58 protein-coding genes and 1 pseudogene (2 of these 59 running past the window's edge) are annotated in these 55,689 nt (G+C 72.1%); 41 read left to right on the top strand and 18 right to left on the bottom strand.

Annotated elements, in window-relative coordinates:
• Positions 1-751, bottom strand: the 5' portion of a protein-coding gene (locus ABZU69_RS19035) for an ArsR family transcriptional regulator (RefSeq protein ID WP_354965634.1). The gene continues 272 nt to the left of window position 1, outside the view; the window shows 751 of its 1,023 coding nt (coding positions 1-751); the start codon lies at positions 749-751; its stop codon lies off the left edge, out of view.
• A 314-nt stretch (positions 752-1,065) separates the two neighbouring features.
• On the opposite strand from ABZU69_RS19035, the gene ileS reads away from it, so the two are divergent.
• Positions 1,066-4,212, top strand: coding sequence for an isoleucine--tRNA ligase (ileS, locus tag ABZU69_RS19030; RefSeq protein ID WP_354965633.1), 3,147 nt, complete (start codon positions 1,066-1,068; stop codon positions 4,210-4,212).
• Between the two features lie 163 nt (positions 4,213-4,375).
• Positions 4,376-5,065: a lysophospholipid acyltransferase family protein gene (locus tag ABZU69_RS19025; protein ID WP_354965632.1), complete on the top strand. Its 690-nt coding sequence runs from the start codon at positions 4,376-4,378 to the stop codon at positions 5,063-5,065.
• 6 nt (positions 5,066-5,071) lie between these two features.
• On the opposite strand, the gene ABZU69_RS19020 is transcribed toward ABZU69_RS19025, so the two are convergent.
• A complete protein-coding gene (locus ABZU69_RS19020) occupies positions 5,072-6,454 on the bottom strand; it encodes a hypothetical protein (RefSeq protein ID WP_354965631.1) in 1,383 nt (460 codons plus the stop codon).
• A gap of 164 nt (positions 6,455-6,618) precedes the next feature.
• Here ABZU69_RS19020 and ABZU69_RS19015 point away from each other — a divergent pair, with 164 nt between their 5' ends.
• From ABZU69_RS19015 to ABZU69_RS18980, 8 genes are all read left to right on the top strand, one after another.
• A complete protein-coding gene (locus ABZU69_RS19015; protein ID WP_354965630.1) occupies positions 6,619-8,595 on the top strand; it encodes a TIGR03960 family B12-binding radical SAM protein in 1,977 nt (658 codons plus the stop codon).
• A gap of 95 nt (positions 8,596-8,690) precedes the next feature.
• On the top strand, positions 8,691-9,410 hold the full coding sequence (locus ABZU69_RS19010) for a TIGR03936 family radical SAM-associated protein (RefSeq protein ID WP_354965662.1): 720 nt from the start codon (positions 8,691-8,693) through the stop codon (positions 9,408-9,410).
• Between the two features lie 131 nt (positions 9,411-9,541).
• Entirely contained in the window at positions 9,542-12,592 is a 3,051-nt protein-coding gene (locus ABZU69_RS19005) for an Rne/Rng family ribonuclease (RefSeq protein WP_354965629.1), read from the top strand.
• A gap of 129 nt (positions 12,593-12,721) precedes the next feature.
• Positions 12,722-13,231 (top strand): hypothetical protein, encoded by a 510-nt coding sequence (locus tag ABZU69_RS19000; protein WP_354965628.1) that lies wholly within the window; start codon positions 12,722-12,724, stop codon positions 13,229-13,231.
• Positions 13,232-13,397: 166 nt separating this feature from the next.
• A complete protein-coding gene (rplU, locus tag ABZU69_RS18995; protein WP_074313742.1) occupies positions 13,398-13,712 on the top strand; it encodes a 50S ribosomal protein L21 in 315 nt (104 codons plus the stop codon).
• 11 nt (positions 13,713-13,723) lie between these two features.
• Positions 13,724-13,978 carry a 50S ribosomal protein L27 gene (gene rpmA / locus ABZU69_RS18990; protein ID WP_074313740.1) on the top strand — a complete coding sequence of 85 codons (255 nt, stop codon included), beginning with the start codon at positions 13,724-13,726 and terminating at the stop codon, positions 13,976-13,978.
• 93 nt (positions 13,979-14,071) lie between these two features.
• Positions 14,072-15,544: a GTPase ObgE gene (gene obgE / locus ABZU69_RS18985; protein ID WP_354965627.1), complete on the top strand. Its 1,473-nt coding sequence runs from the start codon at positions 14,072-14,074 to the stop codon at positions 15,542-15,544.
• Positions 15,545-15,614: 70 nt separating this feature from the next.
• Positions 15,615-16,064 (top strand): GNAT family N-acetyltransferase, encoded by a 450-nt coding sequence (locus ABZU69_RS18980; protein WP_354965626.1) that lies wholly within the window; start codon positions 15,615-15,617, stop codon positions 16,062-16,064.
• Between the two features lie 25 nt (positions 16,065-16,089).
• Here ABZU69_RS18980 and ABZU69_RS18975 read toward each other — a convergent pair whose 3' ends face one another.
• The gene (locus ABZU69_RS18975) at positions 16,090-16,749 is read right to left on the bottom strand and encodes a DUF6766 family protein (RefSeq protein ID WP_354965625.1); all 660 of its coding nucleotides are present in this window, start codon (positions 16,747-16,749) and stop codon (positions 16,090-16,092) included.
• 72 nt (positions 16,750-16,821) lie between these two features.
• A complete protein-coding gene (locus ABZU69_RS18970) occupies positions 16,822-17,313 on the bottom strand; it encodes a DUF4383 domain-containing protein (RefSeq protein WP_354965624.1) in 492 nt (163 codons plus the stop codon).
• A gap of 230 nt (positions 17,314-17,543) precedes the next feature.
• On the opposite strand from ABZU69_RS18970, the gene ABZU69_RS18965 reads away from it, so the two are divergent.
• Genes ABZU69_RS18965 through ABZU69_RS18955 form a run of 3 tightly spaced genes read left to right on the top strand, consistent with a single transcriptional unit; the run spans position 17,544 to position 19,508 of the window.
• The gene (locus ABZU69_RS18965; protein WP_354965623.1) at positions 17,544-18,362 is read left to right on the top strand and encodes a hypothetical protein; all 819 of its coding nucleotides are present in this window, start codon (positions 17,544-17,546) and stop codon (positions 18,360-18,362) included.
• A 31-nt stretch (positions 18,363-18,393) separates the two neighbouring features.
• Complete coding sequence (locus ABZU69_RS18960; protein WP_354965622.1) at positions 18,394-18,861, top strand: phage holin family protein; 468 nt, start codon at positions 18,394-18,396, stop codon at positions 18,859-18,861.
• Positions 18,858-19,508 carry a DUF3618 domain-containing protein gene (locus ABZU69_RS18955; protein ID WP_354965621.1) on the top strand — a complete coding sequence of 217 codons (651 nt, stop codon included), beginning with the start codon at positions 18,858-18,860 and terminating at the stop codon, positions 19,506-19,508. Before ABZU69_RS18960 ends, ABZU69_RS18955 begins: the two co-directional genes overlap by 4 nt.
• 61 nt (positions 19,509-19,569) lie before the next feature.
• Here ABZU69_RS18955 and ABZU69_RS18950 read toward each other — a convergent pair whose 3' ends face one another.
• Together ABZU69_RS18950 and ABZU69_RS18945 are read right to left on the bottom strand one after the other, a co-directional pair.
• Positions 19,570-20,571, bottom strand: a complete 1,002-nt coding sequence (locus ABZU69_RS18950; RefSeq protein ID WP_354965620.1) for a glycosyltransferase family 2 protein — start codon at positions 20,569-20,571, stop codon at positions 19,570-19,572.
• A gap of 25 nt (positions 20,572-20,596) precedes the next feature.
• Positions 20,597-21,844, bottom strand: a complete 1,248-nt coding sequence (locus tag ABZU69_RS18945; RefSeq protein WP_354965619.1) for a cytochrome P450 — start codon at positions 21,842-21,844, stop codon at positions 20,597-20,599.
• A 261-nt stretch (positions 21,845-22,105) separates the two neighbouring features.
• On the opposite strand from ABZU69_RS18945, the gene ABZU69_RS18940 reads away from it, so the two are divergent.
• A complete protein-coding gene (locus tag ABZU69_RS18940; RefSeq protein WP_354965618.1) occupies positions 22,106-22,513 on the top strand; it encodes a hypothetical protein in 408 nt (135 codons plus the stop codon).
• 88 nt (positions 22,514-22,601) lie between these two features.
• On the opposite strand, the gene ABZU69_RS18935 is transcribed toward ABZU69_RS18940, so the two are convergent.
• A complete protein-coding gene (locus tag ABZU69_RS18935) occupies positions 22,602-22,820 on the bottom strand; it encodes a DUF397 domain-containing protein (RefSeq protein ID WP_354965617.1) in 219 nt (72 codons plus the stop codon).
• 69 nt (positions 22,821-22,889) lie between these two features.
• Between ABZU69_RS18935 and pepN the strand changes: the two genes are divergently transcribed.
• Positions 22,890-25,406, top strand: a complete 2,517-nt coding sequence (pepN, locus tag ABZU69_RS18930; protein WP_354965616.1) for an aminopeptidase N — start codon at positions 22,890-22,892, stop codon at positions 25,404-25,406.
• Positions 25,407-25,450: 44 nt separating this feature from the next.
• Here pepN and ABZU69_RS18925 read toward each other — a convergent pair whose 3' ends face one another.
• Both ABZU69_RS18925 and ABZU69_RS18920 read right to left on the bottom strand, forming a co-directional pair.
• Entirely contained in the window at positions 25,451-26,674 is a 1,224-nt protein-coding gene (locus ABZU69_RS18925; protein WP_354965615.1) for an FAD-dependent monooxygenase, read from the bottom strand.
• A gap of 160 nt (positions 26,675-26,834) precedes the next feature.
• Positions 26,835-27,497: a PadR family transcriptional regulator gene (locus tag ABZU69_RS18920; protein ID WP_354965614.1), complete on the bottom strand. Its 663-nt coding sequence runs from the start codon at positions 27,495-27,497 to the stop codon at positions 26,835-26,837.
• Between the two features lie 175 nt (positions 27,498-27,672).
• On the opposite strand from ABZU69_RS18920, the gene nadD reads away from it, so the two are divergent.
• The 6 genes from nadD (at position 27,673) to ABZU69_RS18890 (ending at position 31,734) form a co-directional block, all read left to right on the top strand.
• Positions 27,673-28,269: a nicotinate-nucleotide adenylyltransferase gene (gene nadD / locus ABZU69_RS18915; RefSeq protein WP_354965613.1), complete on the top strand. Its 597-nt coding sequence runs from the start codon at positions 27,673-27,675 to the stop codon at positions 28,267-28,269.
• Between the two features lie 110 nt (positions 28,270-28,379).
• Positions 28,380-28,787, top strand: coding sequence for a ribosome silencing factor (gene rsfS, locus ABZU69_RS18910; RefSeq protein ID WP_354965612.1), 408 nt, complete (start codon positions 28,380-28,382; stop codon positions 28,785-28,787).
• Positions 28,784-29,413 carry a histidine phosphatase family protein gene (locus ABZU69_RS18905; RefSeq protein WP_354965611.1) on the top strand — a complete coding sequence of 210 codons (630 nt, stop codon included), beginning with the start codon at positions 28,784-28,786 and terminating at the stop codon, positions 29,411-29,413. The genes rsfS and ABZU69_RS18905 overlap by 4 nt, the downstream gene beginning before the upstream one ends.
• A gap of 83 nt (positions 29,414-29,496) precedes the next feature.
• Positions 29,497-30,351 carry a DegV family protein gene (locus tag ABZU69_RS18900; protein WP_354965610.1) on the top strand — a complete coding sequence of 285 codons (855 nt, stop codon included), beginning with the start codon at positions 29,497-29,499 and terminating at the stop codon, positions 30,349-30,351.
• A gap of 5 nt (positions 30,352-30,356) precedes the next feature.
• Positions 30,357-31,130, top strand: a complete 774-nt coding sequence (locus ABZU69_RS18895; protein ID WP_354965609.1) for an SDR family oxidoreductase — start codon at positions 30,357-30,359, stop codon at positions 31,128-31,130.
• 220 nt (positions 31,131-31,350) lie between these two features.
• Positions 31,351-31,734 (top strand): hypothetical protein, encoded by a 384-nt coding sequence (locus ABZU69_RS18890; protein WP_354965608.1) that lies wholly within the window; start codon positions 31,351-31,353, stop codon positions 31,732-31,734.
• A gap of 107 nt (positions 31,735-31,841) precedes the next feature.
• Here ABZU69_RS18890 and ABZU69_RS18885 read toward each other — a convergent pair whose 3' ends face one another.
• On the bottom strand, positions 31,842-32,048 hold the full coding sequence (locus ABZU69_RS18885; protein ID WP_354965607.1) for a flavin reductase: 207 nt from the start codon (positions 32,046-32,048) through the stop codon (positions 31,842-31,844).
• 249 nt (positions 32,049-32,297) lie between these two features.
• On the opposite strand from ABZU69_RS18885, the gene ABZU69_RS18880 reads away from it, so the two are divergent.
• From ABZU69_RS18880 to ABZU69_RS18865, 4 genes are all read left to right on the top strand, one after another.
• Positions 32,298-32,606: a DUF2637 domain-containing protein gene (locus ABZU69_RS18880; RefSeq protein WP_244298611.1), complete on the top strand. Its 309-nt coding sequence runs from the start codon at positions 32,298-32,300 to the stop codon at positions 32,604-32,606.
• Between the two features lie 53 nt (positions 32,607-32,659).
• Positions 32,660-33,049, top strand: coding sequence for a hypothetical protein (locus tag ABZU69_RS18875; protein ID WP_354965606.1), 390 nt, complete (start codon positions 32,660-32,662; stop codon positions 33,047-33,049).
• A gap of 446 nt (positions 33,050-33,495) precedes the next feature.
• Positions 33,496-33,990, top strand: coding sequence for a replication-relaxation family protein (locus ABZU69_RS18870; protein ID WP_354965605.1), 495 nt, complete (start codon positions 33,496-33,498; stop codon positions 33,988-33,990).
• On the top strand, positions 33,987-34,691 hold the full coding sequence (locus ABZU69_RS18865; protein WP_354965604.1) for a replication-relaxation family protein: 705 nt from the start codon (positions 33,987-33,989) through the stop codon (positions 34,689-34,691). The genes ABZU69_RS18870 and ABZU69_RS18865 overlap by 4 nt, the downstream gene beginning before the upstream one ends.
• 49 nt (positions 34,692-34,740) lie before the next feature.
• Here the strand turns inward: ABZU69_RS18865 and ABZU69_RS18860 are convergent, their stop codons facing one another.
• On the bottom strand, positions 34,741-34,959 hold the full coding sequence (locus ABZU69_RS18860) for a DNA-binding protein (RefSeq protein ID WP_354965603.1): 219 nt from the start codon (positions 34,957-34,959) through the stop codon (positions 34,741-34,743).
• A 197-nt stretch (positions 34,960-35,156) separates the two neighbouring features.
• Between ABZU69_RS18860 and ABZU69_RS18855 the strand changes: the two genes are divergently transcribed.
• Positions 35,157-35,345 (top strand): hypothetical protein, encoded by a 189-nt coding sequence (locus ABZU69_RS18855; RefSeq protein WP_354965602.1) that lies wholly within the window; start codon positions 35,157-35,159, stop codon positions 35,343-35,345.
• A gap of 76 nt (positions 35,346-35,421) precedes the next feature.
• On the opposite strand, the gene ABZU69_RS18850 is transcribed toward ABZU69_RS18855, so the two are convergent.
• Positions 35,422-35,772 (bottom strand): hypothetical protein, encoded by a 351-nt coding sequence (locus ABZU69_RS18850; RefSeq protein WP_354965601.1) that lies wholly within the window; start codon positions 35,770-35,772, stop codon positions 35,422-35,424.
• 211 nt (positions 35,773-35,983) lie between these two features.
• On the opposite strand from ABZU69_RS18850, the pseudogene ABZU69_RS18845 reads away from it, so the two are divergent.
• The 3 genes and pseudogenes from ABZU69_RS18845 to ABZU69_RS18835 form a co-directional block, all read left to right on the top strand.
• Positions 35,984-36,220 (top strand): annotated as a pseudogene (locus tag ABZU69_RS18845) (hypothetical protein); the annotation flags it as partial.
• A 181-nt stretch (positions 36,221-36,401) separates the two neighbouring features.
• Positions 36,402-37,394, top strand: coding sequence for a DNA polymerase III subunit delta (gene holA / locus ABZU69_RS18840; protein WP_354965661.1), 993 nt, complete (start codon positions 36,402-36,404; stop codon positions 37,392-37,394).
• The gene (locus tag ABZU69_RS18835) at positions 37,391-37,813 is read left to right on the top strand and encodes a hypothetical protein (RefSeq protein WP_354965600.1); all 423 of its coding nucleotides are present in this window, start codon (positions 37,391-37,393) and stop codon (positions 37,811-37,813) included. The genes holA and ABZU69_RS18835 overlap by 4 nt, the downstream gene beginning before the upstream one ends.
• A gap of 94 nt (positions 37,814-37,907) precedes the next feature.
• On the opposite strand, the gene rpsT is transcribed toward ABZU69_RS18835, so the two are convergent.
• Together rpsT and ABZU69_RS18825 are read right to left on the bottom strand one after the other, a co-directional pair.
• A complete protein-coding gene (gene rpsT, locus ABZU69_RS18830; RefSeq protein ID WP_210912321.1) occupies positions 37,908-38,174 on the bottom strand; it encodes a 30S ribosomal protein S20 in 267 nt (88 codons plus the stop codon).
• Positions 38,175-38,359: 185 nt separating this feature from the next.
• The gene (locus ABZU69_RS18825) at positions 38,360-39,346 is read right to left on the bottom strand and encodes a phosphotransferase (RefSeq protein WP_354965599.1); all 987 of its coding nucleotides are present in this window, start codon (positions 39,344-39,346) and stop codon (positions 38,360-38,362) included.
• Between the two features lie 61 nt (positions 39,347-39,407).
• Here ABZU69_RS18825 and ABZU69_RS18820 point away from each other — a divergent pair, with 61 nt between their 5' ends.
• The 8 genes from ABZU69_RS18820 (at position 39,408) to ABZU69_RS18785 (ending at position 47,472) form a co-directional block, all read left to right on the top strand.
• Positions 39,408-39,944 (top strand): DUF4240 domain-containing protein, encoded by a 537-nt coding sequence (locus tag ABZU69_RS18820; protein ID WP_354965598.1) that lies wholly within the window; start codon positions 39,408-39,410, stop codon positions 39,942-39,944.
• 125 nt (positions 39,945-40,069) lie between these two features.
• Positions 40,070-41,947 (top strand): translation elongation factor 4, encoded by a 1,878-nt coding sequence (lepA, locus tag ABZU69_RS18815; RefSeq protein ID WP_354965597.1) that lies wholly within the window; start codon positions 40,070-40,072, stop codon positions 41,945-41,947.
• 390 nt (positions 41,948-42,337) lie between these two features.
• Positions 42,338-42,622: a GlsB/YeaQ/YmgE family stress response membrane protein gene (locus ABZU69_RS18810; RefSeq protein WP_074313648.1), complete on the top strand. Its 285-nt coding sequence runs from the start codon at positions 42,338-42,340 to the stop codon at positions 42,620-42,622.
• A 522-nt stretch (positions 42,623-43,144) separates the two neighbouring features.
• A complete protein-coding gene (locus ABZU69_RS18805) occupies positions 43,145-43,429 on the top strand; it encodes a GlsB/YeaQ/YmgE family stress response membrane protein (protein WP_354965596.1) in 285 nt (94 codons plus the stop codon).
• A 233-nt stretch (positions 43,430-43,662) separates the two neighbouring features.
• Entirely contained in the window at positions 43,663-44,952 is a 1,290-nt protein-coding gene (locus ABZU69_RS18800) for a sugar ABC transporter substrate-binding protein (RefSeq protein WP_354965595.1), read from the top strand.
• Complete coding sequence (locus ABZU69_RS18795) at positions 44,949-45,935, top strand: sugar ABC transporter permease (protein ID WP_354965594.1); 987 nt, start codon at positions 44,949-44,951, stop codon at positions 45,933-45,935. Before ABZU69_RS18800 ends, ABZU69_RS18795 begins: the two co-directional genes overlap by 4 nt.
• Positions 45,932-46,762, top strand: a complete 831-nt coding sequence (locus ABZU69_RS18790) for a carbohydrate ABC transporter permease (RefSeq protein WP_354965593.1) — start codon at positions 45,932-45,934, stop codon at positions 46,760-46,762. Before ABZU69_RS18795 ends, ABZU69_RS18790 begins: the two co-directional genes overlap by 4 nt.
• 68 nt (positions 46,763-46,830) lie before the next feature.
• Positions 46,831-47,472 carry an MOSC domain-containing protein gene (locus ABZU69_RS18785; protein WP_354965592.1) on the top strand — a complete coding sequence of 214 codons (642 nt, stop codon included), beginning with the start codon at positions 46,831-46,833 and terminating at the stop codon, positions 47,470-47,472.
• 68 nt (positions 47,473-47,540) lie between these two features.
• On the opposite strand, the gene ABZU69_RS18780 is transcribed toward ABZU69_RS18785, so the two are convergent.
• A complete protein-coding gene (locus ABZU69_RS18780; protein ID WP_354965591.1) occupies positions 47,541-48,443 on the bottom strand; it encodes a phytanoyl-CoA dioxygenase family protein in 903 nt (300 codons plus the stop codon).
• A 222-nt stretch (positions 48,444-48,665) separates the two neighbouring features.
• Positions 48,666-49,526, bottom strand: coding sequence for a hypothetical protein (locus ABZU69_RS18775; protein WP_354965590.1), 861 nt, complete (start codon positions 49,524-49,526; stop codon positions 48,666-48,668).
• Between the two features lie 304 nt (positions 49,527-49,830).
• Here ABZU69_RS18775 and ABZU69_RS18770 point away from each other — a divergent pair, with 304 nt between their 5' ends.
• Positions 49,831-50,595 carry an SDR family NAD(P)-dependent oxidoreductase gene (locus tag ABZU69_RS18770; protein WP_354965589.1) on the top strand — a complete coding sequence of 255 codons (765 nt, stop codon included), beginning with the start codon at positions 49,831-49,833 and terminating at the stop codon, positions 50,593-50,595.
• Positions 50,596-50,658: 63 nt separating this feature from the next.
• On the opposite strand, the gene ABZU69_RS18765 is transcribed toward ABZU69_RS18770, so the two are convergent.
• Positions 50,659-51,447 (bottom strand): enoyl-CoA hydratase-related protein, encoded by a 789-nt coding sequence (locus tag ABZU69_RS18765; protein WP_354965588.1) that lies wholly within the window; start codon positions 51,445-51,447, stop codon positions 50,659-50,661.
• 19 nt (positions 51,448-51,466) lie between these two features.
• Between ABZU69_RS18765 and hemW the strand changes: the two genes are divergently transcribed.
• A complete protein-coding gene (gene hemW / locus ABZU69_RS18760) occupies positions 51,467-52,690 on the top strand; it encodes a radical SAM family heme chaperone HemW (protein ID WP_354965660.1) in 1,224 nt (407 codons plus the stop codon).
• Between the two features lie 102 nt (positions 52,691-52,792).
• On the opposite strand, the gene ABZU69_RS18755 is transcribed toward hemW, so the two are convergent.
• On the bottom strand, positions 52,793-53,413 hold the full coding sequence (locus ABZU69_RS18755) for a DUF4870 domain-containing protein (protein ID WP_354965587.1): 621 nt from the start codon (positions 53,411-53,413) through the stop codon (positions 52,793-52,795).
• 198 nt (positions 53,414-53,611) lie between these two features.
• On the opposite strand from ABZU69_RS18755, the gene hrcA reads away from it, so the two are divergent.
• Entirely contained in the window at positions 53,612-54,634 is a 1,023-nt protein-coding gene (gene hrcA / locus ABZU69_RS18750; protein ID WP_074313627.1) for a heat-inducible transcriptional repressor HrcA, read from the top strand.
• A 73-nt stretch (positions 54,635-54,707) separates the two neighbouring features.
• A protein-coding gene (gene dnaJ, locus ABZU69_RS18745; RefSeq protein WP_172899204.1) for a molecular chaperone DnaJ crosses the window boundary here: on the top strand, positions 54,708-55,689 show its 5' portion. Its footprint extends 164 nt past the window's final position; the window shows 982 of its 1,146 coding nt (coding positions 1-982); it begins with the start codon at positions 54,708-54,710; the stop codon falls past the right edge of the window.

Below are 55,689 nucleotides of genomic sequence, written 5' to 3'. Positions count from 1 at the left end.
CGGGCCTGTCGGTGGCCGGCCGGTCGGCCAGCAGCACCGAACCCCGGGCCTGGTACGAGACCGCGAGGATCTCGGAGTGATCGGTGGAGCAGGTGAGCGCTCCTCGGGAGAAGATCAACGGGATCAGCAGCAGCCGCTGGTCGACCGCGGTGAACTGGCCCTCGGACGACTTGACCAGGGTCAGCACCGGCCGTTCCCAGCGCACCCGCTCGTGCAGGTCGGCCAGCAGCGCGTCCGGGCCGTGCGCGGCGAGCGCCCGCGCCCGGTGCAGCACCTCCTCGTCCAGCGCCGCCCGCATCGCCGGCCACCAGGGCGCGATCGCCGCGTCCCAGTACGCCTGCAGGCCGTCGGCGAGCCGGTCCAGGGCCGCCTGCCGGTCGGTGACGAACGGGCGCAACCAACCCGGCAGGTCATCGGGACGGTGGTAGCGGGGGATCTGCTCGGCGATCACCGAGGCCGGCGTGGCCCGGAGCGCGGCCAGCTCCTCGGCGAGGGTCGGGCTCGCGGTGGGCGGTACCGGGCCGAGGAAGTCCGGGTACCACGGGCCGGTGACCGAGTAGAGCTTCAGCGGGGCCGCGTCGGGCAGCTCGGCGAGCGCCCGGCGGGCGTGCCGGGCCCAGCCCGTGTAGGGCCAGGGCACCTCGTCCGGGTACCGGTCGAGCAGGTAGAGGCTGCACTTGGCCTCCCAGAGCGGGCTGGTCGCGATCCGGGTGCGGGTCAACGTCGGCTCGTCCAGCTCGATCCGGATCACCCGGCCAGCCTAGGGGGCGCCCGGCGGGCGGGATTACTCGGCGGCGGGCCGGTGGGTGGGTCGAGTATCGTTGAGCACCGTAAGGCGATGACCCGGCCATCACCGGTGAGCCTCCGGAAGAACAGCCGGGCAACCGGCCCAGTAGAACCGGACGGGTCCGGCCCGTCACAGCCGGCCAATGAGCGGGCGGTCGATCCTGACCGCCAAGCGGGGTGGTACCGCGGGCCACCCGGGGAGCGTCGATTGAGGCGTACCCCGGAAGGTTCGTCCTCGCAGACCCACCGATGAGTGAGCTGCGAGGAGAGCGACCCCCGATGGTCTATCCGTTGCACGACCCGACCGCCGCCGGTGTCCCGGCGAGCCCGGACCTGCCCGCGGTCGAGCGCCGGGTGCTGGAGCACTGGACGGCCGACAAGACCTTCGAGGCGTCGGTGGAGGCCCGCCCGGCCGGCGACGACGGCAAGAACGAGTACGTCTTCTACGACGGCCCGCCGTTCGCCAACGGCCTGCCGCACTACGGCCACCTCTTCACCGGCTACGTCAAGGACGTGGTGCCGCGCTACCAGACCATGCGCGGCCGGCACGTCGAGCGGCGCTTCGGCTGGGACTGCCACGGCCTGCCCGCCGAGGTGGTGGCCGAGAAGCAGCTCGGCATCACCAGCAAGGCGGAGATCATCGACCTGGGCGTGGCCCGGTTCAACGAGGCCTGCCGCACCTCGGTGCTGGAGTTCACCCAGGACTGGGAGCGGTACATCAACCGGCAGGCCCGCTGGGTCGACTTCGCCAACGACTACAAGACGCTCGACCTGGACTACATGGAAAGCGTCATGTGGGCCTTCAAGACCCTGCACGACAAGGGTCTGATCTACGAGGGCTTCCGGGTGCTGGCCTACTGCTGGCGCTGCGAGACGCCACTGTCGAACACCGAGACCCGGATGGACGATGTCTACCGGGACCGGCACGACCCGACCCTGTCCGTGTGGTTCGGGCTGACCCCCGACGAGTCCGCGCCGGAGCTGGTACGCGGGTCGGTCAAGCTGGGCGTCTGGACCACCACGCCGTGGACCCTGCCGTCCAACCTGGCGCTGGCCGTCGGCCCGGACATCGAGTACGCGGTGCTGGAGCGCAGTGGCCAGCGCTACGTCGTCGGCGCGGCGCGGCTGGCCGCGTACGCCAAGGAGCTGGAGGGGTACGAGCAGGTCGGCACGGTGTACGGCCGTGACCTGGTCGGGCGCCGCTACACCCCGCTGTACGACTTCCTCGTCGAGCAGGCCGGGGGCAACGCCTACCAGGTGCTCGGCGCGGAGTTCGTCACCACCGAGGACGGCACCGGGATCGTGCACCTGGCCCCGGCCTTCGGTGAGGACGACCAGAACGTCTGCAACGCCGCCGGCATCCCCACCATCGTCACTGTGGACGACCACACCCGGTTCACCGCGTTGGTCCCGCCGTACCAGGGCGAGCAGGTGTTCGACGTCAACAAGCCGGTGATCCGGGAGCTCAAGGAGCGGGGGGTGGTGCTCAAGCAGGACACCTACACCCACTCCTACCCGCACTGCTGGCGCTGCGAGACCCCGCTGGTCTACAAGGCGGTGTCGTCGTGGTTCGTGGCGGTGACCCGTTTCCGGGACCGGATGGTCGAGCTGAACCAGCAGATCAACTGGACGCCGGGGCACATCAAGGACGGCTCGTTCGGCAAGTGGCTGGCCAACGCCCGGGACTGGTCGATCAGCCGGAACCGGTTCTGGGGCTCGCCGATCCCGGTGTGGAAGTCCGACGACCCGAACTACCCGCGCCTGGACGTCTACGGGTCGCTGGCCGACATCGAGCGGGACTTCGGCGTACGCCTGAGCGACCTGCACCGGCCGGCGGTGGACGAGCTGGTCCGCCCCAACCCGGACGACCCGACCGGCCAGTCGATGATGCGTCGGGTGCCGGAGGTGCTGGACTGCTGGTTCGAGTCCGGCTCGATGCCGTTCGCCCAGGTGCACTACCCGTTCGAGAACGCGGACTGGTTCGAGCACCACTACCCGGGCGACTTCATCGTCGAGTACATCGGGCAGACCCGCGGCTGGTTCTACACCATGCACGTGCTGGCCACCGCGCTGTTCGACCGGCCGGCGTTCCGCAACTGCCTGAGCCACGGCATCCTGCTCGGCTCGGACGGGCGCAAGATGTCCAAGAGCCTGCGCAACTACCCGGACGTCTACCACGTCTTCGACGCGTATGGCTCGGACGCGATGCGCTGGATGCTGATGTCCTCGCCGGTGCTGCGCGGCGGTGACATGGCGGTCACCGAGACGCTCATCCGCGACGCCGTCCGGCAGGTGCTGCTGCCGCTGTGGAACGTCTGGTACTTCTTCTCGTTGTATGCCAACGCCGACGGGCACCAGGCGCGGCGCCGCACCGACTCGACGCACCTGCTCGACCGGTACATCCTGGCGAAGACGAACGAGTTGGTGTCGACGGTCGGCGCGCAGATGGAGGCGTACGACATCTCCGGCGCCTGCGCCACCGTCCGGTCCTACCTGGACGCGCTGACCAACTGGTACGTGCGCCGGTCCCGGGACCGGTTCTGGTCCGGTGACGCGAACGCCTTCGACACCCTGTGGACGGTGCTGGAGACGCTCTGCCGGGTGGTGGCGCCGCTGGCGCCGCTGACCGCGGAGGAGATCTGGCGCGGGCTGACCGGGGAGCGCTCGGTGCACCTGACCGACTGGCCGGAGGCGACCGAGTTCCCGGCCGACCACGAGCTGGTCGCCGCGATGGACGCCACCCGGGCGGTCGCCTCGGCGGCGCTGTCGCTGCGCAAGGCGAAGGGGCTGCGGGTGCGGCTGCCGCTGTCGAAGCTGACCGTGGCCTCGCCGGCGGCGGAGCAGCTGCGCCCGTTCGCCGACCTGGTCGCCGACGAGGTCAACGTGAAGGCGGTGGAGTTCAGCGCGGAGCTGTCCGACTACTGCGAGCAGGTGCTGACCGTGGTGCCCCGGGCGCTCGGCCCGCGGGTCGGCAAGCAGGTCCAGCAGGTGATCAAGGCGGTCAAGGCGGGCGACTGGGAACTGGTCGACGGCGCACCGGTGGCCGCGGGTGTCACCCTGGCCGAGGGCGAGTACGAGCTGCGCCTGGTCGCCGCCGACGCCGAGCACTCCGCGCCGCTGCCCGGCGGTGAGGGCGTGGTGGTGCTGGACACCGAGGTCACTCCGGAGCTGGCCGCCGAGGGGCTGGCCCGCGACGTGGTCCGGGTGGTGCAGCAGGCGCGCCGGGACGCCGACCTCGACGTCTCGGACCGGATCGTGGTGTCGGTGTCGGCGTCCGAGGAGGTGCGCGCGGCGGTGGCCGCGTACATCGACTTCGTCGCCGGGGAGGTGCTGGCCGACTCGGTCGACTTCGCCGAGGGCCTCGACGGCTTCGCCGGCGAGGTCGGCGAGGGTGACCGGGTGACGGTCGTCGTGCGCAGGGTATGACCGTGTAAGGAAGGGGCCCTTCCTAACGCCTCGTGTAGAGGAAGGGCCCCTTCCTAACCGCAGCATCGCCGGGGCGCGGGCGCCTCGCCACCTCCGTCCGGGGGGTGTGGCGGCGTCCGCTACCGTGACACCGCCTGTTCGCACCTGATCTGCCGGAGGACCAGTGCCCCTGCTCTACACCATCGGCAAGCTCACCGTGGCGCCCACGCTGCGGTTGGCGTTCCGCCCGACCGTGGAGGGGCTGGAACACGTGCCGGACACCGGCGGCGCGGTCTTCGCCGGCAACCATCTCTCGGTGGCCGATGAGCTGTTCCTCGGCACGGTGGTGCCCCGGCACCTGGCCTTCTGGGCAAAGTCGGAGTACTTCAAGGGCACCGGGGTGAAGGGCGCGATCTCCAAGTTCGTCCTCACCGGCCTGGGCGCGATCCCGGTCGAGCGGGCCGGCGGGCGGGCGGCACTGTCCGCGTTCGACGCGGCCATCCCGGCGCTCAAGGGTGGCGATCTGGTGGTGGTCTATCCGGAGGGCACCCGCTCACCGGACGGCAAGCTGTACCGGGGGCGGACCGGCGCGGCCCGGCTGGCGATCTCCGCCGGTGTGCCGATCATCCCGGTCGGCATGATCGGCACGGACAAGGCCCAGCCGATCGGCGCCCGGGTGCCCCGTCCCGGCACCGCCAAGATCACCGTTCGGTTCGGCAAGCCGCTGGACTTCACCGGCCGGCCGGACGACCGCACCTCGCTGCGGCAGATGACCGACGAGCTGATGAGCGAGATCCAGAAGCTCACCGGCCAGGAGTACGTGCCCCGCTACGCCCCGCCGCGCGCCCACCCGGACCCGACCCGCGACGCCTGACGGTCCTCAGCTCTGCTTGGGCTGGACGATCTGGCCGCGCAGGGTGTCCAGTAGGGCCGCGCTGTCGGAGACGGAGAGCCGGGTGAACACCCCGGTGGCGATGCTGCCGTGGTCGACCGAGGTGCAGACCACCACGTCGGTGTCGGCTGACCGGCCGACCGCGCAGCGTTCGTGCCGGCCCCGCACTCCGGTCTTCACCGTCTCGGGGGCGTCCAGCGCGTAGCGCTCGCTGAGCCGGCTGATCTCCGCGTCCGCGTCCGCCTCGGGGGTCAACCGGATGCCGGTGCCGCCGAAGACCGTCACGCGCTTGCCGTCCGCGGTGGCGTAGACGCCGGCGAAGGTGTCCTCGGCCAGCCAGTGCTCCTGGCGTACCTCGTTCTCCAACTGCCGGGCGGTCTTCGCGCTGCCGTCGTCCTGGCGCAGGCTCAGGTCGGCCACCTGCTCGGGCAGCGCCGCCCGGGCCGGGTACTGCGCCGAGATCGGGAACCCGTAGTAGGCCGGGCAGCCGCAGCAGCAGGCCAGGGTGAGCAGCAGCAGCCACGGCCAGCGGCGTCGCCGGCGGACCGGGACCGGCACGTACCCCTTGGGCGCCTGCCATCCCGGCGGCGGCGTCACCGGTGGTGGCGCGGCGGATCGGCGGCCCCGGCGCTGCTTCGGCGGCGCGGGCGGCGACACCGGCCGGGCCGGCGGCGTGGGACGCGACGGCACGGTGGGCCGGGCGGCTGTCGGCGGCGCGGCGGGTGGCGACACCGGGTGCGACCCGACCGGGGGAGCGGGTGGACCGGACCACTGCCGGGTCGCCGGCGGCGCCGGGTAGGGCAGTGTCGGAGGCAGCGGGGGCAGCTCGACGTGCGACAGCTCCCAGCCGCTGGTGTCCACGCCGGCCCACGGGTCGACCGGGGTCCGGTGCTCCGGTGGCTCGTCGGGCAGCGGCGGCGGCGGGGTCGGCTCGGCCGACTCGCCCCAGGCCCGCCGGCGCGGCAGCGGGGGCGGTACCGGCGCGGATCCACTCCACCGGGGCGGCGGGACCGCGTCGGTGGCGGCGGACTCGGCCGCCGTGGCGGGCGATTCGGCTGCGGTGCCGGGCAGGTCGATCGCGGTGGCGGGCAGGTCGGCCGCCGTGGCGGACGGGGATTCGGCCGCGTCGGCGCCGCCGGCCTGCTCGGTCGGCGGATCCGGCTGGTCCGGTGGTTGTGGCCGGTGCGGTGCTTCCGGCTCGTCCGAGGGGTCCGGCTGGTGCGGTGCTTCCGGCTCGTCCGAGGGGTCCGGCTGCTCCGGCGGTACGGATCGGGAGGTCGGCTCGTCGGCGACCGCCGGATCCCGGTCCGGCTCCGTGCCCGGGGTGCTCCCGTCGGCTGGACGGCCTGCTCCCGGCTGGGGCTCCGGCATCGCGGCAATCTCCTCTCGCGCCGGTCCGAGGTTAGTACCGTGCCGCCACCGTCGCCGACCGGGCGTCGTGGCGGGGGCGGCGCTCACCGCCACCGCTGGTCCTCGGGGCGTCGTGGGCGGCGTGCGCGCGGTCATCGCCGGGCGGGCGCGTACCCTTGGGCATCATGAGTGCCCCGTCCACGACGCCGCGCGCGGCCGCGACCAATTCCGTCTGGCCCCGGCTGGAGCCACTGCTCCCGCAGGTCTCGAAGCCCATCCAGTACGTGGGTGGTGAGCTGGGTGCGGTGATCAAGGACTGGGACGCGGCGACCGTGCGCTGGGCGCTGATGTATCCCGACGCGTACGAGGTGGGCCTGCCCAACCAGGGCGTGCAGATCCTCTACGAGGTGCTCAACGAGCTGCCCGACACCCTCGCCGAGCGGACGTACGCGGTCTGGCCGGACCTGGAGAACCTGATGCGCACGCACGGCGTGCCGCAGTTCACCGTCGACGCGCACCGGCCGGTGCGCGACTTCGACGTGTTCGGCATCTCCTTCTCCACCGAGCTGGGCTACACCAACCTGCTCACCGCGATCGACCTGGCCGGTATCCCGATGCTGGCCGCCGACCGCACGGACGCCGACCCGGTGATCGTGGCCGGCGGGCACGCCGCGTTCAACCCGGAGCCGATCGCCGACTTCATCGACGCCGCCGTGCTCGGCGACGGCGAGGAGGCGGTCCTGGAGATCACCGCGATCGTCCGGGAGTGGAAGGCGGAGGGTTCCCCGGGTGGCCGCGACGAGCTGCTGCTGCGGCTGGCCCGCACCGAGAGCGTCTACGTGCCGCGCTTCTACGACGTGGACTACCTCCCCGACGGGCGGATCCAGCGGGTCGTGCCGAACCGGGCGGCCGTGCCGTTCCGGGTGCACAAGCGCACGACGATGGACCTGGACGCCTGGCCGTACCCGAAGAAGCCCCTCGTTCCGCTGGCCGAGACGGTGCACGAGCGGTACGCGGTGGAGATTTTCCGGGGCTGCACCCGGGGCTGCCGGTTCTGCCAGGCGGGCATGATCACCCGGCCGGTGCGCGAGCGGTCGATCACCACGGTCGGGCAGATGGTGCGCGAGGGGCTGGAGTTCTCCGGCTTCCACGAGGTGGGCCTGCTGTCGCTCTCCTCGGCGGACCACTCCGAGATCGGCGACATGTGCTCGGGCCTGGCCCAGCAGTACGAGGGCACCAACGTCTCGCTGTCGCTGCCGTCGACCCGGGTGGACGCGTTCAACATCGACCTCGCGCAGGAGCTTTCCCGTAACGGGCGGCGTACCGGCCTGACCTTCGCCCCCGAGGGCGGGTCGGAGCGGATCCGCAAGGTCATCAACAAGATGGTGTCGAAGGAAGACCTGATCCGCACCGTGGTGACCGCGTACACCAACGGCTGGCGGCAGGTGAAGCTCTACTTCATGTGCGGCCTGCCCACCGAGACCGACGAGGACGTCCTCGAGATTGCGGACATGGCCCACGAGGTGATCAAGGCCGGTCGGGCCGCCACCGGCTCCAAGGACATCCGCTGCACGGTCTCCATCGGCGGGTTCGTGCCCAAGCCGCACACGCCGTTCCAGTGGGCCCCGATGGAGCGCCCGGAGGTCATCGACCACCGGCTCAAGATCCTCAAGCAGGCGATCAACTCGGACCGCTCGCTGGGCCGGGCGATCGGCTACCGCTACCACGACGGCGAGCCGTCGCTGATCGAGGGGCTGCTCTCCCGGGGTGACCGCCGGGTCGGCTCGGTGATCCGCAGGGTGTGGGAGAACGGCGGCCGGTTCGACGGTTGGAGCGAGCACTTCTCGTACCAGCGCTGGGTGGACGCGGCGGCCGAGACGCTGCCCGCGTTCGGGGTGGACCTCGACTGGTACACCACCCGGCACCGCGACGAGCTGGAGGTCCTGCCCTGGGACCACCTGGACTCGGGCCTGGACAAGGACTGGCTCTGGCAGGACTGGCAGGACTCGCTCAGCGAGTTCGAGCAGGACGACTGCCGGTGGACCCCGTGCTTCGACTGCGGCGTCTGCCCCTCGATGGACACCGAGATCCAGATCGGCCCCACCGGCAAGAAGCTCCTGCCCCTGACCCCCGTGAAGGGCCTCAAAACCCCCACCGCCTGACCCGGCCCCACCGGTGCTGAGTTCCGAGGAGCGAGACGATCAGTAAGAAACCACAGCCGGAGGGTGGGCAGGCGCCGGTCGTCCAGCGCGTCCGCATCCGGTACGCCAAGCGCGGGCCGCTGCGGTTCACCTCGCACCGGGACTTCGCCCGGGCCTTCGAGCGGGCGCTGCGCCGGGCCGGCGTGCCGATCGCCTACTCCCAGGGCTTCACCCCGCACCCGAAGATCTCCTACGCCAGCGCCGCACCCACCGGGGTGGCCAGCGAGGCGGAGTACCTGGAGATCGGCCTCCAGGCGCCGGTCGACCCGGAGGCGCTGCGGGCCGCGCTGGACGCCGCGCTTTCACCCGGGCTGGACGTGCTGGACGCCGTGATCGCCGTCGGGGGCAGCCTGCCGGACCGGATCGAGGCGTCGTACTGGCACATCGAGCTGCCCGAGGTCGACCCCGCCGTGCTGCGCGCCGCCGTGGATGCCTTCACCGCCGCCGAGGAGGTGCTGGTCGAGCGGATGACCAAGCAGGGCCGGCGTACCTTCGACGCCCGCGCGGCCGTGATGTCGATCGATGTCCTCGCGCCGACGCCGACGCCTTCCGGGGCGCCGGCCGTACCGTGTGCGATACTCGAACTGGTCGTGCGGCAGGTCACCCCGTCCGTACGGCCCGATGACGTCCTTTCCGGCCTCCGCGTGGTGGCCGACCTGGAGCCGCCGGTCTCGCCGAGGGTGACCCGGCTGGCTCAGGGCACGCTGACCGCGCAGGGTGCGATCGTGGATCCGTTGGATGCGGACCGCGACGGGGCAGCCATCGTTGGGCACTGACCGACGGTCAGTGCTCTGGCAGGCAGACTTCGGCGGTCGCGCACCACGCGCGCCCGGCGGAAACACTTTTGCGGCGACCCTGCGTGGCAGCGCTCACCCGCGCCCGGGGCAGCCAGAACTGGAGAACGTCCATGCTCGAGAACGAGCCCGAGGGCGGCGAACGGACCGGTTCACAGCCGGCCGGCGACACCGCTGACCAGAGCACCACCGCCGACGGCGCCGCCGTCGCGAACCCCACCGCCGCCGGGTCGGCCGCGTTGGACCCGGCCGGCGCGGACAGCGCCGAGCCCGCCGCGCCCGCGCGGCGTACCCGGACGACCCGTCGTCGGGCGGCACCACTCAACCAACCGGAGCAGGCCGAGGCCCCGGTCGAGGCGCCCACCGGTGGGGCCGGCGCTGGCGAGTCGCCACAGGCGGAGGTCTTCGCCCCGATCTCCGGCGACCTGGACACCCCACCGAAGACCCCCCGGCGCCGCCGCAAGGCCGCCCCGGTGGAGAAGGCCGCCGAGGAGCCGCTGGTCGCGGCCTCCGCCGAGGAGGCCACGCCCGAGGTGGTCCCCCCGGTCAAGGTGACCCGCACCCGGCGGAAGAAGGCCACGCCGGCCGCTGTCGAGGAGCCTCCCGCCGCCGAAGAGCCCGCCGCTGTCGAGGAGCCGGTCGCCGAGACGCCGGCGGAGTCCGACCTGCGCGAGGCCGAAGCCGAGCTGAACGAGGCGGAGATCGCCGCCGAACCGGCCCGGACCAGCGGCGCGCAGGAGGGCTCCGGCGAGGTGCCGCCGGGCGCGGCCGTGGCCGGTCTGGCCAACGAGCCGATCGAGCCGGCCGAGATCATCGAGCCGGAGCAGCCGCGGACCCGCCGCCGGCGGGCGGCGCTCTCCGCGCCCACCGTGCTGTTCATGGCGCCGCAGCCGGACGCCGTGCCGGTGACCCGGCCGGCGGAGCCCGCTCCGTTCGCCGAGGAGCCGGCCGCGGAGGAGGCCGCCGAGCCGTCCCGCCGGCGGCGGCGCGGTCGCCGCGACGCCGAGCCGGTGGAACCGGTCGAGGCAATTGAGGCCGAGGAGGAGCCGACCGAGGAGGCCGACGAGGCCGCCGAGGTGGATGAGGACGACGAGGACAGCGCCGCCGCGCGCCGCCGCCGCCGGCGTGGTCGCCGTGGCCGTGGCCGGGGCAAGGGCGGTGCCGACGACGCCGAGGACGAGGAGTCCGACGAGGCCGCGCAGGCCGAGGAGGAGGAGACCGCCGAGGCCGAGGCCGAGGGCGACGAGGACGAGGAGTCCGAGGGCGGGGACGGGCTGACCCGGCGCCGCCGGCGTCGCCGCCGCCGCGGTGCCGGTGACACCGAGGGTGCCGCCGACGACGGCGTGCCGACCGTGGTCAAGATCCGCGAGCCGCGCCGGACCGTCGACGAGGTGCAGGGCGTGTCGGGCTCGACCCGGCTGGAGGCCAAGCGCCAGCGCCGCCGGGACGGCCGGGAGCAGCGGCGTACCCGGCCGCCGATCCTCAGCGAGTCGGAGTTCCTGGCCCGCCGGGAGGCGGTCGACCGGGTGATGGCCGTGCGTCAGCGCGGTGACCGGACCCAGATCGCCGTCCTGGAGGACGGCGTGCTGGTCGAGCACTACGTCACCCGCAACTCCTCCGGCACCATGGCCGGCAACGTGTACCTGGGCAAGGTGCAGAACGTGCTGCCCAGCATGGAGGCGGCGTTCGTGGACGTCGGCCGGGGCCGCAACGCGGTGCTGTACGCCGGCGAGGTCAACTGGGACACCTCCGGCCTGGAGGGGCGTGCCCGCTCGATCGAGCAGGCGCTGCGTTCCGGCGACTCGGTGCTGGTCCAGGTCACCAAGGACCCGATCGGGCACAAGGGCGCCCGGCTGACCAGCCACATCGCGCTCTCCGGCCGGCACCTGGTCTACGTGCCCAACGGCAACGCCTCCGGGATCAGCCGGAAGCTCCCGGACACCGAGCGCAAGCGGCTCCGCGACGTGCTCAAGAAGCTCGTCCCGGACGGCGCGGGCGTGATCGTCCGGACGGCCGCCGAGGGCGCCAGCGAGGACGAGCTGGCCCGCGACGTCAAGCGCCTCCAGGCCCAGTGGGAGGACATCCAGGCCAAGGCCGCCGAGGGCGGCGCGCCGGTGCTGCTCTACGAGGAGCCCGACCTGGTCATCCGGGTGGTCCGGGACCTCTTCAACGAGGACTTCCGCGAGCTGGTGATCGAGGGCGAGCAGTCGTACGACATTGTCGAGTCGTACCTGTCGCACGTCTCCCCGGACCTGGTCGACCGGGTGCGCCGGCACGTCGGCACGAGTGACGTGTTCTCCGAGTACCGGATCGACGAGCAGATCATCAAGGGCCTGGACCGCAAGGTCTTCCTGCCCTCCGGCGGCTCGCTGGTGATCGACCGTACCGAGGCCATGACGGTCGTCGACGTCAACACCGGCAAGTACACCGGCTCCGGGGGCAACCTGGAGGAGACGGTCACCCGTAACAACCTGGAAGCGGCGGAGGAGATCGTCCGCCAGCTCCGGCTGCGCGACATCGGCGGCATCGTGGTGATCGACTTCATCGACATGGTGCTGGAGTCGAACCGTGAGCTGGTGCTGCGCCGGCTCACCGAGTGCCTGGGCCGGGACCGCACCAAGCACCAGGTCACCGAGATCACCTCGCTCGGCCTGGTGCAGATGACCCGCAAGCGGATCGGCGCGGGCCTGCTGGAGGCGTTCAGCGAGACCTGCGAGTGCTGCAAGGGCCGAGGCGTCATCATCCACACCGAGCCGGTGCCGGAGAAGCCACGCGCCAACGGGGCGGGGGAGAAGGTCAAGGCGGTCGCCTCGTCGGTCGCCGCCGCCCCGCCCGCCGAGCAGGGCAGCGCGTCGTCCCGCCGTCGGGCGCGCAAGAGCGCCTCGGCCGAGAAGGCGGTGGCCGAGGTCGTCGAGAGCGACACCGGCACCGAGCCGGACGCCGACTACGTGGACACCATGGGCTACGACCTGTCCCGCTACGAGGCGGACACCGCAGCCGCGCCGGCGGTCTCCGACAGCCAGCGGGGCGAGTCCGCCCGGCTGGCCGCCGCGGACGACCCGGACGCGCTCGCCGACGGCGACGCCGACGAGGAGAGCACCGAGGGTGGCGCGGGCCGGCGTCGCTCCCGCCGGGGTGGCGCCCGCCGACGGACCCGCCCCTGAGCAGCTGACCGGCCGGTCTGACCGGCCCGGTGTTTGATGAGGTCCCTTCCCCGGCAAAGTGACGGGGGAGGGACCTCGCCGTCCCGCCACCCCGGTCCGCGATCGGCCACCCCCGGTCAGGAGAAGAAGATGCGTCGTCTGCTCGCCGTCACTGTGCTGGTCGCCGCGCTCTCCGCCGGGGCGGGTTGCTCCACCGACCGGCCCGGCGAAGGCCCGACCGGCACGGCCACCGGGGGTTCCGGCCCGACGGCGGGGCCCGGGGGCGGGTCGGCCGGTACACCAGCGGGGTCGACCGGCACGCCGGTGGGTGGCAGCGCCGCGCAGGTCTGCGCCGTCGCGCAGCAGGCCGGCGTCACCGCGCTCGAGACGTACGTGGCGGAGGTGGGCCAGATGCTCGCCGCGGTGGGCGCCGGGGACACCACCGCCGCCGAGGCGGCCCGCGAGCGGGCCGAGGCCGCGTTGGCCGGCTGGCGGACCGCGCTGCGGGAACAGTCGGCCCGGGCCACCGACCCGCAGCTCAAGACGCTGCTCACCGACATCGGCACCGAGGTCGCCGCGCTCGGCGCGGACGTCGATTCGATCGACGAGACCGAGCTGGATCGGCTCCAGCAGCGCCTCGACCAGCTCTGCCCGCGCTGACCAGGGCGGGCCGGTTTGGGGTCCGGGCCTGCGATGGCGTACTCTTGCCTGCGGCGCACTTTTGGTGTGCCGAGTTCCCGTGTGCCCGCGCCGCCGTGCACTGCTACCCGGCGAGCCGCCGCGGGGACGACCGCCAGCAGCCTCAACGACAGGGAGTCCGCCTCCGATGTACGCGATCGTCAAGACCGGCGGCAAGCAGTACAAGGTCGCCGAGGGCGACGTGATCGAGGTCGAGAAGCTCACCGGTGCTCCCGGTGACGCGGTGAAGCTCACCGCAGTGCTCCTCGTCGACGGTGACGACCTGGTGACCGACGCGGCGAAGCTTGCCGAGGTCGCGGTGTCCGGCGAGATTGCCGCGCACACCAAGGGCCCGAAGATCAAGATCCACAAGTTCAAGAACAAGACTGGCTACCACAAGCGCCAGGGTCACCGCCAGCCGCTGACCCAGGTCAAGGTGACCGGCATCTCCAGCGGGAAGTAGGTCGTCCTCCAATGGCTCACAAAAAGGGTGCGTCCAGCTCGCGTAACGGTCGTGATTCCGCGGCCCAGCGACTCGGCGTGAAGCGCTTCGGTGGTCAGGTTGTCAGCGCCGGTGAGATCCTCATCCGGCAGCGCGGCACCAAGTTCCACCCCGGCGACCTGGTCGGCCGTGGCGGCGACGACACGCTGTTCGCGCTGTCCGCCGGTGCGGTCCTGTTCGGCACCAAGCGCGGTCGCAAGACCGTCAGCATCGTTCCGCAGCAGTAGCTCTCAAGCTTTGCGGGCCGCGGACCTCCGGGTCCCGGCCCGCTTCGCTTTTTTCGCAGTGCGGGGTCGAACCTCGCTGGAAGGATTGACGCCGTGGCGACGTTCGTTGACCGGGTCGTGCTGCATTTGCAGGCCGGCGATGGCGGGCACGGTTGTGCCTCGATCCACCGCGAGAAGTTCAAGCCCTTCGGCGGGCCGGACGGCGGCAACGGCGGGCACGGCGGCAGCGTGTCCCTGGTGGTCGACCCGCAGGTGACCACGCTGCTCGACTTCCACTTCCGCCCGCACGTCAAGGCCGACAGCGGCAAGGGTGGCGCGGGGTCGAACCGGGACGGGGCCAACGGCCACGAACTGGTGCTCAAGGTGCCCAACGGCACCGTGGTGCAGACCCTCGACGGCACCGTGCTGGCCGACATGGTCGGCGCCGGCACCACCTTCGAGGTGGCCCGCGGCGGGCGTGGCGGGCGAGGTAACGCCTCGCTGGCCAACGCCAAGCGCAAGGCTCCCGGCTTCGCCGAGCTGGGTGAGCCCGGCGACCACCTCGACGTGGTGCTGGAGCTCAAGAGCGTCGCCGATGTGGGCCTGGTGGGCTTCCCGTCGGCCGGCAAGTCGTCGCTGATCTCGGTGATCTCCGCCGCGAAGCCGAAGATCGCCGACTACCCGTTCACCACCCTGGTGCCCAACCTCGGCGTGGTCCGGGTGGACAACCACACCTTCACCGTCGCCGACGTGCCGGGCCTGATCCCCGGCGCGGCCACCGGCAAGGGGCTGGGCCTGGAGTTCCTGCGGCACATCGAGCGCTGCGCAGTGCTGGTGCACGTCATCGACTCGGCGACGCTGGAGCCGGGCCGCGACCCGGTCGCCGACATCGAGACCATCGAGGCCGAGCTGAACGAGTACGGCGGGCTGGCCGACCGGCCGCGACTGGTGGCCGTGAACAAGGTCGACGTGCCGGACGGCCGCGACCTCGCCGAGATCGTGCGCCCCGACCTGGAGGAGCGCGGTTACCGGGTGTTCGAGGTCTCCGCGGCCACCCGGGAGGGGCTCAAGGAGCTCACCTACGCGATGGCCGAGCTGGTCGACGCGCAGCGCAAGGCCGCGCCGCCGGCCGAGCCGACCCGGATCGTGATCCGGCCGACGGCCGTGGACGACGAGGGCTTCACCATCACGGCCGAGACCGACGGCTCGTTCACGGTCCGGGGCGTCCGACCGGAGCGGTGGGTCAAGCAGACCAACTTCGACAACGACGAGGCGATCGGCTACCTGGCCGACCGGCTGGCCCGGCTCGGGGTCGAGGACAAGCTGGCCAAGGCCGGCGCGCAGCCCGGCGACCTGGTCCGGATCGGTGAGCGCGAGTTCGACTGGCAGCCGACGCTCTACGCCGGCGTGGAGTTCACGCCCGGCAACCGGGGCACCGACGTCCGGCTGGAGGCGAGGTCGAACCGGGCTCGTGCGGCCGAGCGGCTCGCCGCCCGCAAGGCCCGCCGGGTGCGTTCCGGGGACGAGGTGGGCGCCGACGCGTCCGACGACATCGTCGACATCGACGACGAGGACGACGCCGAATAGCCCGTTGCGCTCCGTGATCGGGTTGATTGCCGGAAACCTCCGCGAAATCCACCCCGCCTAGCGTGGGGTGATGCTGATCGAAGCTCGGCCCGCCATCGATCCGGAGATCGCCGCACTGGTCACCGCGCAGCAGCGTGAGGTGCGCGAGGCCGACGGCGGGTTGGACGGGCAGGTCACCGTCACCCACGACGACATCCGCTACCTCGCCGTGGTGGTGAACGGCCGGGCGGTCGCCTGCGGCGGGCTCCAGTCGATCGACGCCGCCACCGGCGAGGTCAAGCGGATGTACGTCCGTCCGGCGTCCCGAGGTCGGGGCATCGCCCGCCAGCTGCTGGCCGCGCTGGAGGAGCTGGCATTCCGCCAGGGGCACTCGGTGGTCTGCCTGGAGACCGGCACCTACCTGCCGGCCGCGATCGGGCTCTGCACCTCGTGCGGCTACGACCGGATCCCGGCGTACGGCGAGTACGTGCACAACCCGTACAGCGTCTGTTTCGCCAAGCGGCTGCCGGTCGCGGCCTGACGGCCCCGTGCCGCGGTGCCGGCGCTCAGGCGCCGGTGCTGGCGTGCGCGACGGTGACCGGCTTCGACTCCGGCGAAGCGTGCTGGCGCAGGACGATGCTCAGCACGATCAGGGCGCCGACCGCGAGGAACTCGCTCTGCCAGTTCTGCATGGACTGGAACCAGAAGTCGCTGGTGCCGAGGAAGTCCCACACCCCGATCGGCGGTGCGCCACTCTGCAACGCCTGCTCCTGGTTGTACGCGGCGGTGCCACCGAGCAGGTGGCCGACGAATGAGCCAGCGAAGATCAGCAGCAGCGCGATGGAGAGGCTGTTGCGGTAGACGACCAGCGGCAGGCCGCCGACGCGTACCGGCCAGGGCGACTGCGGGGTGGCCCGGCGCTCGTCGTCCTCCGGCCGGTCGGTCTGGTCCACCGGCTTCGACTCGGCCGAACCCCGCTGCACCAGGTGCGCGGTGAGCAGCACGTACCCGCCCATCTGGAGGAACTCCGACTCCCAGTTCTCGAAGACCGCCTCCGCGAAGTGCCCACTGGTCAGGTAGGCCGGCCAGCTCAGCGGCGCCGCGCCGAACTCGGTCAGCTCCTCGTTGTGGGTCTGCCAGCCGAAGACGCTCTGCAGCACCAGGAAGACCAGGAACGCGCCGAGCATGGCGACGGTCAGGGCGTTGTCGCGCAGCCAACGGGGCATGTCACACCTCTTTCGCGAATCACCCCCGGGATACCCCTGCCGGGATGACCGCCAAACCGCTCAAGCGCCAGTTCAGGGCCGGTCGATCGGCGTGTCGAGACGTCCGCCGGTGCCAACCTGGTTGGAGAGCAGCAACCCGAGCGTGAGCATGCCGAAGCCGAGCGCGAGGTGCAGCCAGTTGTCGGCGGCGTTGACCGGCAGGATGTTCACCCCGCCGTCCTCGTCGATCGCCTCGACCGCCAGGCCGTACAGCCAGAGGGCGAGGTAGATCGCACCGCCTCCGGCCAGGAAGAGCCGGGCGCCGCCGATGCTGCGGGCCAGCGCCAGGCCGACCAGCCCGAACAGCAGGTGTACGGCGTTGTGCAGGATCGAGATCTGGAACAGCCCGAGCAGCCGGGCGTCCGAGTGGTGGCTGGCGAACCGCAGCTCGCCGTAGTCGGTGGTGATGCCGGGGATGAAGCCGAGGATGCCGATCAGCAGGAAGACGCCGGCCACGATCAGTGCCGCCGTCTGCACCCGAGGCCGGGGGCCGGTTGGTCGGCCCCCTCGCGCGTCTCGTGCCATCGCTGCCCCCTCCGTGGATCTGCCGGCCCCGCGAACCTCACTGTCCGCAGCGGCGACGTGACGCAGCCCGACGATCCTCCATTTTGAAGTCGATCCCACCGGCCGCGCAGAGAAATGCACGAAGAGGCATGGAAGCCGGAACGCAGGGTAGGTGAATCGTCAGCGGCCGCGGCAGCGCGGTCGCATCCCCCCAGCACAACCGCGACGACTTTCCGAGCGGAAGGGAAATCATGACTTACGATCTGTCACCCACGTCTTCCACGTACGGGCAGGAGTCGACCAACGGCGGAGGCGTCCGCGACCAGGCCCGCCAGGTTGGATCCGAAGCCGCGCACGCCGGTGGCGCGGTCGCGCAGACCGCGAAGGAGCAGGGCACCGAGGTCGGCCGTGAGGCGGCCCGGCAGGCCCGCAACCTCTACGGCGAGGCGCGCAACCAGCTCGCCAGCCAGACCGGCGAGCAGCAGCGCCGCGCGGCCGGTGGGCTGCGTTCGTTCGCCGACGAGATGTGCTCGATGGCCGAGCAGGGTGGCCAGGCCGGCCCGGTGAGCGAGCTGGCCCGCCAGGCCGCCGACCGGGTGCACGGCGTGGCCGGCTGGCTCGAGGAGCGCGAGCCCGGCGACCTGATCACCGAGGTACGCGACTACGCGCGGCGCAACCCGGGCACCTTCCTGGTCGGCGCGGCGGTGCTCGGCGTGCTGGCCGGTCGCCTGACCCGCAGCATCTCCGCCGCCGGCGACGACTCCGGCAACGGCTCGACGGGTCACCGCGGCGCCGGCGCGTACGACCCGGAGCAGACCGCGGTGATCCCGACGCCGCCGGCGCCCCGCACGGTGCCGGACGCCGTTCCGCAGGGCGGCTACCTCGACCCGACCCCCGGCGCCTACGCCGAGCCGACCCCCGGCGCCTACGCCGAGCCGACCCCCGGCGCCTACGCCGAGCCGACCTCCGGCGGGTACGCCGAGCCGACCGGCACCGGCCAGCCGCTGCCGCCGGTGAGCCAGACCGACCCGCTGCCGGGCGTGCCGTCCGGCGGCAGCACCCGCCCGTGAGCCACCGAGTCATCCGAAGGGAGGCGACGGCATGACGATGCCGACGCAGGGGTCCGGACTGGACTCCGGTTACCACCCCGACGCGGGTGCCCCGCACAGCGCGGCGGAGGTGAAGGGCAGCTCGCTCGGTGAGCTGATGCGCCAGGTCACCAGTGACCTGTCGACCCTGATGCGCCAGGAGGTCGAGCTGGCCAAGGCCGAGATCCGCCAGGAGGGCAGGAAGGCCGGCAAGGCCGCCGGGCTCTTCGGCGGCGCCGGCTTCGGCGGCTACATGGTGGCGCTCTTCGTGTCCATCGCCGTGTGGCAGTTCCTGGACAACGTCATGGACTCCGGCCTGGCCGCGCTGATCGTGGCCGTGATCTGGGCCGTGGTCGCCGGGGTCCTCTACTCCATGGCCAAGAAGAACGCCCAGCACGTACGCGGGCTCAAGCAGACCAACGACAGCGTGCAGCGGATCCCCGACGCGCTCAAGCCCCACCCGGAGGGAGTCACCCGATGAGCACCGATCCCGACCAGATCCGCCGGGAGATCGAAGCCACCCGCAACAACCTGAGCTCCGACGTGGACGCGCTGGCGTACAAGGTCAGCCCCAGCCGCATCGTCGACGACCGTAAGCAGCGGGCCCGCTCCGCGCTGCAGAATGTGAGGGACAAGGTCATGGGAACCGCGTCTGACCTCGGCCACGGCACCGGCCACGCCGCCCACTCGGTGGGCGACCGCGCCTCGTCGGCGGCCTCCAGCGTCAGCGACGCCGCGCAGTCGGCGGCCTCCACCGTCAGCGCCGCCGCCCACAGCGCGCCGCGGGTCATCCGGCAGAAGTCCGAGGGCAACCCGCTGGCCGCCGGCCTGATCGCGTTCGGCGTCGGCTGGCTCGCCTCGTCGCTGATTCCGGCCACCCGCCGGGAGCAGCAGGCCGCGACCCAGCTCAAGGAGAAGGCCAGCGAGCACAGCGGGGTGGTGACGGAGAAGCTGGGCGAGGTGGCCAGCGAGCTCAAGGAGGAGCTGCGCGAGCCGGCTCAGCACGCCGCGGAGTCAGTGAAGTCCACCGCCCAGGACGCGGTGCACGCGGTCAAGGACGACAGCAGGTCGGCCGCACAGGACGTCAAAGACCAGGCGCAGCAGTCCCGCCAGCAGGTCAGCTCCTGACCCCACCCGTACCAACCCCGACGGCTCGCGGCCACCTCGGTGTCCGCGAGCTGTCGCGTTGTCAGCGGGGCCGCAGCGCGCGGGTCGAGTGGGCGGCCCGGCGGAGGCGGGTGTCGCCGTAGCGGACTCCTCCGCGCAGGAACCGCTGACCGACCGCGAGCCAGCCGCAGACGCCGCGTTCCAGCAGCCAGAGCGGGGCCGCCAGCGCGGTGCTCGGCGGGAAGACCGCGTCGCCCCCGGCGCGGCGGCGGCCGAGCTCGGCGAGGGCGGCGGTGCCGGCCGCCGCGCCGAGCAGCAGCCCGGACCGGCGGGCCGCGACCGCCGCCGCCAGCGCCGGCAGGACCGCGAGCGCGGTCAGCAGGCGGACCGGCTGGGCCAGATCGTCGTACGCCTGGCGGACCCGTTGGCCGCGGAAGTGCGCGGCGTCCGGTGGCAGCCGGCGTACGTACAGCCAGGCCGGCGTGGCCTCGGTTCCGCCGTACGCCCGCACGGTGCGGATCAGCTCCAGGTTCTCGAAGAGCACGTCCGGGTCGTACCCGCCCATGCCGAGGAAGGTGTTGCGGCGCACCGCCAGGGTGCCCGGGTAGTCCGCCCCGAGCGCCCTGTTGAGCAGCGTCCGACCGGTGTCCCACCAGGCGTGCCAGGGCAGCGGGGCGAAGTAGTTCTGCGGCCGGACCAGATCCACCCGGCCGAGCAGCCGGTGCACCGCGCGCAGCCCGGCCTCGTCGTACCGGACGTCGTCGTCGGCGATCACGACGTGTTCGTGGCCGGCCGCGCGGACGCCGGTGAGCACCCCGGTCACCTTGCCGTTCAGCCCGCGCAGGGTGGGGTCGGGCGGGAGGTGCCGGCGGACCAGCCCGCGCCACGCCGCGGCGTGGCGGGCGAAGACGTCCGGTGGGGAGCCGTCGACCACGATCAGCTCGACGCGGCCGCCCAGCCAGCGCAGGTAGTCGGTCAGATCGGCCAGGCCGGTGTCGACGGTCCAGCGCAGCGGCAGCACGTACGCTATCGGCAACGGGGGCGGCGCGGTACCGTCCCGGCCGCGGCCGGGGTCGAAGGGCAAGCGTGCCTCCCGGGCAGGCGGTGGGTCAGGCGGTGCGGCGGATGTTGGTGAGGGTGAGACCGGTGGGGGGTAGCGCCGGCATCCGGTGCAGGTCCAGGGCCAGGTCCTGTGGCGGAACCTCGTAGCGCATGGCGCTGGTCAGGTTGGTGACCGCCCGTTTCATCAGGTCGATGGTGATCCACTCGCCGGCGCAGCGGTGCCCGGTCCAGTGGTCGCCACCGCCCTGCGGGATCAGCTGGAACGCGTCCACGGGACGGCCGGCGAACCGCTCCGGGCGGAACAGCTCCGGCTCGGGCCAGAGCGCGGGGTGGTGGTTGGTGCCGTACAGGTCGAGGAGCACCCGCCGCCCTCGCGGGAAGTGGTGGCCCTGCCAGTCGAAGGAGCGCCGGACCTGGGCCGCGGCGGCCGGAAAGAACGGGTAGTACCGGCGTACCTCCTGCACGAACTGCTCGGTGGCCTCGTCGTCGCCGCGGACCCGTTGCCGCCAGGCGGGATGGTCGTGCAGGGCGAGCGCGGCGAAGACGATGAACCGGTCCACGGCGACCGTCGGCCGCAGCACGTTGAGCAGCTCGACCGCGGCGATCCGCCGGGGGAGCAGCCTGCCCCGCGCGTCGCGGTGCTCGGCGATCACCTTCAGCGCGCTGCCGGCGGGGGCCGGGAGAATGCCGATCCGCGTCCGCTCGATGATGTCGGCGATCCAGCGTTCGGCCCGGCGGCGGGCGAGCAGGCCCCGCCAGTGCCGGGGACCGACCATCGCCGGGGCTTCGATCATGGAGTGCAGCTCGACGGTACGGCGGTCGACCTGCGACGCGGCCAGCGGCACCCCGGCCCAGGCGCAGACCACCCGGGTCAGCAGCCGGCCCAGCTCGTCGTAGAGCGTCACCGGCGTCGCGCTCTCCCAGGCCGGGATCCGAGCCTGCCACTCGTCGTCGAAGAGTTGGCCGAGCTGCCCGATGGCGGCCGGCGTCATGATCGACATGAGCATCGCCTTGCGGTCCCGGTGCTCCGGCCCGTCCAGCCCCTGCACGCCGCCCCGGCCGGTCAGGGTCCGCTGTACCCGCGTCGGCATCGCCTCGCGCCGCTGGAAGCGCTCGGCGTCGTAGAACAGCGTCGCCGCCGGCCGGCCGCGCAGGCAGATGGTCGGGGCCAGCAGGATCCGGGTCTGGAAGACGTCGCTGCCGTACCGGTCGCAGCGCTCGCCGATGAACCGGTAGCCGGCGCGGAGGAACGCCAGCGTGCTGTCCGGGCCGCGGTCGGCCGGCATGGTTGCCATCGGGTCTCCTCACGTGCGGATGCCGGCCGGTCTGCTCGGCCGGGTGCGTCTACCCAGGTCGGGGCTCCTGAACCCACCGCTGGCATCGGTCGCGCGCCGGCTGGCCGGTGCGGCTCGGCCACCGGATCGGCGTCCGCTGGCCCCTCCCACCGGCGCGGGAACCTGGTTGAGTTTCGGGTGAGTGGCCGGCGGCGGCGAGGGCCGGGGCGGCTGGGGCCGGTGTTGCGGCCGGTCCGCGACAAGGGATCACGGGGAGGGCGTATGCGGGACAACAGATCGCCGCACTGGCGGCAGCGGCGGGCGGTCGGGGGTCTCGGCGCGGACCGGATCCGGGACCGGGGGGCGCTGATCGGGCCGCCCCGGCGGCCCACCCGGCCGCACCGGTTCTTCACGGTGCACCTGGGCTTCACGGCTGCCGGCATGGCCGACGCCCGCGAGCTGGCGGTGGCGTACGCGGAGGCGCTGAGCCTGCTCCGCCCGGAGCTGGCGCTCGGCGCGGCGGCCCTGTCGCCGGCCGATGCCTGGCACCGGGCCGAGCGGCTGTTCTGCGGGGCGGTCGGCCCGGACGGCGAGCGCTGCGTCGACGTGGCCGAGCATCTCGGCTTCCACCACGCCCCCGGTCCCGGCGGCCTCGGCTGGGGCGACGGCGACGGCCCCGGCGATGGTTGACCGATGGCTGACGCCCGGCCCCGGGTCGGCGACGTGGGAGTGCCGCGGGCGTCGAAACACCCCCACACCGCCGAGCCGGCGTGCGAGTTCAGTCCAGGTCGAACTCGCCGTCCTGCGCGCCGGCGACGAACGCGTCCCACTCCGCCTGGGTGAAGACCAGCACCGGCCCCTCCGGCTGGGCGGAGTTGCGCATCCCGATCAGTTCGTCGACGAACGCGACCTCGACGGCGCTGTCGGAGGTGTCCCCGTCGGCCCGCTGCCAGACCGCCCGAGAGAGGTCGAAGTCGCCCTTGGGGTGCTGCGCCATGGTTCTTTCCTCCAGTGCCGAGGGTCGTGTGGTGACCGCGTGCGGATCCCCATCGGGCAGGATAAGCGGATGCCGAGCCTGACCCGTGTAGAGGCGACCGCGCGTGGCGCGGCGATTACTGTCGAGTCCTATCAGGTGGACCTCGACCTGACCGGTGGCGGCGAGCTGTTCCGCTCCCGCGTCGAGATCCGGTTCCGGGCGACCCCCGGCACCGCGACCTTCGCCGAGATCAAACCCGCCAAACTCCTGGCGGTACGCCTCAACGACCGCGACGTCGACCCCGGCGCGTTGACCGACAACCGGCTCCCGCTGACCAACCTGGCCGCGGAGAACACCCTGTTCGTCGAAGCGGAGATGGCGTACTCCAACACGGGGGAGGGCATGCACCGCTTCGTCGACCCGGCCGACGGCGAGACCTACCTCTACGCGGTGACCTTCCTCGACAACGTGCAGCGCATCTTCGCCGCGTTCGACCAGCCCGACCTGAAGGCGTCGTTCACCCTCACGGTCACCGCTCCACCCGAGTGGACGGTCGCCAGCAACGCCGAGGTGGCCGCCAACCCCGCGCCCGGGCGTTGGGAGTTCGCCCCGAGCGCGCCCCTGGCCACCTACTTCTTCTCGCTGATCGCCGGCCCGTACCACGTGCGGCGGGCCGAGCACGACGGCGTGCCGCTGGGCATCTACTGCCGCCGGTCGCTGGCCGAGCACCTGGACGCCGACGCGGAGGAGATCTTCACCGTCACTCGGCAGTGCCTGGACCGGTTCCATGAGCTCTTCACCGAGCGCTACCCGTTCGGCAAGTACGACCAGGCGTTCGTGCCCGAGTTCAACGCCGGCGCGATGGAGAACCCGGGCATCGTCACCTTCCGCGACGACTACGTCTTCCGCTCGGCGGTCACGGACACCCAGCGGGAGCTGCGGGCCACCACCATCGCCCACGAGATGGCGCACATGTGGTTCGGCGACCTGGTCACCATGCGCTGGTGGGACGACCTGTGGCTCAACGAGTCCTTCGCGGAGTACCTGGGCACCCGGGTCACGGCCGAGGCGACCCGCTTCGACCAGGCGTGGACCACGTTCGCCATGCGCCGAAAGGCCTGGGGGTACGCCGCCGACCAGCGCCCCTCCACCCACCCCGTCGCTCCGGAGGAGGTGGCCGACGCCGACGAGGGCCTGCTCAACTTCGACGGCATCTCGTACGCCAAGGGCGCCAGCGTGCTGCGGCAGCTCGTCGCGTGGCTCGGTGACGAGGCGTTCCTCGCCGGCCTGAACGCGCACTTCGCCGCGCACCGCTTCGGCAACGCGACCCTCGCCGACCTGCTGGCCAGCCTCTCCGCCGCCAGTGGCCGGGACCTGTCCGGCTGGGCTGAGCTGTGGCTGCGCCAGGCGCAGGTCAACACGCTGCGCGCCGAGGTCGCCGTCGACGCCGACGGCCGTTACACCGAGGTGGCCGTGGTGCAGACCGCGCCCGAGTCGCACCCGGTGCTGCGTCCGCACCGGATCGGTGTGGGCCGCTACTCGGCGGACGGCGCGGTGGAGCGCGACGAGGTGGACCTCGACCCGGCCACCGACGGCGGGCGGACCGTGCTCGACGGGCTGACCGGCGCCCCGGCGGCCCGGCTGCTGCTGCCCAACGACGGCGACCTCACGTTCGCCAAGGTGCGCCTCGACCCGGCGTCGGCGAACGCCGTGCCGCTGGTGCTGCCCGGGCTGGCCGACCCGCTGGCGCGGGCGGTGCTCTGGAGCGAGGCGCTGGACGCGGCGACCGATGGCGAGCGGCCAGTGACCGGCCTGGTCGAGCTGATGGTCGCCGCGCTGCTGGCCGAGACCGAGGTGATCATCGCGGAGGACGTGCTCACCCTGAGCCGGTCGCTGGTCGACCGCTACCTCGATCCGCTGACCCGCGCCGCGGCGCTGGCCCGGGTCGCCGGGGCGTGCCGGCAGTTGCTCGACGGCGCGCCGGCGGGGGAGTCGTTGCAGCTCGCCGCCGCGCGGGGCTGGATCGCCGCGACCACCGACGCCGACCTGCTCACCGGCTGGCTCGCCGGCCGCGACGTGCCGACCGGGCTGAAGGTCGACGCCGAGCTGCGCTGGTTGGTGCTGCGCCGGCTGGTGGTGCTGGGCGCGGCCGGCGCGGCGGAGATCGACGCCGAGGTGGCGGCCGACCGCAGCGCCACCGGCGCCGAGCGGGCCGCCCGCTGCCGCGCCGCCCTGCCCGATCCCGCCGCGAAGCAGGCGGCGTGGGACATCATCGTGGGGGGCACCGAGCTGTCCAACCGGCTGCTGGAGGCGACCGCCGAGGGCTTCTGGCAGCCCGAGCAGGGCGAGCTGACCGCGGCGTACGTCGAGCGGTACTTCGCGGACATGCCGGCCGCCGCGCGTCGGCGTACTCCCTGGACCGCCGACCGCGTGGCCACCCTGGCGTTCCCCCGCTACGCCGTGGCGCAGCCGACGCGGGAGGCGGCCGCGGCGCTGCTGGCCCGCGACGACCTGACCCCCGGCCTGCGCCGGGTGGTCACCGACGCCGACGACGACCTGCGCCGCGCGCTGGTCGCCCGGACGGCGGTGGCCGCCGCGGCGGCCTGAGAGGGCAGGCGCGGGGTGGCTGGCGGGCCACCCCGCGCCCCGGCTCAGCGCAGCGCCGGCTCCGTCGTGACCGGGGCGTCCCAGTCGATGACGTAGCGCTGTTCGGCGGCGACCGTCTTCTCCGGGTCCATCGCGGTGCGCGCCAGCAGCGGCATCAGCAGCGGCATGAGCGTCCGGGCGACCGGCCCCGGCGCCTTGGCGTGGTTGATCCGCGCCGCTCGGGCGGCGACCTTTTCGACCCTCGCGCGGCGCAGCCGCTCGAACGCGGTGAACGCCGATGCCACGTCCGGCAGGTCACGCAGGCAGCGGGCGAGCTGCACGGCGCTCTCGATCGCCAGTGACGCGCCCTGACCGGAGCTGTTCGACGGCGCGTGCGCCGCGTCGCCGACCAGCACCATCCGCCCCCGGTGCCAGTGCGGCACGGGCGGCATGATCTGCAACGCGCCGACGACCTGGAGCTCGTCGGCGCTGCTGGTCGCCGTCAGTTCCCGGCCCGGATCGTCGTCGCCGTAGCTGCTGCGCAGCGTGTCCAGCCATTGCGCCGCCGGCACCGCGCGGGCCTCGACCAGGCTCAACGGCCGCTGGTGCGGCAGGTTGGCACCCCAGCGGGTGCCACCGCCGGGCTCCGGCCAGTAGAGGTAGTAGCCGCGTCGCCCGAACGCGAAGGTCATCGTGCCCGGCTCGGCGTCCACCTCGTGCCGGGCCACCGCCTCGAAGCCGAGCAGCCCGGTGAACCGGGGGCCGGGCGCGGCCGGGTCGATGAGACCGCGAACGGTCGAGCGGATGCCGTCGGCGCCGACCAGGACGTCGGCGGTGGCGGTGCTGCCGTCCTCGAAGCGGGCGGTCACGCCGCTCTCCGTCTGCTCGGCGGCGACCAGCCGCTTGCCGTACGCGAACGGGACGCCCTCGGCGACCGCCCGGTCGTGCAGCACCCGGTGCAGCTCGGCCCGGTGCACCACGCGCAGCGGTGGCACCCCGGCGAGCGTGGGCAGGTCGATGCGGCGGCGGCCGACGGCCATCACGGTGCGCTCGATCGGGGTGGCGATCGCGGTCACCGCCTCGTCCGCGCCCACCGTGCGCAGTGCCGCCACGCCGTTGGGCGCGAGCGCGAGGGTGCCACCGATGCCACCGATGCCGCCGACCCCGCTGGCGGTGGCGGGGTACGCCTCGTGGACGGTGGCGGTGATGCCGGCGCGGCGCAGCGCGAGCGCCGTCACCGGACCGGCGATGCCGCCGCCGATGACGATCGCGGTTCGTACTGTGGTCATGCTCTCTCCCTGGGTGTCGTCGGTTCGTGCGCGTGCGAACCGACCTGGGAGGGAGCGCGGTTATCCTCGTGGTTGCCGCTTCGGGCCGGGCGCCTTCCCAGGTGTCGGTTCGAGGTAAGGGCTCCGGCGGGGTGTTGGCGCACCCCGCCGGAGCCGTCCGTCAGTCGGGGGTGTCGGGGGCCGGGGTGCTGGTCCTCTCCGCCAGCTCGGCCAGCTCTGCCGGTATCTCGCCGGTCTCGTGGAAGGCCCGCCAGGTGTCCAGACCCGGGTAGCTGCCCGAGGTCAGCTCGGCGAGCAGGGCCCGCAGCCAGGCCGCTTCCGCGGCCCGCATGGCCAGGTCGTACTCGGACTCCACCAGGAACAGCCGCGGGATCTCCCGTAGGTGCGCGTCGAGCGTTGCGCGGTCCTGGCCGATGGCGTCGTCCAGCAGGTCGAGCCGTTGCCGCAGCAGGTCGGTGGCTTCGTCGGGATGCAGCGCGGCGAGCACGGACAGGCCGGCCCGGAAGCGGGGATGCTCCGGCATCGGGGTGGAGACCAGCTCGCGGGCCCAGTCGACCAGCTCCGCCCGTCCCACGTCGGTGATCCGGTAGACGGTGCGTTCGGGGCGTCGGCCGTCACGGACGCTTTCCACGGCCTCGATCATGTCGTGTTTGTCCATGTTGCGGATCACCGTGTAGAAGGATCCCCACTTGAACTCCATGTCCTGGTCCTTGCCCCAGGCGCGTAGTGCGGTGGCGATCTCGTACGGGTGCATCGGCCGCTGGACCAGGGCGGACAGCACGGCCAGCGCCAGCAGGTTGCCGACCTTGCGCCGCTTCGGCACGACACCCTCCTCCTTCTCGTTCCCGATTACTTGTTGGCGAGTATATGCGCACGAGTCGTCGCACCGCGACCCCCGGGTCGATGGCCTTTGTTTCCTCGCGTGTTTGGAGCGGGATCAGGTGTGCCCGTCGCCGGGCCGGAGCGGTGGTCCACGATGCCCGGCCTACGATCACGGGGTGGAGGAAGACATCCGGCGGATCGGGATCATGGGCGGCACCTTCGACCCGATCCACCACGGGCACCTCGTCGCGGCCAGCGAGGTGGCCGACCGTTTCGGCCTGGACGAGGTGGTCTTCGTCCCCACCGGGCAGCCGTGGCAGAAGACCGACGAGCCGGTCAGCCCCGCCGAGGACCGGTACCTGATGACGGTCATCGCGACCGCCTCCAACCCCCGGTTCCAGGTCAGCCGGGTCGACATCGACCGCAGTGGGCCGACCTACACGGTCGACACGCTGCGCGACCTCCAGGCCGAGTACGGCCCCAAGGTGCAGCTGTTCTTCATCACCGGCGCCGACGCGCTGCAACGCATCCTGTCGTGGAAGGACCTCGACGAGATCTTCGAGCTGGCCCACTTCATCGGGGTGACCCGGCCCGGCTTCCAACTCACCGACAGGCACCTGCCCGCCGACACCGTCAGCCTGATCCAGGTGCCGGCGATGGCCATCTCGTCGACCGACTGTCGTGCGCGGGTGGCCCGGGGCGAACCGGTCTGGTATCTGGTGCCCGACGGTGTGGTGCAGTACATCGCCAAACGGAACCTGTATCAGCGCTGACCATGCCCGGTTCGCCCCCATTCATGCGGCTAATCGACCAGAACTGACAAGTCGAGGCGACGCCGGGTATGAGACGCTTGGAGGATCGCACGGTTGATCGAAGGAGAACGGTGACAGTTTCCGAACGCGCTCACGAGCTGGCGATCGCCGCCGCCCAGGCCGCCGCCGACAAGAAGGCGCAGGACATCACCATCATCGACGTCGGCGACCAGCTCGCCATCACCGACGCGTTCCTGCTCGCCGCCGCCCCCAACGAGCGTCAGGTGCTGGCCATCGTCGACGCCATCGAGGAGCGCCTGCTGGAGCTGCCGGAGAAGGCCAAGCCGGTGCGGCGCGAGGGTGAGCGTGGTGGCCGCTGGGTGCTGCTCGACTACGTCGACATCGTGGTGCACGTCCAGCACACCGAGGAGCGCGAGTTCTACGCGCTCGACCGGCTCTGGAAGGACTGCCCCACGATCCCGTTCGTCGACCGCGACCTCGTCGAGGCCGACGCCAGCGGGTCCGCCGCGGCCGAATGACCCGGCTGATCATCTGGCGGCACGGCAACACCGACTGGAACGCCGCCAACCGCGTCCAGGGGCAGACCGACGTACCCCTCAACGAGCTTGGCCGCGACCAGGCCCGCGACGCCGCCCCGCTGCTCGCGTCGCTGCGTCCCGACGCCATCGTGTCCAGCGACCTGAGTCGCGCCGCGGAGACCGCCGCCGCGCTGGCCGCGCTGACCGGCCTGCCGGTCCGCACCGACGCCCGGCTGCGCGAGCGGCACTTCGGGCAGTGGCAGGGCCTGTACCTCACCGAGGTCGCCGAGCGCTTCCCCGCGGAGTACGCCCGCTGGCGGTCCGGCGACCCGGCCCCGGGCGCGGGCCTTGAGCCCCTGCACGACCTGGGCCAGCGGGTCGCCGCCGCGTTGCAGGAGGCGGCCGACGCGACACCCGGCGGCACCGTGGTGATCGCCACCCACGGCGCCGGCTCCCGGCAGGGCATCGGTCACCTGCTCGGTTGGGACGCCGGCGTGCTGCGCAGCATCGGCTCGCTGGTCAACTGCCACTGGACCGAGCTGCGGCACGACGACGTCCGGGGCTGGCAGCTGTGGGCGCACAACATCGGCATGATCACCGCCCCGGCCGTCGTCGACGCGGTCTGAACGCCGTCCATCGCGGCCGGCCCCGCTACCTGTCGCACGATTGCGCCTCGGCGTTCACCGCCCCGATCGACTAGCGTGCGGGCATGCCCGTCGCGGTCGTCATCGACTCCACCGCCTACCTTCCCCCCGACCTGGTGCAGGCGCACCGGCTGACCGTCGTGCCGCTGACCGTCGTGCTCAACGGCGCGGAGGGACTGGAGGGGGTGGAGACCCAGCCCGCCGACGCCACCCTGGCGCTGAGCGGCCGGCGGGTCACGGCCAGCACCTCCCGGCCGGCGCCCGAGCAGTTCGCCCAGACGTACCGCCGGCTCCTCGACGCCGGCGCCGACGGGATCGTCTCGGTGCACATCTCCGCGAGCCTGTCCGGCACGGTCGAGGCGGCCCGACTGGCCGCCGCCGACCTGGACGGCCGGGTCGAGGTCGTGGACAGCCGCTCGGCCGGCATGGGGCTCGGCTTCCCGGCCATCGCGGCCGCCACGGCCGCCGAGGCCGGTGCCGACCTGTCCGGTGTACGCGACGCGGCCCTCGCCACCGTCGTCCGGACCACCGTCTGGTTCTACGTCGACACGCTGGAATTCCTCCGCCGGGGCGGCCGGATCAACGCCGCCGAGGCGCTGCTCGGCACCGCCCTGTCGGTCAAGCCGATCATGCACATGCCGGACGGCTCGATCGTGCTGCGGGAGAAGGTGCGCACCGCCAGCCGGGGAGTGGCCCGGCTGGTCGACCTGGCCGTCGAGGCGGCCGGCGACGACGAGGTGGACCTCGGGGTGCACCACCTGGCAGCTCCGCAGCGAGCAGAAGCACTGCTCGCCGCCCTCACCGAGCGACTCGGCGACCGGCTGCACGACACGTACGTCTCCGAGGCGGGCGCCGTCGTCGCCGCGCACGCCGGCCCGGGGTTGGCCTGCGTCGTCGTCCACCGCAGACCGGGCGGCTGAGCCAGGTGTCCACGTCGTGCGTGGTGACCGGCGGCGGCCGTGGCGTCGGCCGGGCCGTGGTGCAACGACTCGTGGCGACCGGTGCCACCGTCGTCGTGGTGGAGCGTGACGCCGACGCGGTCGACTGGCTGGCCGGGCACCCGGCCGCCGACCGGCTGGGCGCGATCATCGGCGACGCCGGCGACGAGCAGGTGGCCGAGCGCGCCGCCCACCTGGCGGAGCGCTCCGCGCCACTGACCGGCTGGGTCAACAACGCCGCGGTGTTCCGGGACGCCGCCCTGCACTCGGCGTCCGCCGACGCGGTGCTCGACCTGATCGGGCAGAACCTGCGCCCGGCCGTGGTGGGCGCCGCCGTGGCCGTGCGCCGGTTCCTGGCCGCCGGCGCGGGTGGCGCCATCGTGAACGTCTCGTCGCACCAGGCCCGCCGGCCGGTTTCGGGCGCCCTGCCGTACTCGACAGCGAAGGCCGCCGTGGAGGGGCTGACCCGTGCGCTGGCCGTCGAGTACGGGCGGCACGGCATCCGCGCCAACGCCGTCGCGCTCGGCTCGATCGCCACCGAGCGGCACGGCGACTTCCTGGCCGCCCAGGAGCCCACCCAGGCCGAGTGGATCGACGCCGAGCTGACCCGGCTGCACCCGGTGGGCCGGATCGGGACGGTCGACGAGGTGGCGGAGGCGGTCGCGTACCTGCTGTCGCCGGCGGCGAGCTTCATCAACGGGGTCACGCTGCCGGTGGACGGGGGACGGGCCGTGCTGGGCCTGGACCCGGAGGCCCGCTGACCACGGTGGCGTCATGGCCCATACCGACGTAGCCCAGCTGCCCGCCGACGCCCAGACCTTCTCCGAGCGCACGGCGGGTATCCCCGGGACCCGGGCGAGCGGGTGATCCCGCCCGCCGACCACCAGGTAGCAGTCGCCTTGCCGTAGCCAACGGCGTCCGTGGGCAGGCACTCGTCGAGCAGAATGTCCCAGTGCGGAATTTACTCGGAAGGAACAGATGATGAACGACGACGTCCGGGTGATCGGCGACCAGGCGTATGACGCCCTGATCCAGGGGTTCCAGACCGGGTCGTGGAAGAGCTTCTTCGACCTTTTCGGCGCGGAGGTGGACCTGATTCTGCCGGCGCCGCAGACCGGCCACTTCACCGGGCCCGAAGGGCGGGAGAAACTGGTCGCATTCTTCAGTGCCTTCACCCCCGGCACCAGCCGATTCGACAGGGTCGAGGTCATTCACAAGACCGTCGCCGAGGATCGCGTCGTCATCGAGGACTGGGCTCGGGGTGTCGCTTTCAACGAGCCCTACGCGGCCCGGCATTGCATTCACATCTTGGTTCGGGACGGAAAGGCCGTCGGTTTCCACGAATACAATCGGTCGCTCGACTGAGAGCGGTTTGTCGTGACGGCGGGCGCGCTCGGCGAGCGGACGCGCCGCCACCGCTGACCGCCAGCTGGCGTGACAACTCTGCTAACAGTGGATTCAGCGGACGCGAGTCAGTCGACGAAGCGGTCAGTGAGGTTCGTCGGCGGGTTGCTCGGGTTCAGCGCCGTGAGGTCACCCGCGGCTTCCTCCTGAAGGGACGCCAGGTGAATCAGCAGCGCCGGGCGGTCATGACGGTACTCGCCGAGGAGACGCAGCTTCGCGGCCGAGCAGGGCCAGGCGATCCGGCAGGTCCGGCAGCGCCACGAGGGCTTGATCACCGGGTGTTCCGAGCGGCCCGCTCGACGCCGCCGTCGGCCTTCACGTCGATGCGCGTCCACCTCCTCGGGGGTGAGCCCGACGGTGCCCCGCGCTGAGGTGTTTGAGGGTGAGTACGGTCATCCGCCGACCCTCACCGGGGTCCGGCTGACCGGCCGGCGACGTCCCGGTACGAACCTCGTGCAGTCGGTCGTCGGTGGCGTCCGGAGTGGTGAACCGCAGGGACCTCCACCCCCTGTGCACCCTCGGGCATGAAGTACAGGGAGCGCCGGGCCACGGCCGGCGTGGCGTCCTTCACACACGTACATGCCGTCGCCGCGGCGCACGGTCAGCCGGGCTGGCTGGCCTGGGCCGACGCGATCGTGTTGGAGTTGACCTCGATCGCCGCTGGCCTGAAGTTGCGCCGCAACCGGTGCCTGCGCAAGAACGTCGCGATCCCCGCCACGATGCTGGTCGCGGCGGTGCTGCTGTCGCTGGCGGCGCAAGTCGTCGAGGCCGAGGCGTCGCTGATCGGCTGGATCGCCGCCGCCCTGCCAGCGCTCGGTTTCTGGCGATGGTGAAGATCGCCCTCGGCCGTGCCGACCCCGCCCCACCCCCGTCGACCGTCCGGCCCGTGCGGACGGAGCCCGGACCGCCACTGACCGTCGACGCGTCGGTCCCGGACAACCGCCAGCCGCTCGCCACCATTACTGCCGCCGTCCGGGACCGCACGACCGCGGTCCCCGCCGCCGCGGACCGATCTGAGGTGGTCCCGGACCGCCCGGACGGCCAGCCGTCGGCCGATGACGGCGGTCCGGAGGTCACCGCGCTGGTCCCGGCCGCCCGGACCGCCGCCCGCACCCTCACCGTCGAGGGAACGCCGATGTCCCGCAAGGCCCTCGCCCGACAGCTACGCGCGGACGGACACCAGTTGTCCAACGCCACCGCCTCGGCGCTCGTACGCGTCCTGCGCGCCGAGACCACCTCACCCGCACCGAACCTGTCACCGGGGGAGGCCGCGTGACAGAACCCCAACCTGCGGCTTCTGTCAGAGCGAGCCGCCGCTGTCAGACCAGCTTGCGCGCCTGTCAGCAGGCCCGCGAGCTGACAGAACCTGACCGGACCTGTCCACGCGCTCCCGCCCGCGACAGCGGCCGGTGCACCCGCCGCACACCCACACATCTGACCTTGGAGCAACAACAGTGATCACCCCACATGACGAATCTCAGCCGCGTCGCCGCTTCCGTCACCGGCCCGCCTCACACACACTCTCACCGTGTCGTCACGCCGGGCCCGGTGTGCGCGGCAGTGTAGGAGTCAGCGCCGATCCCCGTTCGACCGTCCGCCTTGATCCTGACCCCCAACCTGACCCTCCGTCCTCGCTCGCAGCCCAGGTCAACCCCCCTCACAACGACTCTGATCGGCTCCAGACAGACCCTCAGCTCTGGGGTCTCCCCCCTGGGGCTGCCCATGCGTAAACCCACACAGACCTCGGATCCGCTGCTGCGGCCTCAGGCCAGCATCACCGCCCGCGACGACCGGCTCCTCGGCTGGCTCTACGACCACGGCGTGTTCACCACCGACCAGATCGCCGCCGCCCTGTTCCCGTCCCTGGACTCCACCCAACGCCGCCTGCGCCGCCTCACGCTGCTGCGGGCGGTGGACCGGTTCCGGCCCAACAAAGCCGACGGAGGCTCCTACCCCTACCACTACGTCCTGGACCAGCTCGGCTACGACCACGTCCGCGTCCAACGCGGACTCGGCCGACCACGCCGGGACCAAGCTCGCCGCCGCAAACAGTCCCTCACCCGCCGACCGGACCTCCCGCACCTGCTCGCCGGCAACCAGGTCTTCATCGACCTCGCCGCCCACGCCCGCACTTACCCGGGCGGCAAGTTGATCCGCTGGCAGCCGCCTACCACGAACCCGGCGTCCTCTACCGCAAAGGCGGCAACCCGCAGATGATGGTCCACGGACCCACCGGACTGCCCCGCCCGGACGGCGCCGGGATGTGGACCGAGCGCGGACGGGCGGTGCCGTTCTTCCTCGAGTACGGCACCAGCGGCGAATGCCTGGACGTCCTTACCGAGAAGATCGCCAAGTACGAACGCCCCTACGCGATGAGCACCTGGGCGTGGCCGGTCCTGTTCCACCTTCCCTCCGCTCGGCGGGAGGCGAACCTGCACCACCGCCTCGCTGGCTTCAATCTGATGACGGTGAGCCGGCGACGGGACCGGCTGGAGGAGTACGTGGAGGCGGTGGTGATCGCGCGCCTGAGCCGACCGGATGCCGCCGCCCTGCTCACCTCGGACGATGACGGGGGAGAGCGGGAACGGGCCGCTCAGGCGGCGGAGCAGGTACGGCAGCGGCTCGACGACGCTGCGGCCAGCTTCGCGGCCGGGGTCATCACGGCCCGCCAGCTCGCCACGATCACGGGCCAGCTCCGCCCCGAGCTGGCCGCGCTGGAGGCTGCCGCCGCCCCACCGCCGGACCGCGCATCCGTGCTCGGGGAACTGGTGAGCGCGGCGGACGTGGAGAAGGCGTGGGACGCACTCAGCCCGGACGCGCGCCGGACCGTTGTCCGCCTGCTCATGGAGATCCGGGTGGACCGGGGCCGGCGCGGACCGGGGTCCAGCACGGACGGGATCGAGATTATCTGGCGCTGAGTTTCCCCGTCGCGCAATGGCATCCGTCAGTGCGCGACGGGGAAACCGGTCAGCTCTCCGGCGGCGGCGGCTCGTCCGCGCCGCGCGCCTTCCACGGCTGGTGCTCGGCGATCCAGCGCTCCACGTCTTCGGCCCACCAGACGGAGCCACCGGCCAGGCGGTCAACGGGCTCGGGGAAGTCGGGGCGGCTGGTGAGCTGGACGACCCGGACGCGCGACACGCCTAGGCGTTCCTGTAGCTCCGCCGAGCCGTACAACCTCCGGGCCATGCCCCGAGGATCCCGGCCGGACCCCCTTACGGAGTCGCAACCCCCCTTGCGGCCACCCGTCCGCGCTGCTCACCCGTCGCCACCCACCCCCTTGCACACTTGACAGGGGGTCGCTCGTTCGGTCCCCTATAGGGGCGGTCCGGGCACTTGAGCGGGGCTCGGTGCCCGGACCTGCACCGACTATGGGAGGTGGGGCCATGCTGGAGCGGGAGCTACCCCGATCGGAATGGGTGCCCATGCTGGCCAAGCGGATCATCCGGCGGCACTGGATCGTGGGCTACTGCGAACGGTGCGCCGGACGGACGGACGCGTGCCCGGCGCTGCGGTGGGCCCGGGACCGGGTGAGAGCGCACCGCCTGGCCGGCAACCGGCCTGCCCGGTACTGAGCGCAGACAGCACGAAAGAACGGCCCGCACCCGGAGGAGACCAATCCGGGGGTGCGGGCCGTCCGTCTGTGACCGCTCAGACCGGCTGAGACGCCTTCTCTCGCGCCACCTTGGCGGCGTGGCGCTCCAGGCCCGCCAGCGCCACCGCCGCGCGCTCCCGGGTCTCCCTGGCCGCTTCCACGGCGTTGCCGGTGATGGTCGTCCCGGTGCCGAACAGGCGGCCGCCGCTCGGAGACTCCACCACCTGCCGCACCCGGTCGATCTCGGCCAGGTCGGCCACTGCCGCTTCCAGCTCCGCCACCACCAGCTCCGCCACCACCAGATCCGGCCGCGCCAGTCCGGCGGCGGCCTGGCCGTGCAGGTAGGTCAGCCACTCCGTGCGGCGCTGCTCGATCCCGGCGGCTACCTGCTGCCGGACCTGGCCCACCGCGTCCCGGGTGCCGTCCGCCGTGATCTGTGCGGCCTGCGCCTGCTCCTGCCGCTCCCGGATCGACCGGGTGACCGTGGCCGCGTCCAGGGGCGCACCGGAGGCGGCGGCCTCCGCAGCGTCCCGGCGCGCGTCGGGCCCGGCGTTGTCCCCCGGAGATCAGGTGTTGGCGCACCTGCCGGGCCCGATCATTGTCGGTACCCGCCGCGCTCATGCGTCGGCATACCAGGACCTGGGTTTCCTCGACGCGGTCCGGCCGGCCGTCGCGCTGGTGCCGGTGGGCACCGGCAACACCTACGGGCACCCGAATCCGGGGTTGCTCGCCCGGCTGAGCAGGGGCGGTGCCCGGGTGCTGCGGACCGACACCGACGGCGATCTGGCGGCGATCGGGACGGGGGCGGGCCTGGCGGTGGTGCGCCGAGGCGTGCCGCCGGGTCGACGACCCTGAACCGGGCGGGGAAGGATGCTGGCGTGACTTCCGGTGGAAATTGCGCGACCAACGCGGTAAATGCTGGGGGTATACGAATTTCGAGGGGGATCAGGGTGAATGTCGGGATTTGCACTGACTGCGGGCTGTGCCGACTGAGCGGCGAATGACCAGGCACGATCCCGCCGTGGGCCGTGCGAATATGGGCGGCGTGACCCCCGCCAGCCTCGCCCCCATTCTGCTCGTCCTCGGTGATGAGGAGTTGCTCGCCACGCGAGCGGTGACCGAAGCTGTCGCGAAGGTACGCAGCGTCGACCCTGAGGTGGACGTCCGCGAGTACCAGGCCAGTGCGCTCACCGTCGGCGAGATCGCCGAGATGCTCAGCCCGTCGCTGTTCGGCGGGCGGCGGCTGCTCGTGCTGCACGCCGGGCAGGACGCCCGCAAGGACCTGGTCGCGGCGCTGCTGGCGTATGCGAAAAACCCCGACCCGGAGGTCCAGCTGCTCGTGCTGCACCTGGGCGGGGCCAAGGGCAAGGCGTTCGCGGACGGGCTGCGGGCTGCGGGCGCGACCGTGATCCCGGCGGCCAAGCTGCCCAAGGGGCAGAAGGGGCACCGCGACCGGGTGACCTTCGTCCGCGACGAGATCCGGCGGGCCGGCGGCAGGTGCACCGACGACGCCGCCGAGGCGCTGATCGCGGCGGTCGGCAACGACCTGCGCGAGCTGGCCGCCGCCTGCTCCCAACTGGTCGCCGACACCGACGGTCGGATCGGCGCCGACACGGTCGCCCGCTACTACCGGGGCCGGGTCGAGGTGAGCGGCTTCACGGTGGCGGACGCCACCATGGTCGGGGACGTGCCGGCCGCGCTGGAGGCGCTGCGTTGGGCCCTGCACGTCGGGGTCGACCCGGTGCCCATCGCCGACGCCCTGGCCGACGGGGTCCGCACGGTGGCCCGGGTGGCGTCGGCCGGGCGGGGCAACGCGTACCAGCTCGCCAGCACCCTCGGCATGCCGGCCTGGAAGATCGAGCGGGCGCAGCGGCAGGGGCGCGGCTGGACGCCCGAGGGGCTGGTCCGGGCCATGCAGGTCGCCGCCGAGTGCAACGCGGCCGTCAAGGGCGGCTCGGACGACCGGGCGTACGCCCTGGAACGTGCTGTCTTCTCGGTCGCGGCGGCCCGGCAGGGCAGCATCCGGTGACGGGGCCGAACCGTACGGCGTGGGCCACCATCCCCGCCGATGAGGAGCGTTATCGGCCGCTCTACGCCCGGCTCCTCGGCCTGCGGTTCGTCAACCCCGGCGGGGTGCTCTGCTTCCTCTTCTTCGAGGGCACGGTCGCGCTGGCCGTGCTGCTCGCCCTCGCCGAGCTGGTCACCTGGTGGGCCGTGCTGGTGCTGCCCGCCGTGGTGGCGGTGATGGTGAAGCTCAACGACATGGTGGCCGCGATCGTGGTGCGTTCCGCCGCGCTCGTGCCCGAGCAGGAACGGGACCGCTTCCGCCGGCAGATGGAGCCGGTGGTCGGCCGGGCCCGGGTGGAGTGGATCTCGCACACCGTTCCCGGCGTGGTGATCAACGCCGATCAGGTGCCACCCAACCGCCGCACCGACCCGTCAGACTGACCGGGGGTAGGGGCGGAGAACGTGCCCGCGGGTGGACACACGGAAGCCCCGGGCCGGGGCCCGGGGCTTTCCGAATCAGTCTGACGGCGAGTCGTCAGGCGGAGAGCGACACCACGCGCTTGGCGATCGCGGACTTGCGGTTCGCGGCCTGGTTGGAGTGGATCACGCCCTTGCTGACAGCCTTGTCCAGCTTGCGCGAGGCCTCCTGCATCAGCGCGGCGGCCTTCTCGACGTCACCGGCCTCAGCAGCCTCGTTGAACTTCCGGACGGCGGTCTTCAGCGACGACTTGACCGACTTGTTGCGCAGCCGGGCCTTCTCGTTCTGCCGGTTGCGCTTGATCTGGGACTTGATGTTCGCCACGCGACAGCCTCGTCTTGATAGCTCGGGTTGGTCAGTTTAGGTGCGCGAGATGACGAACATGCGTCATCGCTGCGCGAAGAGCCAGGTTACCAGGTCGCCCGGGACGAGCCAAAACGGCTCCGTGCTCGCGCGGCCGAACGCGCCGCTGATCCGGCCCGTCGGGGCCCAGGTTACGCCCCCGCCGGTCATCGCCAGCCCTGGCGGTGGGCGAGCCAGTCGAGCGCCTGCTCGCCACTCCACCGCTGGTGCGCGGGCAGGTGCGGCGAGGCCGTCACCGGGGCCGCGGCGGCGCCGGTGAGGAAGTAGCCGGCCAGCGCGGCCAGGGTGGCGTCCAGCGCGTCCGGGGGCGCGCCCGCGGTCACCGGGTGCGCGGCGAAGAGCCGGTCCGCGTCTAGGCCGCTGGCGTACGCGGTGAGCAGCAGGCCGGCCAGGTCGAACCAGGCCGGCCCGTGACAGACCCAGGTCCAGTCGCAGAACCAGGCCCGGCCGTCCGCGTCGATGAGCACGTTGTCCACCCGCAGGTCACCGTGGGTCAGGCCGGTCGCCCCGGTGGCGTACCGGGGGAGGCGGGACTCCAGCGCCACCAGCTCGGGCAGCCGACCCCGCACGGGCTCGGGCAGCGCCGGAGGTGGCTCCCGGCCGGCGGCGACCTCCTCCCACCAGAGGATGTCCGACCGGGCCAGGTCGGCCAGGTGCGGCAGGTCGAGCGCGGTCAGCCCGGTCGGAGGGTCGGCCAGCGCGGCGGCGACCTCGGCGTACCCGGCGAGCGTGGCGTCCAGCTCGGCGGGCGCCCAGGGTAGCCGCGGGGTGTGGCCGTCGACGGCGTCGGTGCAGAGCACGAACCAGCCGGCCTCGTACAGGGTCCACCGGGGGCGAGGCGCCGGCAGGCCGGCCGGCAGCCGGTCGAGGATCGCGGCCTCCCGGGCGTACGAGTCGACCAGGCGCGGTTGCTCGACGGCGGACGCGGCCTTGACGAAGGCCCGGCCGCCGTCGGCGGTGCCGAGCACGGCGGCGAAGCCCCGGGTGAAGCCCGCGCCGGCCACCCGGGCGGTGACCACCGGCGCGCCGAGCCGGTCGGCGATCGCGGCCCGCAGCGCCGCCGGCAGCGCCGGCCACGACGGGCGCAGCGCGCTCGCGTGGTACGGCACCGGAGGCAGCGGCGTCGGGGACACCCCACCATGCTGCCCCGGGGTACGTGCACAGCGCGCGGCGACACTGCCAGACTGCCAAGCCATGAGGACCGAGGACTTCTGGCAGCTGATCGACGAGGCCCGGGCCGGCGGAGGGGGAGAGCCCGGCCCGGTGGCCGCGCGCGCTGTGGCGCTGCTCGCCCAGCGTGACCCGGAGGACATCGTCGGGTACGCCCGGCACCAGACGCGGGTGCTGGCCGCGTCGCACAAGGCGGATCTGTGGGGGGCGGCGTACCTGATCAACGGCGGCGCGTCGGCGGACGGCTTCGAGCACTTCCGGGGCTGGCTGATGACCCAGGGTCGGGCGGTCTTCGCCCGCGCGGTCGCCGACCCGGACTCGCTGGCCGAGCTGCCCCAGGTGCGGGCCGCCTCGCTCAGCGGGGAGGAGTTCTCCGCCGAGCAGATGCTGGCGGTGCCCTGGGACGCGTACCGCAAGGCCACCGCGTCGGAACTGCCGGCGGCCCGGGAGCCGGTGCGCGCGCCGGACCTCAACGACTTCTGGGACTTCGACGACGAGGAGGAGGCCCGCCGTCGGCTGCCCCGGCTGGCCGCGCTCTTCGTGGAGCCGCCGGTGGAGTGACGGGCGCGGGCGCTTCGCAGGCCGATCCATCGCCCGCGCAGCGGGGGCACCCCGGCGGCGTGGGAACATAGAGGGGGTCGGCGGCGCGCCGGCCTGTTCACGTCAGCCGACCAGAACGGACCGCTGTGCCACCGAAGCTCGATCCCGGCGCGAATGCTCCTGGTGCCACCGACCCCGGTCGCATCCGGAACTTCGGCATCATCGCCCACATCGACCACGGGAAGTCGACCCTGGCCGACCGGATGCTGCAGCTCACCGGCGTGGTCGACCCCCGGCAGATGCGCGCCCAGTACCTGGACCGGATGGACATCGAGCGCGAGCGCGGCATCACCATCAAGAGCCAGGCCGTCCGGATGCCGTGGACCATCCGCGAGGGTGAGCGGATCGGTGAGCACGCGGTGCTCAACATGATCGACACCCCAGGACACGTCGACTTCACCTACGAGGTGTCCCGGTCGCTGGCAGCCTGCGAAGGGGCCGTGCTGCTGGTCGACGCCGCGCAGGGCATCGAGGCGCAGACCCTGGCGAACCTCTACCTGGCGCTCGAGAACGACCTGCGCATCATCCCGGTGCTCAACAAGATCGACCTGCCGGCCGCCCAGCCGGAGAAGTACGCCGAGGAACTGGCCCACCTGATCGGCGGCGACCCCGCCGACTGCATCCGGGTCTCCGGCAAGACCGGCGAGGGCGTGCCGCACCTGCTCGACGAGATCGTCCGGCAGTTCATCCCGCCGGTCGGCGACGCCGAGGCGCCCGCCCGGGCGATGATCTTCGACTCGGTGTACGACGTCTACCGCGGCGTCGTCACCTACGTCCGGGTCATCGACGGCCGGATCAGCGCCCGGGACCGGATCAAGATGATGTCCACCGGGGCGGTGCACGAGCTGCTGGAGATCGGTGTCATCTCGCCGGAGATGGTGAAGGCCGAGGCGCTCGGCGTCGGCGAGGTGGGCTACCTCATCACCGGCGTGAAGGACGTCCGACAGTCCCGGGTCGGTGACACGGTCACCATCAACAGTCGGCCGGCGGCCGAGGCGTTGGGTGGCTACAAGGACCCGAAGCCGATGGTCTACTCCGGCCTCTACCCGATCGACGGGTCCGACTACCCGAACCTGCGCGAGGCACTGGACAAGCTCAAGCTCAACGACGCCGCGCTGGACTACGAGCCGGAGACCTCCGGCGCGCTCGGCTTCGGCTTCCGCTGCGGCTTCCTCGGCCTCCTCCACCTGGAGATCATCCGGGAGCGGCTGGAGCGCGAGTACAACCTTGACCTGATCTCCACCGCGCCGAACGTCGTCTACCGGGCGATCACGGATGACGGCGAGGAGATCGTCGTCACCAACCCCAGTGAGTACCCCACCGGCAAGATCGCCGAGGTGTACGAGCCGGTGGTCCGGGCCACCGTGCTGACACCCAATGACTACGTGGGCGCGGTGATGGAGCTCTGCCAGGGTCGGCGGGGCAGCCTGCTCGGCATGGACTACCTCTCCGCCGACCGGGTGGAGCTGCGCTACACGCTGCCCCTCGCAGAGATCATCTACGACTTCTTCGACCAGTTGAAGAGCCGGACCAAGGGCTACGCCTCGCTGGACTACGAGCCCTCCGACGAGCAGGCGTCCGACCTGGTGAAGGTGGACATCCTGCTGCACGGCGAGCCGGTTGACGCGTTCAGCGCCATCGTGCACAAGGACAAGGCGTACAACTACGGCGTCACCATCGCCGCCAAGCTGCGCACGCTGATCCCGCGCCAGCAGTTCGAGGTGCCGATCCAGGCGGCCATCGGCAGCCGGGTCATCGCCCGGGAGACCATCCGGGCGATCCGCAAGGACGTGCTCGCCAAGTGCTACGGCGGTGACATCAGCCGTAAGCGCAAGCTGCTGGAGAAGCAGAAGGAAGGCAAGAAGCGGATGAAGATGGTCGGCCGGGTCGAGGTGCCGCAGGAGGCCTTCATCGCCGCCCTCTCCTCCGACTCCGGCGACGGCAAGGCCGCCGGCAAGAAGTGACACCGGCGCCGGTGCGCCGGCGCTGACTGACGAACACGGCCGGTGCCCCGGCCGGGCCGGTCGCGACGACCGATCGCCCGACGGGGTGCCGGCCGTCGCCGTACCCCGGCCGGCGGCACCGCCGTTTCTCGCCGGCTGGCGGGTCGTGGCAACGGGCCGACCCGGCCGGGGCGGAGATTTTTTCGGGCCTCGCCGGTGGCGGGTGGCCCCCACGACAGGGCGGGTGACCTGTGTGGACGCGCCCTGTGTCAACCGACGCAGCCGTGGCGCATTGACGCCCACCGTTGGTGTCGATGGTGAGTCGGTTTGGATTTTCGGTGGGTCGGGAACTTAGCGGTCACGACAGGAAGCACACATCGTGTGTCAGACATTCTTTGAAGGAGGGCGACCGTGGAGCTCACCGTGTGGGGCATTATCACTGCGCTTGTTGTTGGTCTCATCGTCGGCGCGCTGGGCCGCCTGGTCGTTCCGGGCCGGCAGAACATGCCGATGTGGCTGCACATGCTGATCGGTGTCGGCGCGGCCCTGCTGGGCACCGTGCTGGCGCGGGCGATCGGCATCGCGACCGAGACCAACGGGATCGACTGGGGCGAGCTGCTGGTGCAGGTCGTCGTGGCCGCGATCGCGGTTGCGCTGGTGGCCGGCGTGGGTCGCCGCCGCAGCGTCACCCGATAACACCCGCACCACCGCGACACATCCGAAGGGCGCCCGACCGACTGGTCGGGTGCCCTTCGCGTTCATGCCCGACGGTCTCGTCCTGGCGCCAGCCCGCCTTTGATCCACTCGACATCAGGGATCTCGCGGTGTCCCTGCTGCCGGGACACCCCGATATCCGTGAACTCGTGTCGATCACGCCAGCGGCGGCCGTTCGCCGCCGTCGGCGCTCGCCCGCAGCCCGTGCACCTGCCCCCAGCGCGCCCGTCGCCGCTCGCAGCCGCCCGCGGCCAGCCCCGCGCACACCGCCCGCTGCCCGCCGTGGCCCGTCGGCCGTCCGGCATGGCCCGCCGTCTGTCGCCCGTCCCGCGCCCGTCGCCCTCGGCCGCAAGAGGCAGGGGGCGGTGGAACCTGTCCGTGTACGCCCAGTCGTGATCGTCTGGTGCGGGAAGTCGGTTTGGATTTTCGGCGGGTCGGGAACTTAGCGGTCACGACAGGAAGCACACACCGCGTGTGTCAGACATTCTTTGAAGGAGGGCGACCGTGGAGCTCACCGTGTGGGGCATCATCACTGCGCTTGTTGTTGGTCTCATCGTCGGCGCGCTGGGCCGCCTGGTCGTTCCGGGCCGGCAGAACATGCCGATCTGGCTGCACATGCTGATCGGTGTCGGCGCGGCCCTGCTGGGCACCGTGCTGGCGCGGGCGATCGGCATCGCGACCGAGACCAGCGGCATCGACTGGGGCGAGCTGCTGGTGCAGGTCGTCGTGGCGGCCATCGCGGTTGCGCTGGTGGCCGGCGTGGGTCGCCGCCGCAGCATCACCCGATAACAACCCGGCATCACCTGGCACCACCGCACCACTGGAAAGAGCGCCCGGCCCTCGGCCGGGCGCTCTTTCGTGTGGGAGTGCCCGACTTCGGCCCGATGCCACAGCGCCTTTCGCCGGCCCCCTGCGGTACGGTCGCCACGCTTCCGCCGGCACGCCCACTGTTGTAAAGGAATCCTTCGTACTAAGGTGCGGCGGAGAAGGTTAGTTCCAGGCGGCGCGAGGGGAGAAGTGGCGTGAACAGGTGGAAACGGCTGGCCCCGGTCACCGCCGTGGTGGCCTCGGCCGCGATGGTGCTGACCGGCTGCGGCGGGGGCTCCGGCGACGACGCGGCAGACGACAGCAAGCTCACGGTCTGGATGATGGGCGAGGGCGGGGACGCGCAGAACACCTTCCTCGACGGGGTGGAGACCGAGTTCCGGCAGAAGCACCCCGACACCGACGTGGTGGTGCAGTACATCCCCTGGCTCGAGGCGCCCAAGAAGTTCCAGGCCGCGCTCGCCGGCGGTGAGGGACCGGACATCACCGAGCTGGGTAACACCGAGACCCAGGGCTGGGCGGCCCAGGAGGCGCTCGCCGACGTGAGCGGCCGGATGGGCGGCTGGGCCGACGGCAAGGACCTGCTGCCTGACCTGGTACGCAACGCGCAGCTCGACGGCAAGCAGTACGGCGTGCCGTGGTATGCCGGCGTACGGGCCATCTACTACCGCACCGACTGGTTCGCCGAGGCGGGCGTGCAGCCGCCGAAGACCTGGGACGAGCTGATCAGCGTGGCCAAGGCCGTGCAGGCGAAGAAGAAGGGCACCTACGGCATCGCCCTGCCGGGCAACTCCGAGCTGCCCTTCTATTCCTTCCTCTGGGGCGCCGGCGGCGAGATCGCCAGCAACCAGGGCGGCGCCTGGAAGTCCGGCTACACCACGCCGGAGGCGCAGCGGGCCGTCAAGTTCTGGACCGACATGGTGACCGTCCACAAGGTGGCCCCGCCGGCCGCCGCGGGCTGGAACGAGATCGACGCGCGTACCCAGTTCGCCACCGGAAAGGCCGCGATGGCCTTCGCCGGCAGCTGGCAGCAGGGCGCCATCAAGAAGGACAACCCCGAGATCGAGAAGGTCTGGGGTACGTTCCCGATCCCCGGCCCGGACGGCAAGGCCGCGCCCGGTTTCGCCGGCGGCTCGGACGTGGCGATCTGGAAGGACAGCGAGCGTCAGGACCTGGCCTGGGACTACCTGACCGTGCTGCTGAACAAGAAGAACTCGCAGAGCTTCGCGAGCAGCCTCGGCTTCTTCCCGGTCTACAAGGACCTGGTCGCCAGCGACACGTACACCAACGACAAGGTGATGGCGGCGTTCGCCACCACCATGCAGAACACCAAGCTCACGCCGCTCACCCCGAAGTGGGTGGAGGTCAGCCGAACCAAGACGGTGACCCAGGCGATGAACAGCTCGGTCATGAAGGGTCAGAAGACGGTCGAGAAGGCCACCGCCGACGCGGCCGCTGAGATGGAAAGCATTCTCAACGCCAAGTGACCACGCTGACCGAGGTGCCGGAGACGGCAGCCGCGCGGGAGAACCCCGCGCGGCGGCGTCGCCGAGTCGACCGCCTGCCGTACCTGCTGCTGCTGCCCGCACTGGCGATCATTGGGGTGCTGCTGCTCTGGCCGCTCGGCCAGGTCGTGGTGATGTCCTTCTACCGGTTGAACAGCGTCCGGCAGTTACGCGGCGACCGGGAGTGGCCGTGGGTGGGGTTGGGCAACTACGCCGACATCCTCACCGATCCGTTCTTCCTGACCGTGCTGCGCAACACGGTCCTGTTCGCCGCGGCCAACGTGCTGCTCACGATGGTCCTCGGCACCCTGGTCGGGCTGCTGCTCAACCGGCTCGGCCGCAAGATGGCCACCTTCGTGGCCAGCTGCGTGATGCTCGCCTGGGCGACCCCGGCACTGACCGGGACGATCGTCTGGAAGTGGATCTTCGACGACACCAGCGGTCTGGTCACCTGGCTGTTCAACGCGCTGCCGGACGGCCTGTCCAACGCCCTTTTCGGCCACAGTGACTGGACCGGCTACGGCTGGTTCAACTCGCCGCTGCTCTTCTTCGCCATCCTCACCCTGGTGGTGGTCTGGCACTCGTTCCCCTTCATCGCGGTGAGCGTGCTCGCCGGCCTGAAGAGCGTGCCGAGCGAGCTGCACGAGGCCGCCCGGGTGGACGGCGCCGGCCCCTGGCGGGCGTTCTGGAAGATCACGTTCCCGCTGCTGCGCCCGGTCTTCGGGATCCTGATCGTGCTCTCCACCATCTGGGACTTCAAGGTCTTCACCCAGCAGTTCGTACTGGCCGGAGGCACACAGGACCGGCCGACGTTCATGCTCTCCATCTACTCCTACGCGGAGGCGTTCTCGCCACCGCCGAAGTACGGCCTCGGTGCGGCCATCGCGGTGATCCTCACGCTGATCCTGCTCCTGGTCACCGGCTTCTACGTACGGATGGTGCTCAGGCAGGAGGACGAGTCGTGAAGAAGTTCGCCCTCAACGGCGCCGGGCTGCTGGTCGCGCTCTTCGCGGCGTTCCCCGTCTACTGGATGATCTCCACCTCGCTGAAGCCGAGCAAGGAGATCTTCTCGTCCACCCCGCAGCCGGTGCCGACCCACCCGACGCTGGCGCACTACCGGGAGATCCTGACCGGCAACCTGATCCCCGGCGTGAGCTTCGCCGACTTCTTCCTCAACAGCGCCCTGGTCGCAGTCTCGACGGTGGTGCTCAGCGGCCTCGTCGCGCTGCTCGCCGCGACCGCGGTGGCCCGGTTCCGGTTCCGGCTGCGGACCAGCTTCCTGATCATGCTGCTGGTGGTGCAGATGATCCCGCTGGAGGCGCTGGTCATCCCGCTGTTCCTGATGATCCAGCGGCTCGGGCTCTACAACACCCTGCCCAGCCTGATCCTCACGTACCTCGGTTTCTCGCTGCCGTTCGCGGTCTGGATGCTGCGCGGCTTCGTCGCGGCGGTGCCCAAGGAACTGGAGGAGGCGGCCGCGATCGACGGAGCCAGCCGGGCCCAGATCTTCCGGCGGATCCTGTTCCCGCTGGTCGCACCCGGCCTGGTGGCCACCAGCATCTTCTCCTTCATCACCGCGTGGAACGAGCTGATCTTCGCGTTGACGTTCATCAACGACCAGAATCGGTACACGCTGCCGGTGGCGATGACCTTTTTCTTCGGCCGGGACGACACCAACTGGGGCCCGGTGATGGCCGCCTCCACCCTGTTCACCCTGCCGGTCATCATCTTCTTCCTGCTGGTGCAGCGGCGGATGGTCTCCGGCCTGGTCGCCGGCGCCGTCAAGGGCTGACGGCCGCCCACGGCTGTCGGCGATCTTGGCGACGCGCCACCCCGTCGGGTCCCGCTAGGCTGACCGCCATGACGGGCAGGGTGGCAGCGGTGAACCTCGGTGTGGTCACCGAGGCCGAGTGGGCCGGCGACGCGAGCGGTCGCAGCGGCATCGACAAGCGGCCGGTGGACGCGCCGGTGCTGATCCGGGTCGACGGGGTGGTCGGCGACTTCATCGGCGAGCGAGCCCACCACGGCGGCGAGGATCAGGCGGTCTACGCCTACGCGGAGGAGGACGGCGCCTGGTGGGCGACCGAACTGGGCCGGGACATCGGGCCCGGCGGCTTCGGCGAGAACCTCACCACGTATGCGGTCGACGTGACCGGCGCGGTGATCGGTGAGCAGTGGCAGATCGGGTCCGCCCTGCTTGAGGTGACCAAGCCTCGAACGCCGTGCACCACCTTCGCCGGCTTTTGGGGCGTACCGGACCTGATCAAGCGGTTCACCGTCCGGGCGCTGCCCGGGGCCTACCTGCGGGTGCTGCGCGAGGGGGAGGTGGGCCCGGGCGACCCGGTCGAGGTGGTGGACCGGCCCGCGCACGGGGTGACCATCGGCGAGGTGTTCCGGGCGACCAGCCTCGAGCCGGAGCTGCTGCCCCGGCTGCTCGACGCCGAGGACCTGCCGGAGCCGATCCGGGAGAAGGTCCGCCGCCGGCTCGTGGGCCGCGCCTGACGAACGCCCGGCGGACGCGCAAGAGCCCCTGCCATCTCCAGACGGCAGGGGCTCTCGCGGTCAGCGGGTCAGCGGAGCCAGGGGACGCTGCGGTCCAACAGGCCGCGCTCCTTGAGCTCCTTGCGCAGCGGGATCTCGTCGTCGACGTACCCGTCCCAGTTGATGCCCCAGTAGTTGGCGGTGTGAGTGCCCTCGCCGATCAGCTGGCGCTGCACCGGCGTGCGGTTGCGGTACCACTCGCCGTCCAGGTCCGGGTGCAGCTCGTCCAGCGGGCGGATCCACCGGTACGTGTAGCCGACGAAGAGCATCTTGCGGGTGATGGACGACAGGTTCGTCGACCGCGAGTGCCACTGGCGGCGGTCGAAGATGAAGGCGTCACCCGGGTTGGCGGTGATCTCCACCGTGCCCTCCGGGTCCGGGTTGTGCACGCTGAGGTCCTTCGGCCGGGGCAGCGAGTTCAACAGGTGGCTGCCCGGGATGACCTTGGTGGCGCCGCGACCGGTCTCGGAGAGGTCGGAGAGCACGTACGCGACCTTGAGCGAGAACATCGGCCGGGGCAGGTTCGGGTCCATCGTCTCCGGGTCGGAGTTCTGGCGGTACCCGTCCTGGTGCCAGCCCCAGTACGGCTTCTCCGGCTGGAGCGCCGGCGGGGTGACGTCCAGGTGGTTGTGGTGGGTGTAGATGTTCCAGCCCGCCAGCCCCCACATGTACGGGAAGGCGATCGGGTGGGTGAGCAGCTCACCGAAGAGCTCGTCGCGCTCCAGGAAGCCCAGCAGGTGCAGCGTGCCGTCCTTCTTGGTGTTGCCCTTGGCCTGTTCCTCCGCGTAGACGCGGTCGACCGCCGCCTCCAGCGCCGCCCGGTGATCCTCGGTCAGGACGTTGCGCAGCAGGAGGAAACCCTGCTCGTGGAACTCCTTGCGGTCAGTGTCGCTGATCGGTTCGTAGCCGGTCCGGTCGCCGTAATCGAACACCGCGTCGTACCCCTCCCCATGAGGTGAAACCATTTCTGGCACAGGCCGCCGATCGTAACGCGCATACCTCGGCATTGGGGAGGGCGTGCGGAGCGGTTGGACACCGGTCGGACCGCGCGCAGCGGGACTGTCACGGATGGTCAAATTTGCGTGATCAATAGCAGCCTCTGTGGGCCGTTGTCCGATTGTGCGGTGACTGCCGGTTAAGAAATCGGGGCGGTGTCACGCCTCGGCGAACACCTCGGCCACCACCTGACCGGCGGGGCCCTGCTCGCCACTCACCCGCCCCCAGGTGCCGTCCCGGGCCGTCCACTCCAGCCCGCCGAAGCGGACCCGCTTCACCCCGTGGTCCTGTGCGTGCGAGACCAGCCAGTGCGCGTACCGCCAGCCGTCGCGCTGGTCGCCCGCGGTCACCGCCAGCCCGGTCTGGTCGTCCGGGTCGGTGCTCGACACCCCCCAGTCCAGCACCAGGTTGCGGGTCAACTGGGCGGCCGCCGCCGCGCCGCGCATCACCGGGGTACGCCCCACCGAGCAGGCGACCGCGCCGGTGACGTCGCCCAGCAGCGCCCGGCTGAGTACCTCGGAGTCGTCGGCCCACTTCTGGTACGCCTCGGGGAACGCCGAGCGCTGCACCCGCTGGGCGGCGTCGGTGACCCGCATCGACTCCCAGCCGCGCACCTTCTTCAGCGCCGCGTAGAACCGGTTCGCCGCGTAGCGCGGGTCGCGGATCTGCTTCGGGCTGCCCCAACCCTGGCTCGGGCGCTGCTGGAACAGGCCGACCGAGTCACGGTCGCCGTCAGCGAGGTTGCGTAGCCCGGATTCCTGGTAAGCCGTGGCCAGCGCGACCACCACGGCCCGCTCGGGCATCCCGCGCTGGGCGCCGATCGCCGCGATGGTCGCCGCGTTGGCCATCTGGTCGGCGTCCAGGGCGACCCGACCGTCGGCCTGGACCGTGCAGGTCCGCGAGGACAGCGGCAGTCGCAGCTCGTCTCCGACCTGCCGCAGGACGAGCCAGATTGCGATCACGGCGACGAGGACGAGGACCACGCCACCCGCCACGGTTGCCCGAGTTCGCACCCACACCCCCAGATCGACAGTCCGACAAGAGTACGTCCCCCGGCGACCAATCCGGGTCGTCCGACCGGTTTCGAACCGACGGGACCGACCTACGCCGACTGGAGATTCCCCCTCCGGTCGGGGTCTCACCCGACTTCCTGATCGCAGGACTATTGCCCGGATTCTCCGAATTTATCCCCAATGGTCTGTCGTCAGCGTCACGATGGCCGAGTTCGGTGGAAAGTGCTTGATCGGTCAAGCGGTTGCCTGACATGACACGTCAATTACCCGGGCCCGTCAGGACCTGGGCCACGGACCGAGGAGGAGTCCCATGGGAACGCTGGATGGCGAGGTCGTGCTCATCACCGGCACCGGTGGAGGTCTGGGCCGCGTCGCGGCGCTGGCCTTCGCGCGGGAAGGTGCACGGGTCGTCGGGGCCGACATCCAGATCGATGGCAACAACGAAACGGTCGACCTCGTCCGGAAAGCCGGTGGGGAGATGACGGGCATCGCACCGGTCGATCTCACCGACCCGGAACAGGTGCGCCAGTTCGTCGAGGACGCGGTGGCGGCGTACGGCGGGCTTGACGTGGTTTACAACAACGCGGCCGCGCTCCGCTTCGGCCCGATGCCCGACTTCTCCGTCGAGGACTGGCGGTACACGATCACCGGCGAACTCGACATTCCCTTCTTCGTGTCGAAGTTCGCCTGGCCGCACCTGGTCCGGCGCGGCGGCGGCGTCATCATCAGCGCCGCTTCCATGGCCGGAATGATCGGTGGCCATGTCCCCCCGATGGTCGGGCACGCCGCGGCGAACGCCGGCATCATCGGCATGACCCGACAACTCGCGCTCGAGGGCGCGCCCCACGGGATCCGGGCGGTGGCGATCAGTCCCGGGCCCATCGTGAGCCCGGCCAGCGAACGCGACCTCGGCGACAACCAGGCGGCCCGGGACGCGATCACCGGCAAGACGCTCGTCAAGCGCTTCGCCCAACCCGAGGAGGTCGCCGAGCTGGTGGTCTTCCTCGCGTCCGACCGGGCCTCGTACATCACCGGCGCGAACTACCCGGTCGACGGCGGCGCGACCGCGTGGTGACGGACCTCGGGGCGCCGCCTTTCCCGGGCGGCGCCCCACCCTCATCGAGGCCGTTTGCTCTGCTTAGACGTCGAGAGCGGGCACCCAGTGCGCCGGTCGTTTCTCCCGGAACGCGGTGACCCCCTCGCGTCCCTCGTCGGAGAGGAAGTAGCCGGTCGACAGAGCGGACAGCCGGGCCAGCTCAGCGCGCAGCTCGGCGGTGCCCGGTTGGCGCAGCAACTCCTTCGCGCCGGCCAGCGCACCCGGGGCGCCGCGCACCAAGGAGTCGCAGTACCGGCTGACCGCCGAGTCCAGCCCCTCGACCGGGACCGCGGCGGTGACCAGGCCGATCTCGGCGGCCCGCCGGCCGTCGAAGGTGTCGCCCGTCAGGTACAGCTCGGCGGCGGCGCGCGGGTGCAGCCGGGGCAGCACGGTCGCCGAGATCACCGCCGGGATCACCCCGATCCGCACCTCGGTGAAGGCGAACGTCGCCTCCTCGGTGCAGACCGCCAGGTCGGCGGCCGCGATCAGGCCCAACCCACCGGCCCGCGCGGGCCCGGCGACCCGGGCCAGCACCGGCTTCGGGCACTCCCAGAGCGCGGCGAGCACGTCGCCCAGCATTCCGGCCGGCACCGTCCCGCTGGCATACGCGGCGGCGGTCTCCTTCAGGTCCGCGCCCGAGCAGAACACCGGACCGGTGTGGTCGAGCACGATCACCCGGACCGCGTCGTCGGCCACCGCGTCGGCCAGCCCGGCCAGCAGCTGGGTCATCAGGCCGGTGGAGAGCGCGTTGCGGTTGTGCGGGCTGTCCAGGGTGAGGGTGGTCACCCCGCGGGCCGTGGAGACCCGCACGAGCACGTCGGGAGAGGTCATGCCGGGCACACTAGTGGCCATGCCCGGCGTCCTTCCAGATGGTGAGACCGTCCCCGCCGACGGATCGCTGCCCGCCACCGCCACCACCGCGGTCGGCGCGCGCGGCTTCGGCGTGTACGTCCACGTGCCGTTCTGTGCCAGCCGCTGCGGCTACTGCGACTTCAACACCTACACCGCGGCCGAGTTGGGCGGCGGCGCCAGCCGCGAGGGGTACGCCGACACCGTGCTGGCCGAGCTGGCGCTCGCCGCCCGGGTGCTCGGCGACAACCCACCGCCCCGGGTCGACACCGTCTTCGTCGGCGGTGGCACGCCCACTCTGCTTCCCGCCGACGACCTGGCCCGCATCCTCGACGGCATCGACCGCACCTGGGGGCTGGCCGCCGACGCCGAGGTGACCACCGAGGCCAACCCGGAGTCGGTCACCCCGGAGTCGCTGAAGCTGCTGCGGGCCGCCGGCTACACCCGGATCTCGCTCGGCATGCAGTCCGCCTCCCCGGGGGTGCTGGCGATCCTGGACCGCAAGCACAGCGCCGGTCGGGCCACCGCCGCCGCCCTGGAGGCGCGCGACGCCGGTTTCGAGCACGTCAACCTGGACCTGATCTACGGCACCCCGGGGGAGCGGGCCGAGGACTTCGCCGCCTCGCTGGAGCAGGTGGTCGCAGCCGGGGTGGACCACGTCAGCGCGTACGCCCTGATCGTGGAGGACGGCACCCGGCTGGCCGCCCGGATGCGTCGCGGCGAACTGCCGTACCCCAGCGACGACGTCGCCGCGGACCGTTACCTGGCCGCGGAGGCTGCCCTCGACGCCGCCGGCCTGTCCTGGTACGAGGTCTCCAACTGGGCCCGCACCGACGAGGCCCGGTGCCGGCACAACCTGCTCTACTGGACCGGCGCCGACTGGTGGGGGCTGGGCCCCGGGGCGCACAGCCACGTCGGCGGGGTGCGCTGGTGGAACGTCAAGCACCCGTCGGCGTACGCTGAGCGGCTGGCCGCCGGCGCGTCACCCGGCCTCGCCCGGGAGGTGCTCACCGGCGACGAGGCGCACATGGAGGACGTCATGCTCCGGCTGCGGCTCGCCACCGGGCTGCCGCTGGCGGTGCTCGACGCCACCGGCCGGGCCGGCGCCGAACGGGCGCTGGCCAACGGACTGCTGGCCGCACCGGAGTACGCGGCCGGCCGGGCGGTGCTCACCCTGCGCGGCCGACTGCTCGCCGACGCCGTGGTGCGCGACCTGCTGCCCTGAGCCGGCGTGCCGCCGCCGGTCGGCCCGACGGCCGTCGGCAGTCGGCCCGCCGGTCGACCGACGGCGGTGCACCGGGTCGGCCGGGGGAGCGGCCGACCCGGGTCACTTGATGAAACTGGCCGACATCGGGTAGCGGTAGAGCTGGCCCTCGTTGGCCTTCATCCCGGCGATGATCCCGAACAGGATCTGGATCACCACCACCGCGATGCTGGGCAGGAAGAGCAGGCACCAGCTCACGAAGAGCAGCACGAACGCGATGATCGACCAGAGGATCTGGAAGTTCAGCGCGGCCAGGGCTTGCGCCCGGACGGCCGGCGACTGCTGACCGCGGGCCAGATAGGCGATGAGCGGGGCGACGAAGCCCAGCGGGCCGAAGCTGATCAGCGCGCCGGCGGCGCCGCCGAAGTGCGCGACCAGTGCCCAGGTCTTGTCCTCGTTGCTGGCGTAGCCGCCGCCGGGGCCGCCGTAGGCGCCGCCGGTCGGATAGCCGCCAGGGGGATAGCCCCCGGGTGGCGGAGGGTAGCCGCCCGACGGCGGTTGGTCACCGGTGGGCGGCGGATAGCCACCGGCCGGGGGATAGCCGCCCGGGCCGGGTGCCCCGGACAGTGGTGCGGTGGGTGGCTCGGCCGAGGAGGCCGGGCCGGGAGCGGCCGGCGGGTAGGTCGGCTCCGGCGGCTGATCGCCGGGGTCTCCCGCACCGGGAGGGCGAGGTGGTTCAGTCATGGATGTCACGGTAGGGGCCCGTGGCAACGCCCACCAGAGCGACACCGCCGGGCCAGCCTGTCTGAACGGACAGCGGCGGCCTTGATCATCGCGCTGGGGGGCACGCCGACGTAGACTGGCACTCGTTACAGTCGAGTGCCAGTACGGCCCGCCGGCCCCGCCGTGCCGGCGGCCGACGTGCGACAGGAGGTGCGGAGGATGGGTCTGGACGACCGCAAGCTCGCCGTGCTCCGCGCCATCGTCGAGGACTACGTCTCCACGCAGGAGCCGGTCGGCAGCAAGGCGCTGGTCGAGCGGCACCAGCTCGGTGTCTCCCCGGCCACGGTCCGCAACGACATGGCCGTGCTGGAGGAGGAGGGCTACATCCGGCAGCCGCACACCAGTGCCGGCCGGGTGCCCACCGACCGCGGCTACCGGCTCTTCGTGGACCGGCTGTCCCGGGTAAAGCCGCTCAGCCCGGCCGAGCGCCGGGCCATCGAGCGCTTCCTGGTCGGCGCGGTCGACCTCGACGACGTCGTGCACCGCACCGTACGGCTGCTCGCCCAATTGACCCGGCAGGTGGCCGTGGTGCAGTACCCGAGCCTGGCCCGCTCCTCGGTGCGCCATCTGGAGCTGGTGCCGATCTCCACCACCCGGCTGATGCTCGTCATGATCGCCGACACCGGGCGGGTGGAGCAGCGGCTGGTGGAGCTGCCCGGGCCGGTGCATCCCGACGACGTCACCGACCTGCGCCGACTGGTCAACGAGAAGCTCGCCGGCGCCCGACTGTCCGACACGCCGCCGCTGGTGCAGGCGCTGGTCGAAGAGGCGCCGTCCGAGCTGCGCCCGGCGATGACCACGCTCTCCACCGTGCTGCTGGAGACGCTGGTCGAGCGGCACGAGGAGCGCATCGCGCTGGCCGGCACCGCCAACCTCACCCGGGGCGGGCTGCTCGACTTCCAGGGCTCGCTGCGGCCGATCCTCGAGGCGCTGGAGGAGGAGGTCGTGTTGCTCAAGCTCATCGGCGAGACCGAGCCGAGCACGACCCGGGTGCTGATCGGCGACGAGAACGAGTTCGACAACCTGCGTGCCGCCTCGGTGGTCAGCACCGGGTACGGCCCGGGCGCCACCATCGTGGGTGGCCTGGGGGTGCTGGGGCCCACCCGGATGGACTACCCCGGCACCATCGCCACGGTGCGCGCCGTGGCACGCTACGTGGGCGAGTTGCTGGCCCAGAACTGACCAGTCAGGGCCGACGGCCGGCTGCGGCCGCCGACCGGCGCAACGCGAGACGAACATGAGGACACGGAACGCAGTGGCCAGGGACTACTACGGCATTCTCGGTGTGAGCCGGGAAGCCTCCGATGACGAGATCAAGCGCGCCTACCGCAAGCTGGCGCGCCAGTTCCACCCGGACGTCAATCCGGACCCGGAGGCTCAGGAGAAGTTCAAGGACATCAACGCCGCGTACGAGGTGCTCTCGGACGACCGGAAGCGGCAGATCGTCGACCTCGGTGGCGATCCGCTCGCCCCGGGTGGCGGCGGCGCCGGCGGCCCGGGTGGTCCGGGCGGCGCCGGCCCGTTCGTCGGGTTCCAGGACATCATGGACGCGTTCTTCGGCGGCGCGGCGGGTGGCGCGCGCGGCCCGCGCCCGCGGACCCGGCCGGGCGCCGACGCGATCCTGCGGCTGGAGCTGGACCTGCACGAGACGGCGTTCGGGGTCGAGGCGCCGATCACCGTCGACACCGCGGTGCTCTGCACCACCTGTTCCGGCGCCGGCACGGCCGCCGGCACCCACCTGGCCACCTGCGAGGCGTGCGGCGGCCGGGGCGAGGTGCAGTCGGTGCAGCGCACCTTCCTCGGCCAGGTGGTCTCCGCCCGGCCGTGCACCGTCTGCCAGGGCTACGGCACCACCATCCCGCACCCCTGCCCCACCTGCGCAGGCGACGGCCGGGTGCGCACCCGCCGTTCGCTGACCGTGAAGATCCCCGCCGGCGTCGAGGACGGCATGCGGATCCGGCTGGCCCAGCAGGGCGAGGTGGGCCCGGGTGGCGGCACCGCCGGTGACCTCTACGTGGAGATTCACGAGCGGCCGCACGACGTGTACTCCCGCAAGGGCGACGACCTGCACTGCCGGGTCACCGTCCCGATGACGGCGGCGGCGCTGGGCACCCGGCTGACCATCAAGACGCTGGACAGCGAGGAGACGGTCGACGTCAAGGCAGGCACCCAGCCCGCCAGCACGCTGCGGCTGCGCGCCCGCGGTGTGCCGCACCTGCGTGGCACCGGGCGGGGCG

This window comes from Micromonospora sp. NPDC005206, from assembly GCF_040608175.1.
In the GTDB taxonomy this organism is placed as follows: Bacteria; Actinomycetota; Actinomycetes; order Mycobacteriales; family Micromonosporaceae; genus Micromonospora.
The sequence above is the reverse complement of the archived record's forward strand: the minus strand, read 5'-3'. Positions and strand labels throughout refer to the sequence as shown.

Bases quoted from the DNA above. Each gene is read 5' to 3' on its own strand.
- ileS (WP_354965633.1), top strand. From the start codon at position 1,066: ATGGTCTATCCGTTGCACGACCCGACCGCCGCCGGTGTCCCGGCGAGC.
- ABZU69_RS19020 (WP_354965631.1), bottom strand. From the start codon at position 6,454: ATGCCGGAGCCCCAGCCGGGAGCAGGCCGTCCAGCCGACGGGAGCACC.
- ABZU69_RS19015 (WP_354965630.1), top strand. From the start codon at position 6,619: ATGAGTGCCCCGTCCACGACGCCGCGCGCGGCCGCGACCAATTCCGTC.
- ABZU69_RS19005 (WP_354965629.1), top strand. From the start codon at position 9,542: ATGCTCGAGAACGAGCCCGAGGGCGGCGAACGGACCGGTTCACAGCCG.
- ABZU69_RS19000 (WP_354965628.1), top strand. From the start codon at position 12,722: ATGCGTCGTCTGCTCGCCGTCACTGTGCTGGTCGCCGCGCTCTCCGCC.
- rplU (WP_074313742.1), top strand. From the start codon at position 13,398: ATGTACGCGATCGTCAAGACCGGCGGCAAGCAGTACAAGGTCGCCGAG.
- rpmA (WP_074313740.1), top strand. From the start codon at position 13,724: ATGGCTCACAAAAAGGGTGCGTCCAGCTCGCGTAACGGTCGTGATTCC.
- ABZU69_RS18980 (WP_354965626.1), top strand. From the start codon at position 15,615: ATGCTGATCGAAGCTCGGCCCGCCATCGATCCGGAGATCGCCGCACTG.
- ABZU69_RS18975 (WP_354965625.1), bottom strand. From the start codon at position 16,749: ATGCCCCGTTGGCTGCGCGACAACGCCCTGACCGTCGCCATGCTCGGC.
- ABZU69_RS18970 (WP_354965624.1), bottom strand. From the start codon at position 17,313: ATGGCACGAGACGCGCGAGGGGGCCGACCAACCGGCCCCCGGCCTCGG.
- ABZU69_RS18965 (WP_354965623.1), top strand. From the start codon at position 17,544: ATGACTTACGATCTGTCACCCACGTCTTCCACGTACGGGCAGGAGTCG.
- ABZU69_RS18960 (WP_354965622.1), top strand. From the start codon at position 18,394: ATGACGATGCCGACGCAGGGGTCCGGACTGGACTCCGGTTACCACCCC.
- ABZU69_RS18955 (WP_354965621.1), top strand. From the start codon at position 18,858: ATGAGCACCGATCCCGACCAGATCCGCCGGGAGATCGAAGCCACCCGC.
- ABZU69_RS18945 (WP_354965619.1), bottom strand. From the start codon at position 21,844: ATGGCAACCATGCCGGCCGACCGCGGCCCGGACAGCACGCTGGCGTTC.
- ABZU69_RS18940 (WP_354965618.1), top strand. From the start codon at position 22,106: ATGCGGGACAACAGATCGCCGCACTGGCGGCAGCGGCGGGCGGTCGGG.
- ABZU69_RS18935 (WP_354965617.1), bottom strand. From the start codon at position 22,820: ATGGCGCAGCACCCCAAGGGCGACTTCGACCTCTCTCGGGCGGTCTGG.
- pepN (WP_354965616.1), top strand. From the start codon at position 22,890: ATGCCGAGCCTGACCCGTGTAGAGGCGACCGCGCGTGGCGCGGCGATT.
- ABZU69_RS18925 (WP_354965615.1), bottom strand. From the start codon at position 26,674: ATGACCACAGTACGAACCGCGATCGTCATCGGCGGCGGCATCGCCGGT.
- ABZU69_RS18905 (WP_354965611.1), top strand. From the start codon at position 28,784: ATGACCCGGCTGATCATCTGGCGGCACGGCAACACCGACTGGAACGCC.
- ABZU69_RS18900 (WP_354965610.1), top strand. From the start codon at position 29,497: ATGCCCGTCGCGGTCGTCATCGACTCCACCGCCTACCTTCCCCCCGAC.
- ABZU69_RS18890 (WP_354965608.1), top strand. From the start codon at position 31,351: ATGAACGACGACGTCCGGGTGATCGGCGACCAGGCGTATGACGCCCTG.
- ABZU69_RS18880 (WP_244298611.1), top strand. From the start codon at position 32,298: ATGAAGTACAGGGAGCGCCGGGCCACGGCCGGCGTGGCGTCCTTCACA.
- ABZU69_RS18870 (WP_354965605.1), top strand. From the start codon at position 33,496: ATGCGTAAACCCACACAGACCTCGGATCCGCTGCTGCGGCCTCAGGCC.
- ABZU69_RS18865 (WP_354965604.1), top strand. From the start codon at position 33,987: ATGATGGTCCACGGACCCACCGGACTGCCCCGCCCGGACGGCGCCGGG.
- ABZU69_RS18860 (WP_354965603.1), bottom strand. From the start codon at position 34,959: ATGGCCCGGAGGTTGTACGGCTCGGCGGAGCTACAGGAACGCCTAGGC.
- ABZU69_RS18855 (WP_354965602.1), top strand. From the start codon at position 35,157: ATGCTGGAGCGGGAGCTACCCCGATCGGAATGGGTGCCCATGCTGGCC.
- holA (WP_354965661.1), top strand. From the start codon at position 36,402: ATGGGCGGCGTGACCCCCGCCAGCCTCGCCCCCATTCTGCTCGTCCTC.
- ABZU69_RS18820 (WP_354965598.1), top strand. From the start codon at position 39,408: ATGAGGACCGAGGACTTCTGGCAGCTGATCGACGAGGCCCGGGCCGGC.
- ABZU69_RS18785 (WP_354965592.1), top strand. From the start codon at position 46,831: ATGACGGGCAGGGTGGCAGCGGTGAACCTCGGTGTGGTCACCGAGGCC.
- ABZU69_RS18770 (WP_354965589.1), top strand. From the start codon at position 49,831: ATGGGAACGCTGGATGGCGAGGTCGTGCTCATCACCGGCACCGGTGGA.
- ABZU69_RS18765 (WP_354965588.1), bottom strand. From the start codon at position 51,447: ATGACCTCTCCCGACGTGCTCGTGCGGGTCTCCACGGCCCGCGGGGTG.
- hemW (WP_354965660.1), top strand. From the start codon at position 51,467: ATGCCCGGCGTCCTTCCAGATGGTGAGACCGTCCCCGCCGACGGATCG.
- ABZU69_RS18755 (WP_354965587.1), bottom strand. From the start codon at position 53,413: ATGACTGAACCACCTCGCCCTCCCGGTGCGGGAGACCCCGGCGATCAG.
- hrcA (WP_074313627.1), top strand. From the start codon at position 53,612: ATGGGTCTGGACGACCGCAAGCTCGCCGTGCTCCGCGCCATCGTCGAG.